Source organism: Lentibacillus salinarum, assembly GCF_042679865.1.
Lineage (GTDB): Bacteria > Bacillota > Bacilli > Bacillales > Amphibacillaceae > Lentibacillus > Lentibacillus salinarum.
In genome coordinates, this window is the sequence record NZ_JBHTNH010000001.1 from 57672 (window position 1) to 115342 (window position 57671).

57 protein-coding genes, 1 tRNA gene, 1 pseudogene and 1 riboswitch (2 of these 60 cut by a window edge) are annotated in these 57671 nt (G+C 43.2%); of the genes and pseudogenes, 22 read left to right on the forward strand and 37 right to left on the reverse strand.

The window, feature by feature from the left end:
- From ACFQ4A_RS00295 to metA, 6 genes are all read right to left on the reverse strand, one after another.
- Positions 1 to 454: the beginning of an ABC transporter ATP-binding protein gene (locus ACFQ4A_RS00295; RefSeq protein WP_382396806.1), read on the reverse strand. 542 nt of this gene lie to the left of the window's left edge; 454 of the gene's 996 nt are visible here — the first part of the coding sequence; the start codon lies at positions 452 to 454; its stop codon lies off the left edge, out of view.
- On the reverse strand, positions 441 to 1454 hold the full coding sequence (locus ACFQ4A_RS00300; RefSeq protein ID WP_382396808.1) for an ABC transporter ATP-binding protein: 1014 nt from the start codon (positions 1452 to 1454) through the stop codon (positions 441 to 443). Before ACFQ4A_RS00300 ends, ACFQ4A_RS00295 begins: the two co-directional genes overlap by 14 nt.
- An 11-nt stretch (positions 1455 to 1465) precedes the next feature.
- Positions 1466 to 2389, reverse strand: a complete 924-nt coding sequence (locus ACFQ4A_RS00305) for an ABC transporter permease (RefSeq protein ID WP_382396810.1) — start codon at positions 2387 to 2389, stop codon at positions 1466 to 1468.
- A gap of 15 nt (positions 2390 to 2404) precedes the next feature.
- Entirely contained in the window at positions 2405 to 3355 is a 951-nt protein-coding gene (locus ACFQ4A_RS00310; RefSeq protein ID WP_382396812.1) for an ABC transporter permease, read from the reverse strand.
- 136 nt (positions 3356 to 3491) lie between these two features.
- Complete coding sequence (locus tag ACFQ4A_RS00315) at positions 3492 to 5072, reverse strand: ABC transporter substrate-binding protein (protein ID WP_382396814.1); 1581 nt, start codon at positions 5070 to 5072, stop codon at positions 3492 to 3494.
- A 279-nt stretch (positions 5073 to 5351) separates the two neighbouring features.
- Positions 5352 to 6260 (reverse strand): homoserine O-acetyltransferase MetA, encoded by a 909-nt coding sequence (gene metA / locus ACFQ4A_RS00320; protein WP_382396816.1) that lies wholly within the window; start codon positions 6258 to 6260, stop codon positions 5352 to 5354.
- A 300-nt stretch (positions 6261 to 6560) separates the two neighbouring features.
- On the opposite strand from metA, the gene ACFQ4A_RS00325 reads away from it, so the two are divergent.
- Positions 6561 to 7457 carry a GNAT family N-acetyltransferase gene (locus ACFQ4A_RS00325; protein ID WP_382396818.1) on the forward strand — a complete coding sequence of 299 codons (897 nt, stop codon included), beginning with the start codon at positions 6561 to 6563 and terminating at the stop codon, positions 7455 to 7457.
- A gap of 681 nt (positions 7458 to 8138) precedes the next feature.
- Here ACFQ4A_RS00325 and ACFQ4A_RS00330 read toward each other — a convergent pair.
- From ACFQ4A_RS00330 to ACFQ4A_RS00395, 14 genes are all read right to left on the reverse strand, one after another.
- A complete protein-coding gene (locus ACFQ4A_RS00330) occupies positions 8139 to 8783 on the reverse strand; it encodes a hypothetical protein (RefSeq protein WP_382396820.1) in 645 nt (214 codons plus the stop codon).
- Positions 8784 to 8933: 150 nt separating this feature from the next.
- Positions 8934 to 9320: an ectoine synthase gene (locus ACFQ4A_RS00335; protein ID WP_382396822.1), complete on the reverse strand. Its 387-nt coding sequence runs from the start codon at positions 9318 to 9320 to the stop codon at positions 8934 to 8936.
- 36 nt (positions 9321 to 9356) lie between these two features.
- Positions 9357 to 10634, reverse strand: coding sequence for a diaminobutyrate--2-oxoglutarate transaminase (gene ectB / locus ACFQ4A_RS00340; RefSeq protein WP_382396824.1), 1278 nt, complete (start codon positions 10632 to 10634; stop codon positions 9357 to 9359).
- A 1-nt stretch (position 10635) separates the two neighbouring features.
- Positions 10636 to 11169, reverse strand: a complete 534-nt coding sequence (gene ectA / locus ACFQ4A_RS00345) for a diaminobutyrate acetyltransferase (protein WP_382396826.1) — start codon at positions 11167 to 11169, stop codon at positions 10636 to 10638.
- Positions 11170 to 11444: 275 nt separating this feature from the next.
- The gene (locus ACFQ4A_RS00350) at positions 11445 to 12167 is read right to left on the reverse strand and encodes an amino acid ABC transporter ATP-binding protein (RefSeq protein ID WP_382396828.1); all 723 of its coding nucleotides are present in this window, start codon (positions 12165 to 12167) and stop codon (positions 11445 to 11447) included.
- Complete coding sequence (locus tag ACFQ4A_RS00355) at positions 12164 to 12826, reverse strand: amino acid ABC transporter permease (protein ID WP_382396829.1); 663 nt, start codon at positions 12824 to 12826, stop codon at positions 12164 to 12166. Before ACFQ4A_RS00355 ends, ACFQ4A_RS00350 begins: the two co-directional genes overlap by 4 nt.
- 183 nt (positions 12827 to 13009) lie before the next feature.
- Positions 13010 to 13774: a transporter substrate-binding domain-containing protein gene (locus ACFQ4A_RS00360; protein WP_449280302.1), complete on the reverse strand. Its 765-nt coding sequence runs from the start codon at positions 13772 to 13774 to the stop codon at positions 13010 to 13012.
- A 327-nt stretch (positions 13775 to 14101) separates the two neighbouring features.
- Positions 14102 to 14320 carry a hypothetical protein gene (locus tag ACFQ4A_RS00365; protein WP_382396833.1) on the reverse strand — a complete coding sequence of 73 codons (219 nt, stop codon included), beginning with the start codon at positions 14318 to 14320 and terminating at the stop codon, positions 14102 to 14104.
- 148 nt (positions 14321 to 14468) lie between these two features.
- A complete protein-coding gene (locus ACFQ4A_RS00370; RefSeq protein WP_382396835.1) occupies positions 14469 to 15458 on the reverse strand; it encodes an NAD(P)H-quinone oxidoreductase in 990 nt (329 codons plus the stop codon).
- Between the two features lie 88 nt (positions 15459 to 15546).
- Positions 15547 to 15825, reverse strand: coding sequence for a hypothetical protein (locus ACFQ4A_RS00375; protein WP_382396837.1), 279 nt, complete (start codon positions 15823 to 15825; stop codon positions 15547 to 15549).
- 279 nt (positions 15826 to 16104) lie between these two features.
- A complete protein-coding gene (locus ACFQ4A_RS00380; protein WP_382396839.1) occupies positions 16105 to 16287 on the reverse strand; it encodes a type Z 30S ribosomal protein S14 in 183 nt (60 codons plus the stop codon).
- A 147-nt stretch (positions 16288 to 16434) separates the two neighbouring features.
- The gene (locus ACFQ4A_RS00385; protein WP_382396841.1) at positions 16435 to 17607 is read right to left on the reverse strand and encodes a hydroxymethylglutaryl-CoA synthase; all 1173 of its coding nucleotides are present in this window, start codon (positions 17605 to 17607) and stop codon (positions 16435 to 16437) included.
- 258 nt (positions 17608 to 17865) lie between these two features.
- Positions 17866 to 18504 (reverse strand): GGDEF domain-containing protein, encoded by a 639-nt coding sequence (locus ACFQ4A_RS00390; RefSeq protein ID WP_382396843.1) that lies wholly within the window; start codon positions 18502 to 18504, stop codon positions 17866 to 17868.
- 232 nt (positions 18505 to 18736) lie between these two features.
- Positions 18737 to 19840 (reverse strand): class II histone deacetylase, encoded by a 1104-nt coding sequence (locus ACFQ4A_RS00395; protein WP_382396845.1) that lies wholly within the window; start codon positions 19838 to 19840, stop codon positions 18737 to 18739.
- 655 nt (positions 19841 to 20495) lie between these two features.
- Between ACFQ4A_RS00395 and ahpC the strand changes: the two genes are divergently transcribed.
- From ahpC to ACFQ4A_RS00420, 5 genes are all read left to right on the forward strand, one after another.
- The gene (gene ahpC / locus ACFQ4A_RS00400) at positions 20496 to 21062 is read left to right on the forward strand and encodes an alkyl hydroperoxide reductase subunit C (RefSeq protein ID WP_382396847.1); all 567 of its coding nucleotides are present in this window, start codon (positions 20496 to 20498) and stop codon (positions 21060 to 21062) included.
- Between the two features lie 12 nt (positions 21063 to 21074).
- Positions 21075 to 22640, forward strand: coding sequence for an alkyl hydroperoxide reductase subunit F (gene ahpF, locus ACFQ4A_RS00405; RefSeq protein WP_382396913.1), 1566 nt, complete (start codon positions 21075 to 21077; stop codon positions 22638 to 22640).
- 375 nt (positions 22641 to 23015) lie between these two features.
- A riboswitch (TPP riboswitch) is annotated at positions 23016 to 23124 on the forward strand.
- A gap of 1470 nt (positions 23125 to 24594) precedes the next feature.
- Positions 24595 to 25446, forward strand: coding sequence for a lipoate--protein ligase family protein (locus ACFQ4A_RS00410; RefSeq protein ID WP_382396849.1), 852 nt, complete (start codon positions 24595 to 24597; stop codon positions 25444 to 25446).
- Positions 25430 to 26374, forward strand: coding sequence for a lipoyl synthase (gene lipA / locus ACFQ4A_RS00415; RefSeq protein ID WP_382396851.1), 945 nt, complete (start codon positions 25430 to 25432; stop codon positions 26372 to 26374). Before ACFQ4A_RS00410 ends, lipA begins: the two co-directional genes overlap by 17 nt.
- 297 nt (positions 26375 to 26671) lie before the next feature.
- The gene (locus ACFQ4A_RS00420) at positions 26672 to 28078 is read left to right on the forward strand and encodes an amidase (RefSeq protein WP_382396852.1); all 1407 of its coding nucleotides are present in this window, start codon (positions 26672 to 26674) and stop codon (positions 28076 to 28078) included.
- A 265-nt stretch (positions 28079 to 28343) separates the two neighbouring features.
- Here ACFQ4A_RS00420 and ACFQ4A_RS00425 read toward each other — a convergent pair.
- Positions 28344 to 28416: transfer RNA gene (locus ACFQ4A_RS00425), tRNA-Val, on the reverse strand.
- Positions 28417 to 28531: 115 nt separating this feature from the next.
- Entirely contained in the window at positions 28532 to 29227 is a 696-nt protein-coding gene (locus ACFQ4A_RS00430) for a DUF421 domain-containing protein (RefSeq protein WP_382396853.1), read from the reverse strand.
- A gap of 276 nt (positions 29228 to 29503) precedes the next feature.
- Here ACFQ4A_RS00430 and ACFQ4A_RS00435 point away from each other — a divergent pair, with 276 nt between their 5' ends.
- The 6 genes from ACFQ4A_RS00435 to ACFQ4A_RS00460 all read left to right on the forward strand — a co-directional run bounded on the left by ACFQ4A_RS00435 (position 29504) and on the right by ACFQ4A_RS00460 (position 35760).
- Positions 29504 to 31243 (forward strand): ABC transporter ATP-binding protein, encoded by a 1740-nt coding sequence (locus ACFQ4A_RS00435; protein ID WP_382396854.1) that lies wholly within the window; start codon positions 29504 to 29506, stop codon positions 31241 to 31243.
- Positions 31224 to 33053, forward strand: a complete 1830-nt coding sequence (locus ACFQ4A_RS00440) for an ABC transporter ATP-binding protein (protein WP_382396855.1) — start codon at positions 31224 to 31226, stop codon at positions 33051 to 33053. The genes ACFQ4A_RS00435 and ACFQ4A_RS00440 overlap by 20 nt, the downstream gene beginning before the upstream one ends.
- A 69-nt stretch (positions 33054 to 33122) precedes the next feature.
- The gene (locus tag ACFQ4A_RS00445; RefSeq protein ID WP_382396856.1) at positions 33123 to 33878 is read left to right on the forward strand and encodes an alpha/beta hydrolase; all 756 of its coding nucleotides are present in this window, start codon (positions 33123 to 33125) and stop codon (positions 33876 to 33878) included.
- A gap of 106 nt (positions 33879 to 33984) precedes the next feature.
- On the forward strand, positions 33985 to 34503 hold the full coding sequence (locus ACFQ4A_RS00450) for a YjcG family protein (RefSeq protein WP_382396857.1): 519 nt from the start codon (positions 33985 to 33987) through the stop codon (positions 34501 to 34503).
- Positions 34500 to 34925: a GNAT family N-acetyltransferase gene (locus ACFQ4A_RS00455; protein ID WP_382396858.1), complete on the forward strand. Its 426-nt coding sequence runs from the start codon at positions 34500 to 34502 to the stop codon at positions 34923 to 34925. Before ACFQ4A_RS00450 ends, ACFQ4A_RS00455 begins: the two co-directional genes overlap by 4 nt.
- Positions 34926 to 35058: 133 nt before the next feature.
- Positions 35059 to 35760 carry a DUF421 domain-containing protein gene (locus ACFQ4A_RS00460; RefSeq protein ID WP_382396859.1) on the forward strand — a complete coding sequence of 234 codons (702 nt, stop codon included), beginning with the start codon at positions 35059 to 35061 and terminating at the stop codon, positions 35758 to 35760.
- Between the two features lie 48 nt (positions 35761 to 35808).
- Here the strand turns inward: ACFQ4A_RS00460 and ACFQ4A_RS00465 are convergent, their stop codons facing one another.
- The 3 genes from ACFQ4A_RS00465 to ACFQ4A_RS00475 all read right to left on the reverse strand — a co-directional run bounded on the left by ACFQ4A_RS00465 (position 35809) and on the right by ACFQ4A_RS00475 (position 36664).
- Entirely contained in the window at positions 35809 to 36072 is a 264-nt protein-coding gene (locus tag ACFQ4A_RS00465) for a hypothetical protein (protein WP_382396860.1), read from the reverse strand.
- A gap of 66 nt (positions 36073 to 36138) precedes the next feature.
- The gene (locus tag ACFQ4A_RS00470; RefSeq protein WP_382396861.1) at positions 36139 to 36321 is read right to left on the reverse strand and encodes a hypothetical protein; all 183 of its coding nucleotides are present in this window, start codon (positions 36319 to 36321) and stop codon (positions 36139 to 36141) included.
- 97 nt (positions 36322 to 36418) lie between these two features.
- Positions 36419 to 36664 (reverse strand): hypothetical protein, encoded by a 246-nt coding sequence (locus tag ACFQ4A_RS00475; protein WP_382396862.1) that lies wholly within the window; start codon positions 36662 to 36664, stop codon positions 36419 to 36421.
- Positions 36665 to 36931: 267 nt separating this feature from the next.
- Here ACFQ4A_RS00475 and ACFQ4A_RS00480 point away from each other — a divergent pair, with 267 nt between their 5' ends.
- Positions 36932 to 37390, forward strand: coding sequence for a CotY/CotZ family spore coat protein (locus ACFQ4A_RS00480; RefSeq protein ID WP_382396863.1), 459 nt, complete (start codon positions 36932 to 36934; stop codon positions 37388 to 37390).
- A gap of 211 nt (positions 37391 to 37601) precedes the next feature.
- Here ACFQ4A_RS00480 and ACFQ4A_RS00485 read toward each other — a convergent pair whose 3' ends face one another.
- Both ACFQ4A_RS00485 and mgtE read right to left on the reverse strand, forming a co-directional pair.
- Positions 37602 to 38102 carry a CotO family spore coat protein gene (locus tag ACFQ4A_RS00485; RefSeq protein WP_382396864.1) on the reverse strand — a complete coding sequence of 167 codons (501 nt, stop codon included), beginning with the start codon at positions 38100 to 38102 and terminating at the stop codon, positions 37602 to 37604.
- A gap of 165 nt (positions 38103 to 38267) precedes the next feature.
- Positions 38268 to 39626: a magnesium transporter gene (gene mgtE, locus ACFQ4A_RS00490; protein ID WP_382396865.1), complete on the reverse strand. Its 1359-nt coding sequence runs from the start codon at positions 39624 to 39626 to the stop codon at positions 38268 to 38270.
- A 535-nt stretch (positions 39627 to 40161) separates the two neighbouring features.
- Between mgtE and ACFQ4A_RS00495 the strand changes: the two genes are divergently transcribed.
- Entirely contained in the window at positions 40162 to 41349 is a 1188-nt protein-coding gene (locus ACFQ4A_RS00495) for an FtsW/RodA/SpoVE family cell cycle protein (RefSeq protein WP_382396866.1), read from the forward strand.
- 213 nt (positions 41350 to 41562) lie between these two features.
- Here ACFQ4A_RS00495 and ACFQ4A_RS00500 read toward each other — a convergent pair whose 3' ends face one another.
- Genes ACFQ4A_RS00500 through ACFQ4A_RS00510 form a run of 3 tightly spaced genes read right to left on the reverse strand, consistent with a single transcriptional unit; the run spans position 41563 to position 43891 of the window.
- Positions 41563 to 42435, reverse strand: a complete 873-nt coding sequence (locus tag ACFQ4A_RS00500; protein ID WP_382396867.1) for an RluA family pseudouridine synthase — start codon at positions 42433 to 42435, stop codon at positions 41563 to 41565.
- A 28-nt stretch (positions 42436 to 42463) separates the two neighbouring features.
- Positions 42464 to 43273: an NAD kinase gene (locus tag ACFQ4A_RS00505; protein ID WP_382396868.1), complete on the reverse strand. Its 810-nt coding sequence runs from the start codon at positions 43271 to 43273 to the stop codon at positions 42464 to 42466.
- Positions 43274 to 43285: 12 nt separating this feature from the next.
- Entirely contained in the window at positions 43286 to 43891 is a 606-nt protein-coding gene (locus ACFQ4A_RS00510) for a GTP pyrophosphokinase (protein ID WP_382396869.1), read from the reverse strand.
- Between the two features lie 198 nt (positions 43892 to 44089).
- Here ACFQ4A_RS00510 and ACFQ4A_RS00515 point away from each other — a divergent pair, with 198 nt between their 5' ends.
- From ACFQ4A_RS00515 to ACFQ4A_RS00530, 4 genes are all read left to right on the forward strand, one after another.
- Positions 44090 to 44662 (forward strand): CYTH domain-containing protein, encoded by a 573-nt coding sequence (locus ACFQ4A_RS00515; protein ID WP_382396870.1) that lies wholly within the window; start codon positions 44090 to 44092, stop codon positions 44660 to 44662.
- Positions 44663 to 44742: 80 nt separating this feature from the next.
- The gene (locus tag ACFQ4A_RS00520) at positions 44743 to 45126 is read left to right on the forward strand and encodes a globin domain-containing protein (RefSeq protein WP_382396871.1); all 384 of its coding nucleotides are present in this window, start codon (positions 44743 to 44745) and stop codon (positions 45124 to 45126) included.
- A 24-nt stretch (positions 45127 to 45150) separates the two neighbouring features.
- Positions 45151 to 46047 (forward strand): ClpXP adapter SpxH family protein, encoded by an 897-nt coding sequence (locus tag ACFQ4A_RS00525; RefSeq protein WP_382396872.1) that lies wholly within the window; start codon positions 45151 to 45153, stop codon positions 46045 to 46047.
- A gap of 316 nt (positions 46048 to 46363) precedes the next feature.
- Complete coding sequence (locus ACFQ4A_RS00530) at positions 46364 to 46546, forward strand: hypothetical protein (RefSeq protein WP_382396873.1); 183 nt, start codon at positions 46364 to 46366, stop codon at positions 46544 to 46546.
- 55 nt (positions 46547 to 46601) lie between these two features.
- Here the strand turns inward: ACFQ4A_RS00530 and pepF are convergent, their stop codons facing one another.
- The gene (gene pepF, locus ACFQ4A_RS00535; protein WP_382396874.1) at positions 46602 to 48416 is read right to left on the reverse strand and encodes an oligoendopeptidase F; all 1815 of its coding nucleotides are present in this window, start codon (positions 48414 to 48416) and stop codon (positions 46602 to 46604) included.
- A gap of 81 nt (positions 48417 to 48497) precedes the next feature.
- Entirely contained in the window at positions 48498 to 49688 is a 1191-nt protein-coding gene (locus ACFQ4A_RS00540) for a competence protein CoiA (protein WP_382396875.1), read from the reverse strand.
- Between the two features lie 445 nt (positions 49689 to 50133).
- Between ACFQ4A_RS00540 and ACFQ4A_RS00545 the strand changes: the two genes are divergently transcribed.
- The gene (locus tag ACFQ4A_RS00545) at positions 50134 to 50475 is read left to right on the forward strand and encodes an Ada metal-binding domain-containing protein (protein WP_382396876.1); all 342 of its coding nucleotides are present in this window, start codon (positions 50134 to 50136) and stop codon (positions 50473 to 50475) included.
- Between the two features lie 319 nt (positions 50476 to 50794).
- On the opposite strand, the pseudogene ACFQ4A_RS00550 reads toward ACFQ4A_RS00545, so the two are convergent.
- Positions 50795 to 51939, reverse strand: a pseudogene (locus tag ACFQ4A_RS00550) (IS3 family transposase).
- Between the two features lie 57 nt (positions 51940 to 51996).
- Here ACFQ4A_RS00550 and ACFQ4A_RS00555 point away from each other — a divergent pair.
- Positions 51997 to 52236 (forward strand): helix-turn-helix domain-containing protein, encoded by a 240-nt coding sequence (locus ACFQ4A_RS00555; RefSeq protein ID WP_382396914.1) that lies wholly within the window; start codon positions 51997 to 51999, stop codon positions 52234 to 52236.
- A complete protein-coding gene (locus tag ACFQ4A_RS00560; RefSeq protein WP_382396878.1) occupies positions 52226 to 52705 on the forward strand; it encodes a methylated-DNA--[protein]-cysteine S-methyltransferase in 480 nt (159 codons plus the stop codon). Before ACFQ4A_RS00555 ends, ACFQ4A_RS00560 begins: the two co-directional genes overlap by 11 nt.
- A gap of 230 nt (positions 52706 to 52935) precedes the next feature.
- Here the strand turns inward: ACFQ4A_RS00560 and mecA are convergent, their stop codons facing one another.
- The 4 genes from mecA to ACFQ4A_RS00580 form a co-directional block, all read right to left on the reverse strand.
- Entirely contained in the window at positions 52936 to 53634 is a 699-nt protein-coding gene (mecA, locus tag ACFQ4A_RS00565; RefSeq protein WP_382396879.1) for an adaptor protein MecA, read from the reverse strand.
- A 356-nt stretch (positions 53635 to 53990) separates the two neighbouring features.
- Positions 53991 to 54386, reverse strand: coding sequence for a transcriptional regulator SpxA (gene spxA / locus ACFQ4A_RS00570; RefSeq protein WP_382396880.1), 396 nt, complete (start codon positions 54384 to 54386; stop codon positions 53991 to 53993).
- 268 nt (positions 54387 to 54654) lie between these two features.
- On the reverse strand, positions 54655 to 55242 hold the full coding sequence (locus tag ACFQ4A_RS00575; protein ID WP_382396881.1) for a GNAT family N-acetyltransferase: 588 nt from the start codon (positions 55240 to 55242) through the stop codon (positions 54655 to 54657).
- A 294-nt stretch (positions 55243 to 55536) separates the two neighbouring features.
- Positions 55537 to 56754: a putative glycoside hydrolase gene (locus ACFQ4A_RS00580; RefSeq protein ID WP_382396882.1), complete on the reverse strand. Its 1218-nt coding sequence runs from the start codon at positions 56752 to 56754 to the stop codon at positions 55537 to 55539.
- 284 nt (positions 56755 to 57038) lie between these two features.
- Between ACFQ4A_RS00580 and ACFQ4A_RS00585 the strand changes: the two genes are divergently transcribed.
- On the forward strand, positions 57039 to 57671 hold the 5' portion of the coding sequence (locus ACFQ4A_RS00585) for a DMT family transporter (RefSeq protein WP_382396883.1). The gene runs 261 nt beyond the window's last position; the window shows 633 of its 894 coding nt (coding positions 1-633); the start codon lies at positions 57039 to 57041; the stop codon falls past the right edge of the window.

Consider the following 57671-nt stretch of genomic DNA (forward strand, 5'->3'; position numbering starts at 1 on the left):
CAACTTTATCTAAAATATCAAGTACACGCTCCCTACGTTCTTTTTGATTACCGACCCTATGGATGTGTAAAGGTTCCTCTATCGTTTTGCCTATCCGTTTCCGGGGATTTAAGGAAGAGAACGGGTCTTGAAAAACCATTTGTACATCTTTTCGAAATCGTTGAAGCTTTCTTTTAGGTACTTGAAAAATATTTTCGTTTTGATAAAAGACTTCGCCGTCCGTTGGCTCTGTCAAGCGCAAAATGGCCCTTCCTGTGGTGCTTTTTCCACTTCCGGATTCTCCCACCAATCCATATGTCTCTCCTTCCACTAACCGGAAAGAGACGTCATTCACTGCTTTAACTTGACCTTTTACTCCCCCTAGGCGCCCCCATTGACCAGTAACAGAAAAGTACTTTTTCACATGTTGAACCGAGAGAAGGGGTTCTTTTTGTTTATTCTCATGAAGGGACATGATTATCCTCCTCTTCTCGATTAATTTTTTCATAATGCCAACAACGAATCTTTTGTTTCCCTTCAAGACTCCTTAATTCAGGTGCCTTTTCTCTGCATAAATCATCCGCAAATGGACAGCGTGAGGCAAAACGACACCCCTTAGGAACGTTATCTAATGAAGGTACCGTCCCTTCGATGACATGAAGGAACTCTGTTCGGTCACCATCTAGCTGCGGAATCGATTTCATTAACCCTTTCGTATACGGGTGTAATGGGTTTGAAAATAGACTTTCTGTATCGGTTTCCTCAATAATTTGTCCAAGATACATTACGACAACCCGCGTACAAATTTCTGATACCACACCTAAATCATGGGTAATGAAAATAACGCCCATTCCTAATTGTTGATTCAGCTCTTCAATAAGGTCTAATATTTGTGCCTGAATCGTTACATCTAATGCGGTAGTAGGCTCATCTGCAATTAATAACTTAGGTTGACAAGAGAGTGCTATGGCAATGAGGACGCGCTGTTGCATCCCCCCTGACAGCTGGTGGGGATATTCATTCACACGCTTCTCGGGCTCAGGGATGCCTGTAATCCGCAACATTTCAATCGCTTTTCTGTGAGCATCTTTTTTAGAAATAGTCTGGTGTAGCAAAATCGCCTCTTTTATTTGGTCACCAATTGTATAGACCGGATTCAACGAACTGAGTGGATCCTGGAAAATCATCGAGATATCATTTCCGCGGATTGTTTGCATCTTTGCTTTAGGTAAATCTAAGAGGTTCGTGCCACTAAAATGAATGGCACCCTCATGCTCGGTAGTATACGTTTCATCAAATAATCGCATGATAGACTGAGACATAACGCTTTTTCCACATCCAGATTCTCCCACGACCCCAAGAATCTCGCCTTCATCCACATCAAAGCTTACCCCATCTACGGCAGTCACGCGCCCCTTCTCTGAGTGAAAATGGGTTTTTAAATCCTTCACTTCCAAAAGAGGTTGTTGTTCCATGATGTCCCCCCTCATTTATCTATCTTCTTCCTTAATTTTTTATTTTTACTCGTAGCATGTGGATCGATAAAATCTCGTAATCCATCACCTAGTAGATTTAAACCTAATACCGACAGGGCAATGACAAAACCAGGAAAGACGACCATCCACCATGCCTTGAAAACAACTAACTTCCCAGCAAATAAAATGTTTCCCCAACTTGGATCCGGAGCTGGAACACCGGCACCTAAAAAACTAAGGGCGGCTTCAGATATAATGGTCTCGGCAAATACAAAAGTTGCTTGCACCACCAATGGCGAAATCGTATTCGGAGCAATATGACCCCAGATAATTCGGAAGCTGATTGCCCCCTGGACACGCATTGCTTCAATGTACATTTGCTCTCGGACAACTAAAGCAGAAGAACGAACAACACGCGCAATGTTGGGCGTAAAAACAATACTTAAAGCGATGATAACATTGAGCACAGACGGTCCGAGAGCTGCCATTAATGCAATCGCCAGAAGGATTCCAGGAATAGCCATGAGTCCGTCACAAATCCGCATCAATATATGATCCAAAAATGTGTAATAACTAGCATAAAGTCCAATAATCATCCCGAAGACCGATGAAATAATCGTAACCGCCAACCCGACACCCATCGAAACTTGAGCCCCATAAACAATACGGGTTAACAGGTCTCGCCCATAGTCATCTGTCCCTAATATATGGTCTCCACTAGGTGCTTGCAGTCGTTCCGTTACAACCATCCCATATGGGTCATATGGCATGAGGAATGGGCCAATAAACGCAACTAATGTTAGGAAAAGAAAAATAGCAGAGCCAGTCACAAGTAATTTATTATTAAAAAATCGTTTGTTATTTAGTTGACGTTGTTCTTTTTTTAGATTAGATTTAATCGTTTGAAAGTCATCCGTTTTGTTTGCTGCTTCCATCCCTAACCCCCCTCTTTACTTACGCTCCAGCCGTACCCTGGGATCAATCACACCGTAAAGTAAATCAACAATGAGATTGACAAAAACATAAATCAACGTAACGAATAAAACGACCCCTTGTATGACGGCAAAATCTCGCCGTTCAACGGAATTAATAATTAATTGACCGATACCAGGAATATTAAATATCGTTTCAACGACTACTGCTCCTGCTACCAATGTCCCAAACGACTGACCGATTATTGTAAGAATGGGAAGAAAGGCATTGCGAAGTGCATGTTTAAAAACGAGTTTGAACTCCTTGACACCTTTAGAACGTACAGATTTAATATAGTTTGTATTTAAAACGTCCAACATTGAAGATCGCGTCATCCGAACGACAAGAGCAGCTTGGATAGCCCCTAATGAAATGGCCGGCATGATTAAATATTGAAAATGTGCCCATAGCCCTTCATTTAGTGGTTCATACCCAGCGACAGGTAACCATTGTAACTGAACGCCAAAAAGCAGCATGAATAATAATCCCAGTAGAAAGCTTGGAACAGCCATTCCCAATAACGTAGCTACCATCAACGATTGATCTGTAACAGATCCTCTTTTATAGGCAGCTAAGATCCCAACCGGAATCGCGATGATTAAAGCTATGATTTCCGCTAAAATAGCAAGGGAAAGTGTTGGGCCTAAATGACTTAAAATCGCCTCCGTAACAGGCTCATCCATAAAATAGGACGTCCCAAAATCTCCTTGAAGTACACCACTGATCCAATTGATATATTGCTGGTGGATTGGCAGATTTAGTCCCATTTCTTCACTTAACGCTTCAACCTGTTCCTCTGTTGCTTCTAATCCTAAAATGACAGCAGCTGGATTACCAGGCGTTAAATGTACAATCAAAAAAATAGCTAAGGAAACAATAAATAGTACGGGAATTAGCGAAACGATTCGTTTAACGATATAGGCCAGCAAAGGAGACCCCCTCCTTTTTGACTATCAAAGTTTGTAGTTCTACAGACGATATGGTAGATTCTTGTTTTCGCATGATGGTTTCAGCTGATGAACGATAAGGTAATCCTCCATTGACGGTTACAATGGAGGATCTATCTCACTCAATAACCTTCGTATTCCAAATAATAGGGGCTTCGAATACATCAAAATCTTCAAGTTTATCTGATGTAGCAACGAGACTATTATAGTGACCAATGACAGTTGAAGATAGATTGTCATATAAATGACCTTGTAACGTTTTCCAATGTTCACTTGCTTCCTCGTCTGACTCCGCTCCTCTTATTTTTTCAAGTAATTCCGTTACCTTTTCGTCCTCTAAGCCTGCCCAGTCAGACGTTACAGCTAACAACTGTGGTGGTGTTAAGTTATATCCATTACTTGTTATAAAGATGTCCCATTGCTCTGGATCATTTTTCCGCTCTAAGAAAGTCGGAAAATCAAAGTTTGCAACTTCCACGTTCATCCCTAACTGTCTTAATTGTTCTTGAACCACGATGGTTGCGTCGTACATTTCCGCGTAGTCACTTGTGGTTAGTAACGTTATTTCTTCCCCATTATATCCCGTTTCTTCTAACATCGTCTTAGACTTTTCCAAATCACCTTGGTTATAGGTGCTACTACCTGCATCTGTTTGCCATTGCGTCTGATCAGGATTCATGTAACCTGGATCTAAGGAAAAGAGTTCTTCATCCACATAGCTTGCCAACATAATTTCATCCATATTTAATGCCGTATTAACCACTTGTCTCATCTCAACATTAGCGAGTGGCCCTTCATTGGTGTTAAAGAACATCGTAAGGGTACCCCCAGCATATGGATGTACGTTAACGTTGTCCATAGTATTTAATTGTTCATAGTTTTCAATAGGAACATTGTCAACAATATCATATTCACCTGTTTGAATCCCGGAAATTCGGGTCGAATGGTCGGTTACAAAATGATAATAAACATCATTTACAAATGCTTCTTTCTTACCGGCAAATCCACTTGATTCTTGCTCAAGAGCTTGATAATCTTCATATTTTACCAGGTGTATGTATTGGTCTTGCTTCCACTCTTCCAATTTAAATGGTCCCGTACCGATATATTCGGAAACGCCTTCAGAATCAGCTGATTCAATAACTTCTTTCGGCATAATCGCCGGGAATTGCGTTTGGGCCGCCATAATGGTCAAAACATCAGATGAGCTTTCTTCTAAGTTCAGAACGACTGTATAAGTATCCTCCTCTTCAAAGTTAGCATCGCTTAGCAGATTATTCGCGCGCGAGGATACTTCTAACCAACGATTCATTGAAGCCACGACATCCTCGGCGTTCATTTCTTCACCATTATGGAATTGGACGCCTTCTCTTAAATTGAAAGTATATGTTTTTCCATCTTCACTAACATCAATTGATTCAGCTAACATTGGAACGGTTTCATAATCCTCATTTAACGTAACAAGGGTTTCAAACACATTTCCTCCTATGTCAAGGGCTACTTGCGACACAGTCATTGCTGAATCAAGTGTTGGTGGTTGGGCCGTTACAGCTATATCCATTTCATCCTCATAGTTATGGTTACTTTCAGATGCTTCTTCTGAGCTATCGGTATCTGTTTCACTACTGTTACTGCAGCCAATAAACGAAGCAGCGACAATCATTAATAAAATAAGTGCGCTTATATGTTTTAATTTCACGAAAAAATTCCTCCCCCACATAAAAATCTTATTTTCCTATAACCTGCCTTTTATAACCACTTGTCTCAAAACCCAACCTAATTGATATATTTTATAGGATATGTTGGATATTATCACTACATACGAATATTGTCAATCAATTGGATCAAGACTTTAACATAAAAATACTTAACTTTTTACTCCAAAATTTGGTGGGGGGATTTCAGTTATACCATTCTAGCCAATTAAAAAGCTGCAAACCTCTTCATAAGGCTTACAGCTCTTCATACCACTTGCAGTCTAATCCCATTCAAACGGCGTCTCCTGATAAACATAATAGTTCAGCCAGTTGGAAAATAACAAATGGCTGTGTGAACGCCATCTGTGAGGTGGCCGCTCATTGATATCATCATTTGGAAAATAGTTTTCCGGTATGGGCGTATCCACTCCTCTTTCATGGTCACGTTCATATTCCTCGGCAAGGGTCGTGGCATCGTATTCCAGATGGCCGGTGATCATGATGTTTTTGGCATCGTTGGACATGATGATAAACGGTGCACCTTGTTCGGAGACAGACAACAGCGTCAAATCCGGATTGGCCTCGATTGCCTCTCGTGATACACTGGTAAACCGTGAGTGCGGGGCATGGAAAATGTCATCAAACCCGCGCACAAGTTTGACGGTTGGGTCAGCAATTTGATGTTCATAAATGCCAAAACACTTTCCAGGGAGTTCATATTTTCGAACCCCATAATGATAATACAGACCCGCCTGGGCTCCCCAGCATATATGTAAGGTGGACGTGACATTCGCGGCAGCCCAGTCCATAATTGTCGTCAGTTCATCCCAGTAGGTGACATCCTCAAACGCTATCTGTTCGACTGGTGCTCCTGTTATGATCAGCCCGTCAAAACGCCGATTTTTGACCTCTTCAAACGTTGTATAAAAATTATCCAGGTGATGTGGACTCACATGTGTCGGCCGGTGTGTCGCCGTCCGGAGAAAACTGATATTAACCTGCAGCGGCGTGTTCCCCAGCAGACGCAGCAGTTGCAGTTCCGTGCGTTCTTTTTCCGGCATCAGATTTAAGATCAATATATTAAGAGGACGGATATCCTGCGTCTGGGCTCTGTCCTCATCCATAACAAAAATTTTCTCCTGTTTTAAGGCATCACTGGCAGGCAATTCTTTTGACACATTAATTGGCAACTGACATCACTCCTTTTTTAAAAGATAAGAAAGTATAAAATTTTGGACGATATTTTCAATGCCGAAATCGGCTAACTCGCCGATTTCTTCCAATCCGACTTCTGACCTCTGGCATCTGAAAAGACGCGTCAGCGTTTTTTCTTAGATGAATACTTACCATTATAGAACCGATTGACAGGCATGGCAACCATCTGACAGAAAAATTAATACAGACGTGACATCGTGGATTAAAACGTTTTCCGTCCATAACGTGACATGATACCCTATAAGCAGAAAAACAATGCAGGGAGTGGACAGCGTATGAGCAAGATCATTCGAATGCTTGATAGCAGTGATACTACGCATTTCGAAGCGATGGATACAGGTATTGAGTTTGACTATATCCCCCATATATTTGACAAGCTCACGACGGGAGATAACCGATTATACGGTTTATTTCTTGACGGACAAATGGTCAGCATGAGCGGGTATTCCATTTATTCGAGCCGTTACGCCATGCTTGGACGGTTACGGAGCGACCGGCGTTTCAATGGGTATGGCTATGCCACGGAATTAATGGCTTATGTGATGAATGAAGCATTTAAGCCCGGTAGCATTCATTGGGTAGGAGCGAATACGGAAGAAGATAATCTGCCGGCACAGCGGGTGCTGGAAAGAATCGGCTTGACACCCTATGTCACATTACATGGGGCGCTCACAAAAGATCCGTCTACGTTTGAATCAGGTGCTCATCCGTGGCAACCTATCACTGATCTGGCGCGCAAACGGGAATGGGTGGACAAGTATTACGCCCAAACCGGCGCTGTTTTCCCGTATGAGTGCTATTACCCATTTCCCGGGTCAACCGATTTGTTTCAAGACGACGATTTAAAGCAGTGGTCTTTTTATGAAAATGCGTCCCAAACACGGTTTCTAATCACCAAGTACGACCAGAAAAAGCATCATTATTTGCATGCTGTCTATCCGTGGCACGATATCGCGTTACAGCCAGGATTGTGGGAAACGATTGCCCGGGATTACTGGGAGCTCAAGCAGAAGACAGACGACGACACATACATATGGATGGATTTAACCAGGGAAGAGGCACAGACGCTTCCAGCCGGCCATCCATTTGAGCTGCCTTCCCCATGGGTGTTATACGGAATAAACAGGGTAACGTGGAAGGGGAAAGCAAATAGTGCTGGCATGATTGGATAACCTTCAAAGAGGCTGAGAAAAAGATCAACAATACACTCCTTTGAGTGGAGGAAATATGCGTAGACTCCTGCGGGAGGAAAGGCTAGGTGAGACCCCGCAGTGCGACGAGCGAAACATCCACCGAGTACACTGCGAGTTGCGAGGAGTGCTGCTTCACCGTAAACACTTGCAACACGACGAGCACAAAGCAAAGCTTCACCGAGTACGCTTCAACCTGCGAGGAGTGCCGCTTCTCCGAGAAACTTGCAACACGACGAGCACAAAGCAAAGCTTCACCGAGTACGCTTCAACCTGCGAGGAGTGCCGCTTCTCCGAGAAACTTGCAACACGACGAGCACAAAGCAAAGCTTCACCGAGTACGCTTCAACCTGCGAGGAGTGCCGCTTCTCCGAGAAACTTGCAACACGACGAGCACCCAGCACGAGGAGGCTCACCAGCCGCCCACGGAAAGCGACGAGCGAAACATCCACCGAGTAGGCTGCGAGTTGCGAGGAGTGCCGCTTCATCGAAAAAATTGCAACACGACGAGCACAAAGCAAAGCTTCACCGAGTACGCTTCAACCTGCGAGGAGTGCCGCTTCTCCGAGAAACTTGCAACACGACGAGCACCAAGTATATTTCCGGGCGGGGTATATTATCATTTTAGTTATGTCCCAACCTCGTTTTGTCTAAACAATGGTTTCACTCCTGGGAACTGGATGGAAATAGAGTATAGGACCATGAGTACAGAAAGTCAACCGCGAAAACAATTCCCCAAACCATCCCGATGCCGTAAACCGTTTCATTGGCATACGGTGAATCGATTGCAGTACCGGATTCGATCCATGATAAATCCGTCAAGTACCCCAGCATTTCTTCAAGACTGTCCGTTCCGTAAGTCCAAAATATGCCCTGTACCACCGCAAATACGATTAAATGCGCCATCGAACTCCAGCGGTACTTCCTCGCTATAACCTTAGGATCTTTATTCCTTTCCATGATGCGATAGTCTTTCTCAGTTAACAGTTCCACTCCGCGCCACCGGCCAATTGTTTTCCGCATCCACCGGTCCAGTTTCATAAAATCAAAAACACCAAATGTACAGGCATAAAGGACAAAAATCGTAATGATAATTTGAAATGTTGAAACTTCTCCAGTTTCTCGGTAGATCAGAATGGCCAGCAAAGCTTCAATTGCAAGCAGGATAAGAAAAGCAAGTAAAAACATCAGGCTCAGCTGCCGCTTGCTCAACAGATAACGGACAACACCAAAAAGCAGCAATGCCACCATGGATAACACTTCAGCTATCACAAAAATCTCCCATTGGTAATCAATGATCAGCTTCATCAATCCGTCCCCCACAATTAATCTATCCTCAGTTTCCACATGTTTATGTCAAAAGTCAATGAATTTTTTAGATATAGAGGGATTTCGAATCAGTAAAAAGCCCGGGCTATGGTTGCCTCACCATAACCCGGACTTTGCAGTTTTTGTGATTTACTCCGTCAGCAGTGGATAATAGCCTTCTTCATTATGTGTTTCTGTTCCGACAAGTGGCGGATTGAACACACAGACCATGCGCATTTGCGTTTTGGCACGCAAAATATGTTTATCATGCTCATCCAAAAGATACATCGTGCCGGCCTGGATATCATACATGTCACCGGTTTCCACCTTTTCGATGGTACCTTCCCCTTCGATACAGTAAACCGCTTCGATGTGGTTTTTATACCAGAAATAATTTTCTGTACCGGCTTTAATGATCGTGTCGTTCATGCTGAAGCCGACACCATCTTTTTTTAGGATAAATCGGCGGCTTGACCAATTTTCGCCAGAAGTTTCGTCTTCTGTCCCAATCAAATTTTCAAGTGATTTTACAATCATTTGCTGTCCCTTCCTTCTTTTTGTCTGCTTTATTGATTAGCCAAGTGCTGCTTTAATACTTTCATCCAAAATTGCGAGTCCTTGTTTGATACCTTCTTTATCTATCATAAGTGGAGGGAGAAATTTGACAACTTCATCATTCGGACCGGATGTTTCAACAATCAGACCGCGCTGGAACGCTTCCGCACAAATGTCATCCGTCAGCTCGGGTTTTTCGACGGCGATGCCCTGCATCAGACCTCTGCCGCGGTGATGGGCTTCAAGTTCGGGATATTTGTCAATAATGGCTTGTGCGCCTTTGTGCAACAGCTTGCCCTTTTCCTGGATTGATTGGCTAAAGTCCGCTGTTTCCCAGTAAGCGAGCGCTTCTGTTGCCGCAACGAATGCCAGGTTATTTCCACGGAACGTACCATTGTGCTCGCCCGGACCCCACTGATCATATTCCGACTTGATCAACGTGAGTGCCATTGGCAGACCGGCGCCGCCGATTGATTTGGAAAGACAGACGATGTCCGGATCGATTTCAGCCGGCTCAAAGCTGAAAAATGTACCGGTTCTGCCGCACCCTGCCTGGATATCATCGACAATCAGCAAAATGTCCCAACGTTTACACAGGTTATCCACTTTTTTCAGCCATTCCATGCTGGCTGCGTTAATACCGCCTTCACCCTGAACCGTTTCCAGAATAATCGCTGCCGGCAGGGCAACACCGCTTCCTCTGTCTTCCAAAAACCGTTCCAGATAAACGATCGTATCCTGGTTTTCCACGTAATCGTCAAATGGCATGGATACGGAATGATGTAGTGGAACACCTGCGCCATGTCGCTTGAACGAATTGGCCGTTACGGAGAGTGAACCAATTGTCATACCGTGAAACGCGTTCGTAAAGCTGATAACCGTATCACGGCCGGTTACTTTTCGGGCGATTTTCAAGGCACTTTCCACCGCGTTTGTTCCGGTAGGCCCCGGAAACATCACTTTATAATCAAGGTTTCGGGGTTCAAGGATGACGTCCTTAAACCGTTCAAGAAACGTCTTTCTTGACGTCGTTCCCATGTCAAGGCTATGAAGGATGCCGTTATTCCGGATGTAATCAATCATTTTTTCCTGCATGATGTCGTCATTATGGCCATAATTGAGTCCACCGGCACCTGCAAAGAAATCAATATATTCGTTTCCATCAGTATCCCAAATTTTATATCCCTTAGCTTTTTCAAAAACGGTTGGCCAGCCACGGCTGTAACTTCTCACGGTTGATTCCAGTTCCTCAAATGTTTTCATTTTGTTATCTTCAATAACTGTTGTTGTCACCATTTCACCCTTCCACTAGAATTTTTTCTTTTTGAACAGGTCCAATCTTAAACAATCGTTCATCTTCATGACCTTCTTTTGGAAAATCATTCGATGTAAAATAGTCATGAATCACACATTTGGTACGCAGCTTTTTCGCAAGTCCTTTAAACAGTTGCTGTGATGCTATATTTGACGGAGACACCGTCGCCTCCACATAATTGACATCTTCACAGCCCTCACGTTTGAGCAGCTGATATAGCATGCGTGTTGCCAACCCATTACCACGCTCTGATTCATCAACAGCCACTTGCCAGATAAATAGTGTGTCCGGCTGATCAGGATGGATAAATCCTGAAATGAAGCCTACAATTTCCCCCTCGTTTTCCACGACAATCGATGTTTCGGAAAAAATTTCACACCACATCAGGTAGCTGTAAGATGAATTAAGATCCAGAACGCCGGTATGCTTAATCAATTCCCACACGTCTGCTCCATCATCTTTTGTGGGCTTGCGAAACCCCAAATCGTCGTCTTCCGTTTCTTTCGTCTTCGTCATGACTTGATTACCGCTGTTTAAGATGATTCCACCTCCAAAGGTTTTTGTAAAAGCATTCTTTTTAAGAATAAAGTGAATAATTCTATTCGTCAAAACGAATTAAACACGGTCACGTTTGTTTAAACATGTTCAAGTATCGTCTGCGTAAAATAAACGGCCTTAAAGTAAAAAAAGCTTCCATATAATTGCAAATAAGCAGGTGTTTCAAAATATGAGCCGATTTGCCGGCCTTTGAAAAGACAAGCGGTGTGCGCTTGTCTTCACATTCCCATGGGTTATAAAATTTTATTTAAAAATTCTTGTGTGCGCTCCGACTGTGGATTGGAAAAGAGTTGATCCGGTACACCTTCTTCAACGATCACACCTTCGTCCATAAACAAGACCCTGTCCCCCACTTCACGGGCAAATCCCATCTCATGGGTGACGACAAACATCGTCATGCCCTCATTGGCCAGCTGTTTCATGACGGCCAGCACCTCGCCGACTAATTCAGGGTCCAGTGCTGATGTCGGTTCGTCAAACAGCATCATCTTCGGCTCCATTGCCAGCGCACGGGCAATCGCCACCCGTTGCTGCTGTCCTCCCGACAATTGCTGCGGATACTGGTCAGCTTTATCTGCCAGACCGACTTTTTCCAACAATTTGAGACAACGCGCGCGCGCTTCGAGGTTACTAAGTTTACGCACTTTCTGTGGCGCAAGCATCAGGTTTTCGATCACTTTTTTGTGTGGAAAAAGATTAAATTGCTGAAAGACCATCCCCACTTCTGTCCGCACCATATTGATATCTGTTTTCGGATCATTTATATGATAGCCGTCGACAATCACCTCACCGCTTGTAATCGGTTCCAGCATATTTAAACAGCGCAGGAATGTGCTTTTACCAGATCCACTCGGGCCGATCACACAAATAACCTCTGACGGCTGAATCGTACAATCGATCCCTTTCAATACCTCTGTGTCCCCGAAGCGTTTGTGCAAATCGTTCACTTCAATCATTGAATATCCAATCTCCTTTCCATCCGCTGCAGAATGACGGACAATGTCAATGTGATCACCAGATAGAAGACAGCAACCGTTGTGTAGATTTCAACGGCATTAAAATGGTTGGCTGCAATTAGGCGCCCCTGGAAAATTAATTCGGGAACGAGTATGACCGATAACAGCGAGGTATCCTTGATACTGATGATAAACTGGTTGCCAAGCGGCGGAATCATCCGCTTGAATGCCTGGGGCCAGATAATATAACGCATAGCTTGTCCATGATTCAACCCGAGCGAGCGGCCTGCTTCCATTTGCCCTTTATCGATTGACTGAACGGCACCACGCACAATTTCCGCGATATAGGCACCTGAGTTTAAGGCAATCACAATAATACCGGCCGTTATCGATTCAAGCTCAAAGCCAATAATAAGCGGAAGGGCATAATAAATCCATATAGCCTGTACCAGAACCGGTGTGCCCCGTATGACTTCGATGTATACTGTGGAAATGGCGTGAATGAATTTATTTCTGGCGACCCGCCCCATCCCGAATATGCCGCCTAAAATAAATCCGATTACAAGCCCGACAACAGAGATTAATAATGTATAAAGTAAACCCGTCAGAAGCTGCGGTAAAAAATCGACAACACCTGCCCAATTAAATCTCCCAATCATTTGACCACCTCTTTGGAAAACTTGGCTTAACGCCTTTTTTGTGACGAAACCCCTTGTCGCCTTTATGCAGATAGACGTTCCCCACTACCAAATAAGAAGAACTAAGACCTATCAATACTGATGGCGACGATAAGCCTTAGTTCTTTTCGGTTTTTGGATTATCAGACGTTTTCTTGACTCATGTTATTCGGGTTTTTTGCCAAACCATTTTTCATAAATCTCGTCGTATGTTCCATTATCCCTCATCTCAGCTAGGGCATCATTGATGGCGGCCACCAGTTCTTCCTGGTCTTTAGCAATAGCGATGCCATAGTCCTCAGCCTGATATAAGTCCCCTACAACTTTAAGCCCGTCACCTGTCGTCTGAATATAGTAGTTTACGTTCGGGGCATCATACAAAACAGCATCATCACTTCCGTTTTCAACAGCCAAATAAGCCTGGTCGAGCTGTTCATAAGGGCTCGCTTCGGCATCGTCAATATTTTCGTCGATGTATGCCGCACTTGTGGAACCAAGCCGGGTAGCGATCGATTTTCCTGCGAGGTCTTCAATACCATTAATATCATCGTTGTCGCTTGGTACCCCAATTGCCAGACCCGACTCATAATAAGGATCGCTGTAATCGATCTTCTCTTTGCGATCCTCGGTAATACTAATGCCGGCGATCGCAATATCAAACGATCCTGTCTGCAATCCTGGAATAATGCCGTCAAAATTGGTCACTTCCAGCTCAATATCAAATCCCGCCTCATCAGCAACAGCGTTGATTAAGTCAATATCAAACCCAACATATTCGCCATCTTCTTCAAACTCAAATGGAACAAATGATGAATCGGTGGCCACCGTATACGTATCCGCCAATTCACCATCACCTGACCCTTCCGCCTCGTCAGATCCACAGGCTGCCAGCAGGCTGACCAGGCCTATCAGAAGTATGGTAACACCCATCAATTTCCAATATTTTCTATTCAATGCATTTCCCCCTCTGAATTTTGATAATTTAAAAATAATAATACCAATCGATACTGAATTTAGATAATTTGTCCAAACTGATTTTTTTGTGCTTTGAATGGTAAAAGCCTGTTTATAGGTATCTATACAAGCCTATGTTAGGGGTTGCGCTAAAATGCTAATGATTTGATAAGCGGTGGGAAAAATATGATACTCGGGACAGTAGAAGCCGGCCGCAAAAATGATCCGGCCGTTCTGATCAAACAACACAAAATGACACCGTGTCACATTCATATGACATGCTACCGATTCGCCTGCGTTGTGTTATGCTCCCATACGTTTATGGCGGACGGGTCCGATTGATAATATGTTTTCTGTTTTGAACGTTCTTATTTTTTGGCGTGAGAAACAGAACGCTTTCACTATGTTCTTATTAATGCCGAGTACACGTATTATCCTGTGACTTGATTGATTGTCGGCGTCAAGGTAAATCATTTCAAGCTTCTGTCTGGTTTGTATAGCATTTTTGAGCAAACGATCCATGTCAGACACCCTCCCATAAGAACCTTTGTTCGCATTATACCACAAACCCATTATAAGTCAAACAAATGTTCTTATTAAATTACCCTGATCAAAAAACCGCAAACCTTCTTATACAAGGCTTGCGGTTTCTCTCATACATGATGTCCCCCTATGCTTCACCATCATTCATATCCAGAATGATCTTCCCGATGTTTTGATTATCTTCCATATGTTGGTGAGCTTCATTTGCCTCTTCAACCGGAAAGGTACGGTCAATAATCGGACGGATTCTTCCCTGCTTAAAATAGTCTGTGACAACGCCGGCAAATTCCTTGCTCAACGCCGCCTTATAGGCATCACTTCTTGGTGTCAGCAATGTCCCTGTCAACTGTATGTACTTGGACATGATCGACATTAAATTAACCTTCGACAGTTCACTGCCGCCAAGCACCCCAATCAGAACCCACCGGCCGGCTTGTTTGATGCTTGCCAAATTCATGTCCCAGTAATCAGCACCAATAAAATCAAGAATCAGATCCACACCCTGTCCATCTGTTGCTTGCCGGACTTCCCCATCAAACGACTGTTCTTTATAATTGATGAGAATATCGGCTCCCAGGTCACGGCAAACTTGCAATTTTCGTTCCGATCCGGCCGTCACAATCACCTTCGCATCACGAAGCTGTTTGGCCAATTGAATGGCAGCCGTTCCGACACCACTCGCCCCCGCATGGATTAAAACCGTCTCCTGGTGCTGTAATTGACCAATCCAAAATAAGGTTTGATAGGCTGTCAGAAACACTTCCGGAATAGCAGCCCCTTCCGCAAACGATAATGCTTCAGGGATTTTCATCGCTCGGTCAACCGGCATCACCGCGTATTCGGCATACCCGCCGCTGTTAACAAGCCCCATCACTCTGTCACCGACCGCAAACGACTGGCTGTCATTTGCATCCACAACCGTGCCAGCCACTTCAACGCCCAAAATCGGGTTCACAGCATAGCCCGATCTACCTTTCCTGTTCAGAATATCTGTCCGATTCACCGCGGCATGATGAACCTTGATCAGCAAATCGTCGTGTCCCATTTCAGGTTTTGGCATATCATCCAGGACCAGCTCGTTTCGATTGTCCGTTTGTTTAACGACAACACCTTTCATGCAAATCCCCCCATTACATTTTCACTATGGGTATAGCGTGACATATCAACTTCAGCCAATCAATCATACGTACTTAATAACAACAAAATCATTCGTCGCTACCACTGTCCTCTTCTGAATCTCCTTTTTCTTCCCCATTCGTTTGCACATCGTCAAGGTCAAGCCAGGAGAGCATTTCGTGGACGACCGTATTGATTTTGTCATCCACCATATCACTGCCGTATTTAATTTTCGCGCGTTCAATCTTGTCGAGAACATCATCCTGAAAATGAATCACCGGATCATCCGCTTCCAAATTGTTGAACAAGTCTAGGATGTCATCCAATGCTTTATCAAACCGTTTTGTTTCCAATTCAGTCGCCTTCATTGTCATCACCCGTTTATAGCGTCTCCAAGCAGACGAAATAAATGAGTATTTCCAGCGCGCAGCATTAACGTTGTGTTCGTTGATAAATAAGCCGGAAATACTGATAAAATGACAAAACGCGCTGATCAAGGATTCTTAAGTGAAATGGGATTGGAACGCTTTTAGTGAAGCTATATTAATAATAAAAAGCCGTCAATCCTTTTTAGCAGATTAACGGCTTCTCATCTAGGCATATTTATCTTATATATCATACGACAACTTCCTTAAACGTTTTATACTTTACCAGCTTGCTTTTTTCAAACCCGGAACTTGACCTTTATACGCAAATTCCCGTAAACAAATCCGGCAAAGTTTAAATTTGCGATATACCGAATGCGGTCTGCCGCAATGCTCACAGCGCGTATATTCACGCACAGCAAATTTTTGATGTTTGTACTGTGATGTCTTTGCTTTTGTCGCCATGTTTAACCCTCCCTATAAGAAGATAGAAGAAAATCATAGCAGATTCAACAGTGGCCTTTCAAATGTAACTTTTTCCATGGGCTTTCCCCCGTCTTAACCCACAAAAAGCCTGCCAGTTCTGCATGCAAACTGACGGCTTTGAAACGCTTATTTCAACTTATTCACATATTGACGCTTATCATCGGCCATACCTGTCAGACAAATGTCGGCAGGGTCACGATCGATATCCAGTTCAACCGTTGATCCGTCCGTCGGCAGCGTCTCTTCAAAAATCGTTTCATATTCCGGAACTGTTATCTCGGTCCGGGACGAAAACAGCCGATGGTGCTGTTCAACATACAGGTGCTCCTGATAACCTGGCTGCAATAGACCGGTAAAGAACTCACCTACTGCGCCCGATCCGTAACTGTACATACCAATTCTATCGCCCGCTTTCAGATCATCCGTCTGTTCAAGCAGTGACAGTAAACTCAAATACAATGAACCGGTATAAATGTTGCCGACATCCCGATTATATTCTGTACTTTGTTTATAGTTTGCCAACAGCCGCTCCTGCACATCATCCGTTCCGTCATCCAAAATGGTTTTCAGTGCTTTATAGCCCATCTTTGTGTAAGGCAAGTGATAGCACATCGCGGCAAAGTCATTCAATTCCATACCGGTTTTTGCTTTATATTGTTCCCACACGTTGGAAAAGAATGCGATGTATTGCTCATTGGACAATTTACCATCCGCGAAAGCCTTGTCCGAATACACCGGGCGCCAAAAGTCCATAATATCGGACGTGAAATAGACACTTTGATCCTCGAGAGCCATGATGTGAGGGTCGGCGCTGATCAGTAATGCCACCGCGCCAGCGCCCTGTGTTGCTTCACCCGATGTGTTCAAGCCATACCGCGCAATGTCGGATCCCAACACAAGCACTTTACTGTCAGGGTTCATCATAATGTGCCCTTTGGCCATTTGGATACCGGCTGTCGCGCCATAACAGGCCTGCTTCACTTCAATTGCCCGAGCATACGGATTCAGTCCCAGAAGCTCATGAACATAAACTGCTGCCGACTTGGAACTGTCAACGCCTGTCTCCGTCCCGAAAATGACAAAGTCTATCGCTTCCTTATCAGTTTCATCCACTATTTCCAACGCTGCATTGGCTGCCAGTGTTACCGCATCCTGTGTCATCGGTGGGACAGCCATTTTATCCTGACCAATGCCGATCGTAAATTTATCCGGATCCACATTCCGGCTGTCAGCCAGCTTGGTCATATCCAAATACAAATGGGGCGCGTAAAAACCTAGTTTATCAATTCCTATTTTCAACTTGTGTCACCTTTTCGTTTAAATTCTGCTCTTTATACAACTTTTTGTAAGCTACATTGTAACTGCTTCCATTCGAAAATTCTATTATAACATAATGTAAAATAAGCGAAACGATTTTTTCTACTTTTTTAGCTTTATGATCATAGATAGTCCGCTTTTCTCCAATCTATTATCGACACAAGAAGCCTATTCTTGTAACGTAAAATTCGTGTATATTGTTGCCGGAATGCTCCCCGTCAAACCCGTATAACAATACCGTTATGTCGAGTTTTTCAGTCTAAATTTGGTATCATACATATTGGTATCCGCTATCGTGACTAATGCTTTTAAACAAGTAGCATCTGAAGGATATGTCGATTTACCAATCGAAACAGACAAATTATCTATATGATGACTATTTAACCTGCTTTTAAAATCATTTATTTTTTTAAACATGACATGCTCGTCAGAAAAGAAGGTTAGAATAAGGAACTCGTCTCCACCCCATCTTGCCACAGTATCTTTTTTTTCGAAGGAATCACGTAGACGTTTAGAAACGTCCTCTAACACGTTATCCCCGATGGCATGTCCATATGTATCATTAATTTCTTTAAACTCATTTATGTCTACCATAATAACCGAGATATTTAATTTTCTCTTATTAGCATAACTGACTATCTTAGGAAACTTATTCATAACATAGCGTCTATTATATGCGCCTGTTAGAGGGTCAATCGTTGATATATTGACATATTTATCATATTGTTTCCCAAGATACCAAGCTAAAATTAATATAAGAATTGCTGGCAGCGGAATAGAATGAGGTACTTGCCCAAAGTGGCTTTCGACTGTTTTCCTAATAAAAAGAAGGATTGCACTAACAAACAATACACTAATAATTCTACCTCGGTACCTCAATTTGCTTTCCACCTCGCAGTCAATAATGTCGTTATTTCTCAAACTCGGACAAAAATTCAAATGTCGTTAGAAAATGCAACCTTCTTTCCAGATAATAGAACACTTTTGGCAAAGCCTCAAGTATGAAGAAGTTTGTATAAAGGACGATGGCACGTCAAAAAAAGCAAGCCAAAGATTCGACGTTATATTAGCGATATTTCCAACAACTTTTCAGTTAAAAAATGATTATCTTTCACAAACCCCAATAAGCCTTTTGTATGTCCGCCGCCCGCTGAACAGCTTCCTTCTGATGCGGATAAATCGGTCCTTCATGAAATCCCTGATCGAACGGGTCTTCCACTTGGCTGTGCACCCCACGCAATGCCTCAATCACTCGCAAGGTGCAGAATGGAACATAAGCTGTACTGTACCCGCCTTCATGACAGGCAATTAACCGCCCTTGGCTATGTTTGTCAGCCAATTGTTTAATGCGCTCGCTCATCCTGAAATAGCCGTCCGCCGTTACCAGCATTCTACCTATCGGGTCAAAGCGGCTGGCATCTTGTCCCGCTGACACAAAAATCAATTCGGGAGCGTATTGTTCAATAATCGGTTCAATTAAGTGGTCGAAAGCATAAAGATATCCCTCATCACCGGTTCCGGCCGGCAATTCAATATTGACATTATATCCTTCGCCGTTGCCTTTTCCGGTATGCGTTATGTCACCGCGACTTTTCGGGAAAATGTTTTCCTGATGAACGGAGATAAACAACACATCTGAATCAGCTGCAAATGCTGCCTCTGTTCCGTTGCCATGGTGAACATCCCAGTCCAATATCAGGATACGTTTCAATCCATATTTTCTTCGAGCGTACTTAGCCGCAATTGCCACATTATTAAACAGGCAAAAACCCATCCCCTCATCAGGCTCTACATGATGACCAGGTGGCCGGACAAGCGCATAAGCATTCTGAACTTTCTCTTCCATCACCGCATCAACTGAGGTCAGCACACCACCTGCCGATTTTAAAGCGATTTCATAGGAATCCGGCCCAACAATCGCATGAACCCCCGCGTCACCTCCACCAGCATCACTCAATTTCTTAATCCGATCAATATACGGCCTACTGTGATTCATCCCTACTTCCTCCCGGGTTGCCGATCTTGGAGCGACTTGCTGCAGTTCATCCATATACCCGGAACGCTCAAGCAAATTCTTAACACGGCGCTTCGATTCCGGATTTTCCGCATGGGTGTCCGCTTGAATCCACCCGCCGGACCGTAAATTCAAAGCACCATTACCGGTTTGATGCCAAAAATAGCTCTCATCACATATGAAGCCTGTTGCCGCTGACATGTTATCCGCCTCCATTCAGAGTAGTTGCCCGTTTTCATCTTATGACGGACTTAGATTCATAGATTTTTAACTGAAATGCATTGACGTATACTAGTCATTAGTATATGTACTCTGCTTATACAGATCAATCATTTATGATGAAAAATTTATTATTAAAACAACGCCCCCAAAACCCATTTTCACGCGATTATAGTTAAAAGCGTCCCGACTCACGTTTTAAATAATAACTGTTTTCTAAGGGATTGTTGCTTTTGTCATACATTTTGGAATGACAGCTGATAGCAGTTGACATATACGTAGGCACTTGTGGCAAAACGACGCGCTACTCCATCCTCTGAGTAAGCTCCAAGTTGTAAGGCGCGTAACCATCACCGAAAAGAGTCTAAGTAAGATAATCTGCTTCACTACTATAATCGAAAAAATACTCATTTAGGGGGCGTTTTTTATAATATTTGATTACGCTTTGAGATACTCAACCAAATCCGTTCTGAGAAGCAAGTTATTTTAGAATTGGTATAAAATAGAACGTCTGCGGCAATAATTATATAACGACAATGTTCACATAATATTACATTTTCTCTATTGAAAAGTCCTGAAATTTATATGAGAATAAGTCTGGATCGAAAATTATTATAGGAATGAGGAGGACATATAAATGTCGTTAATTGGAAAAGAAATAGCACCTTTTAAAGCACAGGCTTTCAGAGAAGGCGATGATTTTATTGAGGTTACTGCGGAAGATCTGAAGGGTCATTGGAGTGTTGTTTGCTTTTACCCGGCAGACTTTTCATTCGTTTGTCCAACAGAGCTTGAAGATTTACAGGATCAATACGCAAAATTGCAGGAACTCGGTGTCGAAGTCTATTCCGTTTCAACAGACAGTCATTTTGTCCATAAAGCATGGCATGATCATTCAGAAGCAATCAGCAAAATTACATATACCATGATTGGTGATCCTTCTCACGACATTTCCCGCAACTTCGATGTTTTAATCGAGGAAAAAGGTGTCGCCGATCGTGGCACGTTCATCATCGACCCGGATGGTGTTATCCAGGCTGCTGAAATTAATGCTGATGGTATCGGCCGTGATGCAAGCACACTTATCGATAAAATCAAAGCAGCACAATATGTGCGCAAGAATCCTGGTGAAGTTTGCCCAGCCAAATGGCAAGAAGGAGAAGAGACACTCAAACCAAGCCTTGATCTTGTAGGTAAAATCTAAGGAGTTCGATAAATCATGTTGGATTCGGATATCAAATCACAACTGAAGCAATATCTTGAGTTTTTGGAAGGCGATATCGTCCTTAAAGTTAGTGCCGGCTCAGATAATGTATCGAAAGAAATGCTGGAGCTGGTGGATGAACTAGCAACAATGTCTTCCAATATAAAAATTGAAAAAACAGAATTGAAACGAACACCAAGTTTCAGTGTCAATCGTCCAGGCGAGGACACCGGGATTACGTTTGCCGGTGTTCCTTTAGGCCACGAATTCACGTCATTGGTACTGGCATTAATCCAAGTGAGCGGCCGGCCGCCAAAAGTGGAGCAGAGCGTCATTGACCGGATCAAAGCTATTGAGGACGAGTATCATTTTGAAACGTATGTCAGCTTGAGCTGCCATAACTGCCCTGTTGTTGTTCAGGCATTAAACATCATGAGTGTGCTGAACCCTCGCATTTCGCATACCATGATTGAGGGTGGCGCTTTCAAAGGTGAAGTGGACAGCCAAAACATCATGGGCGTTCCAACCATCTTCTTAAACGGTGACGAATGGGGCAGCGGCCGTATGGAACTTGACGAAATCCTTGCCGCATTAGGCAGTGGCCCGGATGCCTCGGAATTTGAAGGTAAAGACCAATTTGATGTCCTTGTGGTAGGCGGCGGTCCAGCCGGTGGCAGTGCTGCCGTTTACGCTGCACGTAAAGGCATCCGGACAGGCATTTTAACTGATCGCGTGGGCGGCCAGGTGCTCGATACAAATGCCATTGAGAACTTTATCAGTGTCAAACAGACGGAAGGCCCTAAACTGGCAGGGAACCTTCACGAGCATGTGGAAGATTATAATGTTGACGTGATGAATCAGGTGCAAGCAACAAATATCGAGAGGAAAGATAACCATATTGAAGTCGAACTGGAAAATGGTGCTGTTCTGCAAAGTAAAACAGCCATCCTTTCCACAGGTGCACGCTGGCGCCAGATCGGGGTCCCAGGCGAAAAGGAATTTAAAAATAAAGGTGTTGCCTATTGCCCACACTGTGATGGACCACTGTTTGAAGGCAAGCATGTCGCGGTTATTGGCGGTGGAAACTCCGGTGTGGAAGCGGCCATTGACCTTGCAGGCATTGTGAAACATGTGACCGTCCTTGAATTTGCATCAGAATCAAAAGCTGATTCCGTGCTGCAGGACCGTCTTTACAGTCTGCCTAATGTGACATTTATTACGAACGCCCAAACAACAGAAATCACCGGTGACGACACAGTGACTGGTCTGACGTACAAGGACCGTATAACTGAAGAAAATCGTCATATTGAATTGGAAGGCGTGTTTGTTCAAATTGGCCTTGTACCAAATACTGAGTGGCTCGACGATTCGATTGAGCATACAAAAACTGGTGAAATTGTTGTCGATAAAAAGGGTGCGACAAGTGTACCAGGCATTTTTGCTGCCGGCGACTGTACAGACAGTGCCTATAAGCAGATTATCATCTCAATGGGACAAGGTGCGACAGCCGCTTTAGGCGCGTTTGATTATTTAATCCGAAATACAACACCATCCAAGAGTGGTGCAACCATTTCTTAGGACTATTGAATCGTCGCTTATTACATCAAGTAGTAAGCGACGAATTTTTTGCTATTGTAATAACCACAAATAACGCCTAATCCCGTATATTATTACGCTAAATTAATCAACCATTACCGCTTCCTTTAGCTTCTTCAGTTCACTTCCTAAGAAATTAGCGACCTCTAACATGCTGTATTTCTCGCTTTTAGCTTCAGCCTAAAAATCGGTAACCAAAAAACCGTCATCTCATACGTCCCACTCTCCCATTAATGTATTTAAAAACAAAAAACGCTTTCAGGATATGAAAAGCGTTTATGATCCATAAGAAACTGGATAAAATATCCTTTACAACAAAACGGGGTATGTTATGATAGAAATATTAAATTAACAAATGATTCACACTAGGGGAGCTGTTAAACGGCTGAGAAGAACGAATCTCGTTTTGACCCTTATAAACCCGAACTGGATAATACTAGCGTGGGGGAAGTGTCGTCAGAGTTATTTACGATAACCAGACTGCATTCCCTTTGGGGATGCAGTCCTTTCTTTAAGCGACATAATCATTTAAGGTAAACGTGAATTTTCTTTAACAAAGGCTGTTATCTAAAAGGTTGTTGTCTTTGATACAAAACCCATAAACTGCGACGTAACTATTGGAAAGTCTTCCTCCAAGTCTATCGGGGCTGAGTGCTAGTTCGTCGCTGCGGAAAAATACTCGGTGCTCGTCGTGTTGCAAGTTTTTCGGTGAAGCGGCACTCCTCGCAACTCGCAGCCTACTCGGCGGATGTTTCGCTCGTCGCTTTCCGCGGGCAACGCTTCAGCTTCCTCGGAAGCAAAAACCGCTTCCTCGAAAAAGGAAACCACTTTTTCTTCGTGCGATGTAACGCTGCCGCAGCTTTCCTTGTCCTGCGGGATCTTCAGCTGTTGCTTCGACGAACAGGACGTTCTAGTGTCGGCGTTGGTCACAGGACGTGACCGTTCTTAGCCGACGACCGCAGGAGTCGACAGCCCTCCGCTTCAATAACCCCACACTTGCGAAGGAAATACAATTGGTGCTCGTCATGTTGCAAGTTTTTCGGTGAAGCGGCACTCCTCGCAGGTTGAAGCGTACTCGGTGAAGCTTTGCTTGGTGCTCGTCGTGTTGCAAGCTATTTCGGTGAGACATACGCTCCTCGCAGAAAAGATTGCTCGTCGCACTGCGGAGTCTCATCTAGGAGTCTTGGACATAACTGTATCGATTAATTCTAAAGATGAACATTACACTGCTTTAGCGGAGGAAATATACGTAGACTCCAGCGGGAGGAAAGGCATCGGTGAGACCCCGCAGTGCGCCAGCACGAGGAGGCTCACCAGCCGCCCGCGGAAAGCGGAGTATATTTCCGGAGCGAGTTTTATTCACCATCTTAAGTTCGTATTTTCCTGTAATAAAAATACTTTTGTCCAAGGTTGCTAGGCCTCTGCTCCCACAGGAATCTCCGCTAGTTTGGATTTACTAACTGTTAATTATGGTTGTAATAGTAAATCGCGTCACGCAACTTAACTAGTCCGGGTGAGTGGAGGGCGGTGACTCCTGCGGGAAAGCACGTGTCCGAAGACCCCGGAAGAAGCGTTCTTTGCTTCTGAGGAGTCTGAGACCGTGACCGCGGAAAGCATCCGCCCGAAACGATTCCGGACGGCGGGAATGACATGTACTTATAGAAAACAATCAAGCAGCAGTTACGTCGCAATTTATATCAACTGCGAGTGTCTAAGAGCAACAAAATTTGCGACAAGGGCCTTAACAAAATAAATCACCTCCCCTAAAAAGGTGATTTCCCTTTATTTAGAAAGACTTATTCTGTATAATTTATATCAGGATAGTCAGAATTGCAAGGTGAATTTTTAGCAATTTATTACAGTGTTTTTTACCCATTAAGAAATAAATGGTGAAGAAAAAATGCTCAATGCTCATAAGCAATATGGAGGTGAATTCATGCAAAAAGAATGGCGATTGTTGGATACAGGGTATCATGATGCAGCGGTCAATATGGCCTTGGATGAATGCTTGATTAACTGGCTTAGTGAAGGCAGGATTCCACCAACACTACGATTTTATGGATGGAAAAAACCAAGTTTATCAATCGGCCATTTTCAAAATGCCGACAAAAAGATTGACTTTCGTGCTGTCGATAAACATGGCTGTCAATTTGTCCGGCGGCTGACTGGCGGCAGCGCTGTACTGCACGATCACGAGCTAACCTATAGTCTTGTGATATCAGAACAAGATCCGGGTATTCCAAAATCAGTGAAAGATGCCTATTACGTTTTATCAAAAGGTGTTTTGGAAGGGTACCGGAATTTGGCTGTCGATGCAGATTATGCTATTCCGGAAAAACGCTTTGAAAGAGAGCGTACAGCCATCTGTTTTGAGGAGCCCGCTTATTATGAAATGGTCGTCGACGGAAAAAAACTATCCGGGAATGCACAAACACGTAAAAATGGTGTGCTGATGCAACATGGATCGATTCCAATGCGTATGGATATAGACATGTTATTCGATCTGTTTCGCTTTCCTTCTGAGAAAAGCAGGCAAAGAAAGCGGGAAGCGTTTCATCATAAGGCTGCTACGATTGATCAATTAACAAATAAACAGCATACGTATGACATGATGACCACAGCTTTCAAGAAAGGGTTTGAATCAGGCTTAAACATTACCTTCGAGCCGCTTGAACTTACTGAAGGTGATTGGGAAGAAGTTTTCCATCTGGCCCGTACAAAATATGAATTAGAAGCTTGGAATTTTCATTCATCAAAGGAGCGTGTAATAAATGGCCAAACAAGCTGAGTACATACGTAAACCGGAGTGGTTAAAAACCAGGATCAACACAAATGAATCCTATCGAAAACTTAAAACTCTCATGCGTGACAACCGATTAAACACAGTTTGTGAAGAAGCAAGATGCCCGAATATTTATGAATGCTGGAGTGAAAGAAAAACAGCTACATTTATGATTTTAGGGGATACGTGTACACGAGGGTGTCGTTTTTGTGCCGTTAAAACGGGACTTCCGAATGAACTGGACTGGGGTGAACCGAAGCGCGTTGCGGATTCTGTTGAAGTAATGGGTTTAAAACACGTGGTTATTACGGCAGTTGCACGAGACGATTTGAATGATGGTGGTGCAGCCGTATTTGCAGAAACCGTTCGTGCCATCCGTAAACAAAATCCCGGTAGTACGATTGAAATTCTTCCCTCAGATATGAAAGGGGATTATGAAAGCCTTCACACATTAATGGATAGTGGACCGGATATTTTTAACCATAATATTGAAACCGTTCGCCGACTGACAAAACGCGTTCGAGCAAAAGCCACCTATGACAGATCGTTACAACTTTTAAAACGTGTTAAAGAAATTGCACCAAATACACCTACGAAATCCAGCATTATGGTTGGCTTAGGCGAAACAAAGGAAGAAATTATTGAGGCAATGGATGACTTATTGGCACACGATGTCAATATTATGACAATCGGACAGTATTTGCAGCCAACTAAAAAACACTTAAATGTCGAACGTTATTATCACCCGGATGAATTCGAGGAATTAAAGGAAATTGCGTTGGAAAAAGGCTTTACACATTGTGAATCAGGGCCACTTGTCAGATCTTCTTACCACGCGGATGAGCAAGTAAACAGCACATCTGCACAGCGCAGAATTCAGTATATGAAAGGCTACGAAGATCAAGAAAATGAAGAAGTGGAATTTAAATTTTAAATCGTCAACTAAACTGCCAGTCATTGTTTAATTTAAAACAAACTGGCAGTTTCTGATTCGATTTAACGTTGCGTTCACTCTGCGAAGTAAATGGCAACCGCTCTTATACGGATGGGCCAGTTGTCATTTTTTAAAGTTGCGGGACATGCTGAAAAGGACGATTCCAATGGCAACATTGAGGGACCTGTCCCCTTCCCCATGAAAGCAAAAACTATACGCATTCTCGCTTTTTTGTTACTCTATGGTAGACAAGAGAAAAGGGAAGGGTTTGTTCCACAAATTTCTGGAGGTGCCATATTGCGTAATGAATTACTTTCGAAATCGGTTGAAGAATTAGCAACGCTCATTGAAACAAAAGCTGTTTCTCCAGTTGACCTGACAAAAGTGGTTTTAGATCACGCCGAAGAGAAAAATGAAGCAATAAATGCCTATCTTCATTTTTCACGAAAACATGCTGAAAAAGCCGCCAAGGATGCTGAAGAAGAAATCCTTAATGGCCAGTACAGAGGCATGTATCACGGCATCCCAATGGCTCTTAAAGATAATTTATACGTTAAAAATGAATTGACCACAATGGGGTCAAAGATCCATAAAGATTTTATCCCGGACGTTGATGCAACCGTCGTCAAAAAGCTAAAAGAAGCTGGCGCCGTTTTAACTGGTAAACTGAATATGCACGAATATGCGTGGGGCATCACAACGAACAACCCGCATTATGGCGCAACAAAAAACCCATGGCATTTAGAGAAAATCCCCGGTGGTTCCAGTGGTGGTTCCGCTGCTGCCGTTGCAGCTGATATGAGTGCTGCTTCATTGGGTACAGATACTGCCGGCTCTATACGAATCCCTGCATCCGCTAGTGGAATTGTCGGCTTAAAACCGACATACGGGAGAGTTAGTAATCACGGTTCTTTCCCACTAGCTTGGTCGCTCGATCATATTGGGCCAATGACAAAAACAGTCAAAGATTCCGCTGGGTTATTAGAAATCATTTCCGGTTACGACAAAAACGACCCGACAACGATTGACCTTCCAGTTGACACGTATACGAAACAATTGACTGGTAATGTAAATGATTTAGTAATCGGTGTGAATGAAGAATATTTCTTCAACCAAATAGATTCCGATATTGATAAACGCGTTCGAGAAAGCATCCAGCGGCTCGTTAACCAAGGTGCTAAAGTAGAAGAAGTGACCATTCCAACACTAAAGCATAGTGAACAACTGCAAATGGTTACAAACTTATCGGAGGCAACCGCCATCCATCATACGAATTTACTAGAAAAAGCGAATGATTTTGGTCATGACATCCCCAATCTTTATGAAATGGATGACCTTCCATCGGTGGTCGATTATTTACAAGCACAACAACTAAGAAAGCAATTGAAGCAGGATTTCCAAAAAGCATTTGAAAAAGTGGATGTACTCATGGCTCCTACCTTACCGATTATGCCACCTAATATCGGTGAAGCATTTGCAGATTTGAATGGTGAGAAAGCAGAACTGGTTAGCAACATTATCCGTTTAACCAGCCCCGGAAATTTAACAGGCCTCCCTGCTCTTACCGTTCCATGCGGCTTTAAGGACGATATGCCAGTGGGTGTTCACATAATGGGACCTGCCTTTAGCGAAGGACTTATTTTAAATACAGGTTACGCAGTAGAACAGACCAATCCATTTAAAGATAGAAAGCCAAATTTATAGGACACAGGTGCATTGCACCGCTACCAATTCCGAAACTGTCAGGGGCAAGATACCTGCCCCTGACAGCAAGGAGGACACATAGGAAAGTACATTATCTTAGAACAAGCGTTGTTAGATAAATTGGCGGAGTGAAAGGGAGTGACGCTTCGGAGAGTGATTACGTCTTTTTTTGATTAAGGGGCATTTTTGGAATAACATTTTTGAAGACTGTTTAAATAAAAAAATGTGACACCATATCCAAGCGAATGATGTCACATTGATGGTATGATTCCGAGTGGGCTCGAACCACCGACCTCATGCCTGTCAAGCATGCGCTCTCCCAGCTGAGCTACGGAATCATGTTTGTTTTATTAACTTATCGACAAATAATAATATATCTGAATTAAGCTATTCTGTCAATAAGTTTTCGTGAATTTTTTTGCCGGGACTTATTTCGTACGAAGGTGGTACCGTTTAATTGTTATTTTCCCCGTTATTCGTGCTGTCTGTTCCGATATCAATTATTAGTGAATAATCCTCATCACGGGCGGCGGCATAGAAAACCTTATTTATGTCAGGGAAACCTGTTTTCGCCAATTCATGTTTTAACCATTGTTCGTTCATATTGAGCAGCTGTAAATTCTGCTGCTGGATTTCCCCTTCAATAATCACAGATATTGGCAGTCCCCGATGTTTTGTCTCAATACTTAGTTGATCAGGCGTTACAGGAGCTGTTTCCTGTTTTGGCACAACGCTTAAGCCGCCACTTGGTTCGATAAAGGCAAAATCAATACATGCGATATCGGGATAACCTTTTTCACGTAGTTCAGATAATAGCTCAGTCAACGTAAAATGTGACTTTTTTAAATTATGTTGCATGATTTTTCCATATTTCACAACGGTCGTTGGTTGCCCGATAAAAATTGTCTTTAGTCGATTGAACAGCATAAGCTTGGAAAATCCGACATGGACAACGCCGATAACCGCCATTCCTGTGATCGTATAAACGAAGTTAGGCGTCACAACCGGTCCTGTCGCAAGCGAAATTACAAAAAAGATACCAGCCAGATCATGTGCTGTCAATTGAGCAAACGCGGATTTTCCCATCAATCTTATAATGACAATGATGATGAAATATAACAGAACCGTTTTACCGATAAACAATAGCATCTCTGTGCCTCACCCTTGAAATTACTTTAGTCCTATTATCTACTTGTCCCATCGAAATATGAAGCTCCGGTCTTATTTTGGCCCAAGTTGTCACAAAGCCGTTACGTTTACAAATTCCTCACTGAAATGGTCACACCAGTTAGTGACCGAAAAGCGGATCGCTGGCTAGTTCAAAACGTTCAAATTACTTCTGCTTCCGAAATATATTCTTGGCTAATTGGGCGTTAACCATTATAATAAAAGGACAATTGCCAAAATTCATCGGAGGTCTCCAGCTTGAGGCATGTTCTATCCTTTCTGAAACCATATAAAATACCAATTACAATCGCTTATGCCCTTACCTTAGTTGAACTGATGGTCGAGCTTTTGCTGCCATTTTTTCTCGGAAAAATGATCAATGACGGGGTTGTGAACCAAGACCTTCAGAATATTGTAATGTGGGGCGGTATCATGATTGCGATGGCGTTCATGGCGTTTGTTGCTGGCATTTTCAACTCGTTTTATGCCGCCCACACAGGGCTTGGGTTTGCCTACGATATCCGCAGACAGCTTTTTCGCAAAATACAGGATTTCTCATTTGCGAACCTGAATCAGTATCCAACATCCGGCCTTGTCACGCGTTTCTCCAATGATGTTCGCCAGCTGCAGAATACGATATTCATGGCACTGAGGATTATGACCAAAGCCCCTTTAATTGCGATTGGCGGCGTGATCATGGCCTTTATCGTTAGTCCGCGCCTTGCTTTAATTTTTCTGGTGACGGTCCCGCTTATGGTCGGATTCATTTTATGGGTACTGAAAATGGCAACACGATTATTCGATCACGTCCAACGCAATGTGGATCATGTCAACCAGGTGATGCAGGAGAATCTAACCGGTATGAGACTGATCAAGGCGTTTGTACGGCGGGATCATGAAGAAAGCCGGTTTATGGGTGCCAATGAGAATCTAGCCAATATGATGCGGAAAACATTCCGGTTCATCGAAACATCGATGCCGATTTTACTGTTCGTGATGAATTTGAGTTTGATTTTTATCATCTGGCACGGGAATACGCTGGCCATTTCCGGTGAAACCAATACCGGGGATGTCGTAGCGGTTGTCAATTATGCCATGCGTGTGGCGATGGCTATTTCCATGTTTACGTTCATCATTATGGGTTTCTCCCGCGCCAAAGCATCTGCTGAACGACTAGATCAGGTGCTTCGGGTCAGGACCGATGTGGCTGATAACGTTCATGCAAACAACGAAACGATCGTTCAGGAAGGAAAAATAACGTTTGACCATGTCTCATTCGCTTATCCGAACATGCCGGAAAACGCCCTATCCGACATTTCGTTTACCGTCCGTCCAGGTGAAAAATTGGCCATTATGGGTGCCACCGGTTCAGGTAAAACATCCTTGTTCCAGCTGCTGCCAAACTTGTATGATTCAAACGACGGGAACATCTCGATCGATGACCGGCCAATCAGTACCTTTAAGCTGGACAATTTGCGGCAGAGCATCGGCTATGTTCCGCAAAATCCGCTTCTATTCACCGGTACTGTCACGGACAATATCGCTTGGGGAAAAGAAAATGCTTCTCGGGATGACGTTATCCGGGCGGCAACAGATGCCCAGATCCATGAGACGATCATGGACTTGCCGGATCAATATGAAACCAAAATCGGACAGAAAGGCGTTAATTTGTCCGGCGGGCAGAAACAGCGGATTTCCATTGCTAGAGCATTGATTCGGAAGCCCAAAATCCTGATGCTTGATGACAGCACAAGTGCGCTTGACCTAGGAACGGAAGCAAAGCTGCTGGATGCGATCAAAGACTACCACTGCACGACGCTCATCATCACCCAAAAGATTGCCACGGCAACGCGCACTGACCGGATCCTGTTGCTCGATTATGGGAGAATATTAGCGAGCGGCACACATGAGGAGTTGCTGCGCGACTCTGACCTTTACCGGCAGATTGTGGCTTCACAGTTTGGAGAGGAGTATACGCATGCGAACGGCACCTTTTAAGCGCCCTTTTCAATACGACAAAATACCGATTGATGATCTCCGCTTACAGCAGGAACGGGACAAAACAAACCGGGCCCGTAATACAGCCGGCACGGTTAAGCGGATCTGGTCGTATTTGGCACGACAAAAAGGCACACTCCTGCTGGTCATCCTGATGGTGCTAATCAGTTCAGCTATGAGTCTGGCAGGTCCCTTTATGGTCGGGATGGCCGTTGATGACTTCATTGTGACGCAGGAACCATCCGGGCTTGGTATGCTGCTTGTCTGGCTGCTGATCATTTATATTTTGCATTCATTGTCACTCTTCTTGCAGAACTATTGGATGGTCGGTATCGCCCAAAATACCGTCTATTCACTGCGGGAAGAGTTGTTCCAGCAATTTCACCGGCTACCGATATCATTTTTCGATAAGCGTCAGCACGGCGAACTGATGAGCCGGATCACCAATGATATTGATAATATAAATAATACGTTGAATCAATCCGTTATCCAGATTTTCACCAGTGTCCTAACGCTTGTTGGAACTGTCGTAGTCATGCTGCTGCTGAGTCCCCTACTGACATTGATAACAATGGCTACTATCCCGGTGATGTTTATGGCGATTCGCTGGATTACAAAAAGGACTGGGCCGTTGTACAAATTGCAACAACACCATTTAGGTGAATTGAACGGGTATGTGGAAGAAACGGTTTCCGGTCAGCATATCATCAAAACGTTTTCCCAGGAAGAACGTGTGATAGGTGAATTTCAGGAACGCAATGAGAACTTACAGCATTCCGGGTTCTGGGCTCAAGTTTTTGCCGGGTTCATCCCGAAAGTCATGAACATGCTGAACTTTTTAAGTTTCGGCTTGATCGGGCTTGCCGGTGGGATTCTCGCCATTCAGGACGTCATTACCGTCGGGGTAATTGTCATATTTACTGAATATGCCCGGCAGTTCACCCGACCGCTCAATGAATTATCCAACCAGTTTAATATTTTGCTGTCAGCGGTCGCTGGTGCTGAACGTGTTTTTAACATTATTGACACGAAACAGGAAGAAACTGACGAGAAGGACGCGCTTACACTAGATGGGACGCAAGGTCACTTCGAATTCGACCATGTGTCGTTTGCCTATGAGAAAACACCGATCTTAAAAGGGATCAGCTTTACGGCTGAGCCGGGTCAGACAGTCGCTTTTGTCGGTCATACCGGTGCCGGTAAGACGACCATTATCAATCTGATTTCACGCTTCTATAACTATGACAACGGCGTCATCAAACTGGACGGAGTTGATCTAAAACATATCCGCCGAAGCAGTCTGCGCCGTCACATGGCGTTTGTGCTGCAGGATGCTTTTCTGTTCCACGCCACCATCAGGGAAAATATTCGCTATGGGCGGCTTGATGCAACAGATGACGCTATTATGGAAGCGGCAAAGGACGCCAATGTACATGATTTCATCAAGCGGCTGCCGAATGGCTATGACACGATGCTTGATCAGTCCGGCAGCGGGATCAGCCAGGGGCAAAAACAGCTGATTACCATTGCCCGGGCAATATTGGCTGACCCTTCCATTCTGATTTTGGATGAGGCAACTAGCAATATTGATACGGTGACCGAGCTGAAGATCCAGGATGCGCTGAAACGGCTGATGAAGGGCAGAACAAGCTTTGTCATCGCCCACCGGCTTAACACCATTCAAGAAGCGGACAAAATTATTATGCTGGAACACGGCGAAATCGTTGAGCAGGGATCGCATGAAGCACTGATCGCAAGTCGTGGACGCTATTACGCTCTTCATCAGCAGCAGTTGAAAGAGCACGCATAGAACAGCATGTTAATTTATGGTAAACTGTAGGCAGCGGTTTACCATCTCCCGGCCCAGGGTACCCACTATATGGATATAAACGAGGTGTTCATCATCGGACGCAAAGGAACCATGACCGAAAAGCAAATCAATAGCCGCTATTTGCAAGAAACGATGACGTTGAAAATGTATCAGCCCGAATCTTTTTCACCACTTTATAACTACCAGTTTTGTATCATGCAGGATGGAAATGATTATTATCAGCTGGGACGTGCCGCGACATGGAGCGATCAGCTGCATGATAATGGTGACATGTCTAATACGATTTTAGTCGGGATCCATTACAAGGATAAATTTGACCGCCGGGAAAAATACCATCCGGATGGTCGGCAGCGTCTAGCATACAGCAAGTTTCTCGCCCATGAAGTTGCCCCCTTTCTTGATAACGTCTTCCCTGCGTATCATATGGCGCAATCGCGAGCGCTCGCTGGCGACTCATTGGCAGGTACACAGGCATTGATGACCGCATTAACCTATCCGCATACATTTGGAAAGGTGATCATGCAATCGCCCTATGTGGATGAATCCGTGCAGCAGGCCGTAAATGAAGCAAAGGCCATTCATGCCATCACCATTTATCATACAATCGGCACTGACGAGACAGCTGTGGAGACGACAGACGGCGGAAAAAAAGATTTTCTTACACCCAACCGTGAACTGCATGACCTTCTGCAGAATAAAAATGCCGATTACACCTACCATGAACTGGAAGATGGCCGACATACGTGGCAATACTGGCAACATGATTTAAGACACGCGTTCACCAGTCTATTTGGCCCAATTTAAAATTTTTCTACATTTAATTTCCCTATTGAATTCAATTTTTGTTATAATGGAAGGTATACTTAAAACAACAGTCAGCACAGCTATTATAAAAGAGGAGGTTTTTATCATGAAATATGGCATTGTCATTTTTCCATCGAAGCCGGTTCAGGATGAAATCAATTCATACAGAAAACGCTATGACCCCCACTACGCAATGATTCCACCTCACCTAACATTGAAAGAAGCATTCGAAGTGGATGATGCTAAAATTACTGAGCTGATAACAGAACTAAAGCATATCGCTAATGAGACAGAACCATTTGATCTGGCCGTCAATAAGGTAAGCACATTCGCGCCGGTTACCAACACCATTTATTTAAAAGTTGAACCGATCCAGCAATTGTATGACCTGGCTGAGAAAATGCAATCAGGGAAATTCCCGGCGAATCAGATGTATTCGTATGTCCCGCATATTACCATTGCTCAAAAGCTTTCACAAGATGAGTATTCAGATGTTTATGGCAGCCTCAGCATGAAAGATACTCGACTTGAAGATCAGATCGACCGTTTCCACCTTGTTTATCAGCTCGATAATGGTATATGGACCGTTTATGAATCCTTCGTGTTTGGCAAGGAATATGTATGAACATTAAAGTCGTCGAAACACCGGAAGAAAAACAACACGCTTTCGAGGTCCGTACAACGGTATTTGTGGACGAGCAAAATGTGCCACCGGAAGTGGAGATAGACACGTATGACGGGCAGGCCATCCATTTGATCGGATATGAAGATGGTTTACCTATTGCTGCCTCCCGTGTCCGATTTGTCGATAGCTTCGGCAAATTGGAACGGATTTGTGTCCTCAAAAGTCAACGCGGAAAATCCCATGGTGCCAACATGATTCAGGCAATGGAAACCATTATCAGCAACAAAGGTTATACAACGGCCAAATTAAATGCTCAGACACATGCTATCAATTTTTACCAACGACTAGGTTACGACGTTGTATCAGAGGAATTTATGGATGCGGGCATCCCACATGTAACGATGACCAAACAGCTGGAATGAAAGGGTATCCTGTTTTTTACAACGGATACCCTTTTTTGTGATACGTATTTCCCAATAGACATCCCCTTATTCTAACTGCATGACAAGTCAATCAAGCGGTTATGCTATACAGAGATGAAAGGGGGAATAACCATTGAAAGAATACCTGCTGATGTTTGGTGATACTGTCTTTGGGTTTATTGCCTTATTTGTGCTGGTTAAAGCTCTCGGAAAAACACAAATCTCCTCTTTAACGCCATTTGACTTTATATCAGCTGTCATATTAGGGGAACTTGTTGGTAATGCCCTGTTTGAAAAAGAATCAGGCATACCGGAGATCGCCTTTTTAGTCGCTTTATGGGGCATATTACTATACATCACAGAAATCACCACCCAAAAATACAAAGGGAGTCGGGCACTCCTGGAAGGTCGGCCATCGATTGTTATTCATAAAGGACTTCTTATGTTTGATGTCCTCAAACAAAATCGTCTGGACATTAATGAGCTGCAGCACTTGCTTCGTTCCAAGGATGTCTTTTCAGTTGAGGAAGTGGAATATGCTGTTCTCGAAGTGGATGGCACGATATCCGTGCTGAAAAAACCGGACTATCAGACACCAACCAATTCAGACCTCAACGTCTCGCCTACGCCTGTTAAAATCGGCAGGACCATCATCAGTGACGGTGAAGTCGTGTGGGATAACCTGAAAGAAGCGAAATTAACCAAAACATGGCTGGAAGAAGAATTGCATAGACAAAATGTTCAGTCCGTTGAAGATGTTTTTTACGCTGAATGGCAGGAAAATCAGCAGAAATTGTTTGTCACGCTTTACCATAATCAACAAAAAAAAGAATGAAAATGAGGGCTGTCAACCCGGCAGTCCTCATTTTTTGCTTTCCGCTTCTTAAACGCTGCTGCTGAAATGCCGCCCTGTTCCTGTCACTTCCGCGTATATGGTTTCCGGGTCCGGGCGTTTGACTCCGGTCAGTCCCACGCCCCGCCTTGTGTTAGTCCTTACCGCTGCCTCGTTTAAGGCACGACTGTGATAATTGGCTTCCATGATCGTCCTGTATGGTTTCTCGATGTGAAAAGGATCCTGTTGCGCTTTAACGGTACGTTTTTGATAATCACGGTACTGATACTGCGTAACTGGTAACAGATAGCCCATAGCCGTCCCTCCCATTTTCACATCACAAAGGATTGTTTACTCATCTATACCCATATTTACTGATAATTATTCCATGATTTTTTTAAATTTTGCCATGACATCTTCAAACGTCGCTATACCTGATAAAAATTCCTTGTTCCAGTCCTGCATGTCGTCATCAAAGGTTTTCATCTGCTTTTCAATGCGGCTGATACCTTTCTCTGCATGGTCTTCCATCCTTTGGAATATTCGCGTTAATTGGGTTTCCACGTCAGCACCCCTCCTTCCCAACAGGCAACAGAAACGTTCGCATAATCATTAAAAGAAAAAGACAGCCCTGTTTAGCTGCCTGACATGATCATGTGATCTAAAACCATGGGAATCGTCTTCTCTCCCCTCTTTCACCGGAGCTTTCTTTGGCATCTGAGGATTCTTTTTCGGATGATTCGTTATCATATGATGCTTCATCGGTTGATTCTCCATATCGTTCCATTCCCCAACCCGGACGTGGTCCAAAAAATGGGTCTCTGCGGGGACGGCGGGGCTCTATGTGAACATTATCCGCTTTTATGACTAAATCCTTTACATGAATCACTTTTTTATGATCGGACATGACGTTAACACTCCTTATAAATTGTAATCATCATCGGTATTAGTCTATGTCCCCCATTTCCAGGAAGTATGGACGAATGTCCCAGTAAGCGTAAAGTTTTCCCCAGTGTTGCTTAAAACATCCGCACACCCGGCTTTTGGCGATGGTTTAAACATTTGCCCTGAAAATTTTGCCTGATACCAGACAAGCGCCCACACCATATACCCAGCAGCACATACTCTGTTAGAGACATCAGGTCAATACAAACAAAGGAAGGGGTAATAATTCATGGGTTGTGGAAAAGAATATCATTCAGGTAATTGTGTCTGTGATATTTTAAAGGAAATTGTTGAGGCGCAAAATGATGTTGTTGAGAACTGCTGCTCCACCAGCTGCGAACAGTCAATTAGCGATTTGCTTGGAGATACAGATGCAAGCAACGGCCTTGACACCGTACCAGTGATCCTCTATTGCAAGGAAGGATGCGAACCATTTAAAGGGTTCGGCGCGAATCCGGATAACATCGGTGAAATGACATCCAGCTTTTACTTCCGTGTTAAGCGAGTAGACGATGATTGCTGTGCAGTGGTTGAACTGTTGCGCGATCCACATGATGATGACGACACGCCAAAAGATCCTGTTCACCAGTACACAAAGCATCTATGTGCTACAGGTATCTGCATCACCGTCGACCTGAACTGCTTCTGCCACGTAACATGCTTGCCAGCAGTCAACGCATTCAACTAAGTGAAAAAACACTGAAAAGGTGCTCCGGTGTCCCCGGAGCACCTTTTTTTGTAAGATAAGCAAGTATAAAATGTTGGACGACGTTTTCAATACCGAAATCGGCTAACGCGCCGATTTCTTCAAGTCTGACTTCCGGTCTCTGACCTTTGGAAAGACGAGGCGGAAACCGCGTTTTTCTTACGGCTGGATTTCATTTGACCTTATCCATTAACTAGAACCCGATCAGGCGTATCTCCTTAATCGTCTCAAACGGAATTTCGGTTGGTGTTGTTCGTCTCCCGACACGCATATAAACGTTATTATCCTGGTAATCGACAATCTTTCCGCGATAATTGCGTTCCGCCGTTTTAATTTCAGCCCGCAAGACCGGGACATGGTCGGGTGCATTCAGAAAATAATCGATGCGTTCTTCCAAATTCATATCTTTAAACTTTTTACGCTCCTGATTATTTTCCATGTCTACATCAGCTTGCTGATCAGCATCAGAGCTCTCCCCTCTTGATTCAGCATCCTTCTCCACCTCATCATGTATCGTCTGCTTATGATTAAAAAAATTCCGATTGACGTGCTGCTTTTTGACCTTGTCGGTACCGGTATGATTGTGTTGTTTTTTCGGTGTTTTATAATGGCTCTGCATCGATGCCTTTGGTGCCCGGATACCCGGCTGCTGAATGTAGAGTAATGGACTTTTGGCCATGTTTTTCTCACGCATTTAGATCCGCTCCTTTATTAAACCATTCGTCAACCCATTATATGAGCCCTGATTTAAATGTGTGTCTGCCTAATCCAGAAGTCGGAAGTCAGAGATCAGAAACCGGTCGTACCGATTAGGGGATATCGGCGAGAAGCCGATGTCGATATTCAGACGTACGGCAATCTAGGTCAAATACTGCATGAAAGCTGTTGCCAGCCCGAAATAAATTAAAATAGAAATAATATCATTGATTGTCGTGATGAATGGCCCTGAAGCGACGGCCGGATCAATCTTCAGTTTGTGCATAATCATGGGAACAAGTGCCCCTGCCAATGTTGCCACTACCAATGTCACCATAATGGAAAACCCGACCAGAAGTCCAAGGTAAATGTCATCCTGCCAGAAAAACACAATCGTTGTTAATAGAGCACCACAGACTACCCCATTAATTAATCCGGTCGCAGCTTCACGGACCATGAGCTTCATTTTCCCTTGTTGACCATAGTCACCTGTTGACAGCCCACGAACAGCAACTGCTAGGGCTTGTGTTCCCGTGTTACCGGCCATCCCGGCAAGTAGCGGAATAAAAATAGCGAGAACAGCGACTTGTTCGAGGGCATCTTCAAATTGTCCAATCAAACTAGCGGTCAGCATGCCTAAGAATAAAAGGATAATAAGCCAAGGCAGCCGTTTTTTTGCCGAGATGAGTGCACTGTCTTTCGGCCGGTCCACATCGGCTACACCTGCCAGCTTGGAGTAATCGTCACTGGCTTCTTCGTCCATAACATCCAATATATCATCAACTGTTATAATCCCAAGCAAATGATTTTGGAAATCCACAACAGGGAGTGCCAGAAAATCATAGTCGCGAATCATCTGAGCAACGTCTTCCTGATCTTTTGCCACCGATACAGACAGGACTTTTTCACTCATGAGATCGGAAACCTGTACGTCCTGATCAGCCACAATCAGATCACGTAATGACACAACGCCGACAAGATGCTTATCCTCATCAACCACATATAAATAATAAATCGTTTCAGCTTCTGGTGCTTCAGCTTTTAGATACTGCATCGTCTCTTGGACTGTTTTCGACTGATAAACGGCCACAAATTCGGTCGTCATGATACTGCCGGCTGTCTTTTCTTCGTAATGAAGCAGTTCTTTAATTTCATCAGCATTTTTATTATCCATGATAGTCAGCAAGCTGACGACAACATCTTTTTCCAGTTCATTCAGAATATCAACCGCATCATCCGTGGCCATTTCGGCAATGACCATGGCCGCAAAGCGCGGGTCCATTTCCGTAAACAGCGGCTTGATATCATCCGCTTCAATATGTTCTATGAAATTTGCTGTTTCTTCCGGTGACAAATATGTATAAATCTGTAATCGTATCGCTTTTGGCTGCTGTATGAAAAACAATGCCTGATCATATGGATGCCTATCAAGAAACCCTTCACGAAACAATGCCATTTGATCGTTCGTGACAAGTGTCTGTAAGTCATCCCAGATAAAGGGTTCTATGTTGTTATTTTCCATATGAACACATCCTTTCAAATAGTATTATTATAGCATGCTGTTTGTTTTTTTCACCAGAATACTTAATTTATCGATTGTTTTCGTGTAAACTGAATATATATCGGCTTTATAGAGGTTGTTCAAAAAGTCCGGTAAAAATGACACATCGAATAGGGGACCTTCGACTAAATACCGACACGTCCTGTGGGCAACTGCAGAAGTCACCACATCCTGTGGAAGCCCGCTCCTTGGAAAAGAAAACCACTTTTCCTGCGTGCGATGCGATTTCAGTGAAGCTTTTCTTGTGCTCGAAACGGCGCCGCCTCGAACTTTCGACGCACAGGACGTGCTAGTGCAGGCGTTAGCGATTGTCGTCGCGAACTTAACCTGCCGGTCCTTTTTATCCTCCTTTTTGAACACGTACTTATATGTCATTAATCTATGATTCCCTAAAATAGATGTTTCAAAAAGTCGTAAGTATGCGATGTCATTTTCAACTAAGATCGAGTAACAGACGATGGAAACAACAAGACTGTATGGAAAGTAAGGTTAAATCATGCAAAATCGTACAACATTTAATATCGATTATTCATTATTAATGATTCTCATACTACTGTGTCTGGCAAGTGTTTTCACGCTCAATGTTATCGAACCGTCATTGCCGGCTAAATATGATGGTTCACATTTTTGGCTACGGCAAACCATGTGGTTTATCGGCGGCGGCATTCTTATTACCGCCGTCATGCTGATTGATTATGACCGGTTCCATCAAATGACCTGGTTCTTATACGGAATTGGTATCGTGTCATTGTCGATGCTTTTTGTCGGGTTTCCCCCGGGAATTGTACATGAGGCAAACGGTGCTGTGAGCTGGTTTCAATTTCCGGTCATTGGCACGATTCAGCCCGGTGAGTTTATCAAAGTCATTCTTGTCCTGACAATTGCCCATGTGATTGTGAGACATAATGCCAAATATGTTGATAAAACCATTAAGCGTGATCTTGGATTGCTTGCCAAAATCATAGGCCTATCGCTTCCTCCCATGTTTTTCTTGGTAACCCAGCCAGATCTGGGCGGATTCCTTGTACTGGCTGCGATTACAGGCAGCATGATTCTCATATCAGGGATAAGATGGCGCATTCTTTTTACCATTCTTTTCACCGGCCTGGTTGCAGTGCTTCTATTTGTTTATACGTGGTATTTTTTTCCCGACCAAGTCGCCATGTTTCTTGATAAATCCGGTCTCAACCACGTTGCCGGCAGATTTACCGGCTGGTTAAACCCGAATGAGGACACTGATAACGGCTATCAGCTGCTGACCGCCATGCTTGCCATTGGCTCGGGGCAGCTGTTCGGAAAAGGTATCAGCGACATGGAAGTGTATATCCCGGAACGGCATACCGACATGATCTTTACGGCCATTGCTGAACAATTCGGTTTCATTGGATCAAGTATTGTTGTCACATTGTTTTTCCTGCTGGTTTACCGGCTGATTTACATCGCCATTCAGAGTAACGATGATTATGGAAGCTACCTGGTAACCGGAATCATCGGCATGTTTGCTTATCAGATTTTCCAGAATATCGGCATGTCCATACAACTTTTGCCCATCACCGGTCTTCCGCTTCCATTTTTGAGCTATGGTGGAAGTTCAACCCTGACGTATATGTTGGCCATTGGGATTGTGCTTAATGTTCATTCCAGAACCAAAGAATATATGTTTGAAACGAAGTGGAAAACGTGAAAAACATGCGTGTTACCTAAGAAATTACAGGCTCTCCTGGCTGTCGTGAGACAAACGCCGGCAGAGCCTTTTTTAAAAGATAAGAAGTATAAAATTTGGCTGTTCACCAAAATTTTGGACGATATTTTCAATGTCGAAATCGGCTAACTCGCCGATTTCTTCCAATCCGACTTCTGACCTCTGGCATCTGAAAAGACGCGTCAGCGTTTTTTCTTATAAGATATGCTTAAGATCATCAGGTAAGTCAGCCGTAAACGTCATCCTCTCCCCTGTCATCGGATGTTCAAACGATACGTGATGGCAGTGCAATGCCTGCCGGCTGATGGTGGAAATGGACCCACCATACAAGTCATCACCGGCCAAGGGATGGCCAATATGGGAAAAGTGCACCCTGATCTGATGGGTCCGGCCCGTTTCCAGCCTGACGTGAACGCGTGTATGCTCAGCCGTTTCCGTTAAAACGGTATAGTGCGTTATGGCGTTTTTTCCATCATTTCTGACTGTCCGTTCAATGATCGAACCATCTTTGCGTCCGATTGGTGCGTTGATGGTTCCTTTTTGTGGTTGCAAGCGGCCTTGGACAACCGCATCATAAGCACGTTCTATTTTTCCACTTTTTTGCGCTTCCGATAACATCGAATGGCTCCAGCGATGTTTGGCCACCAGCATGATACCGGATGTGTTCCGGTCAAGCCTGGTAACGATATGGAATGTATAAGGGAGCCCCTGTTCTTCATAATGGGCCAAAACGCCATTGGCGATGGTTCCGGAGGCGTGGATGTAAGATGGGATGGTTGCCCGTCCCGGAGGTTTGTTGATGACGAGAACCGCATCATCTTCATACACAATGTCCAGTGGTATTTTTTCCGGTGTCATCATGGCACCTTTTTTCTCTTCGGGAAACGTGACAGTGAGCACATCCCCGGCTGTCAGCTTACACACCGCTGTTGCCTCCGACCCGTTTACTCGTATGGTCCCGCCGCCGTGGATCACATGTTTGATCAACCGTTTCGAAAATTTATGCTCTTGCTGTAAATATTTCCGTACCAACAAGCCCTCATGCTGTTTGGCTATTGTCCAGTTCAAGCTGCAGCACCGTCCTTAAAGCTTCAATTTAAACATCATCATCATCAGCGACAAAGGAATCGCGGACCCGGTCCCAGAATGGAAAAGGTCTGAACCGCGCAAAGCGCACCCGTTCCTTGGCAACCCGGCACTGGATAGATTTAACTCCGGCATAATTCTTTGTAAAATGATCAATCGCTATGAGAAACGTTTTTTTGCTGCCGAGCGGTTTCAGCATACATGTATGATGCTTGGGCAAAATGAGCGGTGAACCGATCGTCCGGAATACCCGATTATTGATCGAGGCCATTTCAGTCAGTTGAATCGCTTCAAGTGACGGGTGGATTATCCCGCCCCCCAATGCTTTATTGTACGCTGTACTGCCGGATGGCGTGGAAATGCATAAGCCGTCACCACGGAAGGTTTCAAAATGGGACCCTTTAATTTCCACGTCAAAAACAACCGATCCCTCCCCTGTTTTAATCGTTGTCTCGTTTAAAGCAAGAAAGCGGTTTTCTTCGCCGCCGTCATGATCGCGTATGGTCACTTCAAGCAGCGGGTATTCGACAACCTGGAAAGGTGTTTTCGCGATTTCGATGATCAGTTTTTCCACTTCGTCAGGCGTCCAGTCGGCATAAAAGCCCAAGTGTCCGGTATGAACGCCGATAAACGATGTAGAATCGAGCGAGTCGATATATTGATGAAACGCCTCCAGAAATGTTCCGTCACCGCCAATGGAAATGACCAAATCGGGGTTTGCTTCATCATATTCCAGATCGAAGTCCGTTAAATATTGCTTCATCGTCGCCTGTATTTTATTGGATCGTTCATCACCTTTTGATACTATCGCAAACTTCAATGTCCGTCCTCCTTATTTCCGGTGAAATAGCCGTTTGGCTTCCTGTACTTCATTTTTAATGATGGACATTTCTTCGTCAAGTTTAAAAGCTGCCTCAGCCGCACGCTGCAGCCTGGATTTGATATCAGACGGGATGTTCCCTTTATATTTATAGTTCAGTGAGTGTTCATTCGTCGCCCAAAAATTCATGGCCAATGTACGAATCTGGATTTCGGCAATGACCATTTTGACACCCTGGATTGTCTCGACAGGATACTCAATAATCATATGATAGGACCGATAACCACTTTCCTTCTTATGCGCTATATAATCCTTTTCATCGCTAATTTGCAAATCTTCACGTGAGCGAATCATCTTCACAATCGTATAAATATCATCAACAAACGGGCATACCACACGAACGCCGGCTATATCCTGCAGTTCTTCAATCCGGTCGAGCGGTATCCGTCTGGCTTCAGCTTTTTCCAGAATGCTTGAAACCGGCTTAACACGGCCGGTTATAAATTCAATCGGTGAATGTTTCGATTCATATTCAAACTGTTTTCGGATTCCTTTTAATTTTATCTTTAATTCTTCCACTGCCTGGGCATAGGGCGCAAGAATGGCATCCCAGTTCATTGTTCACACCACCTGTCAATCTCGTCTCATTCTTCCATTTTATCATAACATACCCAACAGCTATTCTTTGCATAATTGTGCGTTATTCCCCATAATAACCTCAGGTTGTTTTCTAACAGATTGGGGCCTTTGGTTAAAAATTCGGAGGTGCGTCTGTAGCGTCGTTGAGATTTAAGTCAGTCAATGGAGGAATGACATGTGCAGGAAATTGAAATCGAATATAAAAATTTGTTAGGACAGGAAGAGTTTGATCGCCTTCTAACGGAATTATCGTTCCCGCATACACCCCAGATACAGACGAACCATTATTTTGAAACAGCTGATTTTACCCTGCAAGGTCTGGGCAGTGCCCTCAGAATTAGGGAAAAAAACGATGCATTTACCTTAACGTTGAAAGAACCCCATCCTGATGGCTTATTGGAAACGCATGATCCGTTGACACAACAGGAAGCCAATCAATGGCTGAACGGAAACAAAACAGCCGGAAAACGTGTCGTCAAGCGACTTGCCGAAAAAGGGATCTCCAGCCGCGATTTCATTTATTTTGGAAGCCTGACAACAAAACGGCGAGAATTTCACGGCAATCATGTGCTGTATGTATTGGACGAGAGTCATTATCACGGTATAACTGACTATGAGCTGGAAATCGAGGCAACATCCGAAGCTGACGGACGTCAAGCCATTAACGCGATCTTGGTGGATTTTAACATTCGAAAACGTAAGACACCTAACAAGATCCAGCGTTTTTTCGCCGCTCTGCCCCGCCATTGACACAAACGTCTAATCAGATTAGTTGCTATGGGCATGTGACGTTGCTAAACTATATACAAATATACTGGGAGTCAATACAAATGAAACAACCCGGAACGATATATGAAGCAATTGGGGGTTTCGACACGATTGACAGGTTAGTGACAGCTTTTTATAGACGCGTCGGCAATCACCCCAAACTGATTCCGATTTTCCCGGAAGATTTAACGGAAACAGCGCGAAAACAGCGGCTGTTTCTGACAATGTTTTTCGGAGGGCCAAAATGGTATGTCGAAGACCGCGGGCACCCCATGATGCGCCGGCGTCATTTACCATTCGAAATCACACCGGAGCGGCGAGATGCGTGGTTGGAATGTATGGACCAGGCCCTTGATGAAACAAAAATAGAAGAACCGTACCGTACAGCTATATTTGAAAAACTGACTATGACTGCTCACCATATGATGAACACACCTGATCAATAGTACGTGCCGGAAAGGAGAATCGATGTGCGTTGGAATCAGCAAGAGCTGCCAGGCTCCTATAACACAAACACATCGTCAAAATATAGCTATGTCGATTTTGTTCAGAAACCCGTCGAGATATATGTCTTTATTGATCCGTTATGCCCGGAATGTTGGTCACTTGAACCTTATTTAAAAAAGCTGTCCATTGAATATGGCCGTTTTTTCACATTACAACCGATTGTCAGCGGTCAGCTGAATTCATTGAATAAAGATATCTTTGATAAACCGAAACAATTAAAGCAAATATGGGAAAAAACAGCCTCCAGAACAGGGATGCCCTGTGATGGTGACTTATGGACAGAAAATAATATTTCATCGCCCTGGGTTGCGTCCATTGCTGTAAAAGCAGCTGAGCTTCAAGGCAAAAAAGCCGGCAAAACCTTCTTGCGAAAAATACAGGAGAATGCCTTTCTCAATAAACAGGATATTTCGGATGTATCCGTACTGAAAAAGTGTGCCGAAGAAGCCAGTTTAGATATCGATGAATTTGCCGGTGACCTAAACTCGTCATCGGCTAGGAAGGCCTTCCAGTCTGATCTGAAGCTGACAAGGGAAATGGAAGTAGACTATATTCCGACCATTGTCTTTTTTAATCAACGGACCGATGAGCAGGGTATCAAAGTATCGGGACTCTATCCGTATGATATTTACGTCCAGATCCTGAAACAGATTTTGCAGAAAGACCCGGTTCCTTCGAGCAAACCGCCACTGGAAAGTTTTGTCGAATATTATCAAGTGGTGGGAAGTAAAGAAGTATCGGTTGTCTATGACTGGTCCCCGGCAAAAACGGATAAGGAAATGAAAAAGTTGAAACTCCAGCAGACAGTGGAAAAAATCCCTGTGAAGTGTGGAACGTTCTGGAAATACGTTGCCGAATGACGCTCAGAGTATGAACATCAACTCTTGAGCGTTTTTAAATTCGGCTAAAAAAAACAGGATGTACGGGGCAGCGTACATCCTGTTATTCTCCGTCTCTGTATTAACAAAGGGGGATGGGAGAAAGTTTCATGATCAAAAACAAAGGGGTTTTTGTTTGTGACTCATCTCACATTTTTAATGATACCAGTGACCCCTGATTTTATCAATTATCGTGTTCACTCTTTCACAAAAATGTCACACTTCTATTTCACACGTTTGTCACATACTATTTAACAGAGTGTCAAGGTTTGGGAAATTAGCAATGGGAGCGGATATCATGAGGGAACTCTTGCCGTTTATTTTTCTCATCATAACGTTGATTGCAGCGTTTTTGAACTTACTCGGGCTGATGCGGTTAATCCCGCTGTACATTACATTACCATTGCTGTTTATCTCGATTTACTTAACCATTTTTTCATTCACCCATCGGCGTGTTTACCGGGGAGGAATGCGGGGATAACAATGAATCCTACCAAAAAGCTGTCACCGTTCAATGCCGGTGACAGCTTTTTGGTTTAGTTTTTCAATAACAATGCTTCCATTTCATTGAGTTTTTCCTCAAATACATCGAGCGCGGACATGATCGGGTCTTTCGATGTCATATCAACCCCGGCTTTCTTCAGCACTTCAATCGGATAATCACTACTTCCAGCTTTCAGATAGTCTAAGTAGCGGTCAACAGCGCCTTCTTCTCCGCTTAGAATCTTATTCGCCAGTGTTGTGGCAGCCGAGTAGCCCGTTGCATACTGATAAACATAATAATTCATGTAGAAATGCGGAATGCGCGCCCATTCCTTGCCGATCGCCTCATCTGAAACAACATCGTCCCCGTAATACTTTTTGTTCAACTCATGATAAATAGCTGTTAAATTTTCAGCGGTCAGGGCTTCCCCATTTTGCGCGCGTTGATGAATCTCATGTTCAAACTCAGCAAACATTGTCTGGCGGAAAACCGTTCCCCTGAAGCCTTCCAGAAAATGATTGAGCAAATAAAGTTTCTCTTTTTCATCTTCAGCCTTGTTTAATAAGTGGTCATTCAGCAATGCTTCATTCGTTGTCGAGGCGACCTCGGCTACGAAAATGGAATAATTGCCATAGCGGAACGGTTGGTTCTTTCTAGTGTAATAACTGTGCAGGGAATGGCCAAGTTCATGTGCCAGCGTGAATAGGTCGTTCAATTTATCCTGCCAGTTCAGCAAAATATACGGGTGGGTGCCATATGCCCCGGAGGAGTACGCGCCGCTCCGTTTGCCTTTGCTTTCTTCCACGTCGATCCAGCGGCTGTTAAACCCTTCTTTCAGGATATTGACATAGTCATCACCCAGCGGTTTCAAGCCTTCGAGGACATATTTCTGTGCCTCTTCATACGAAAAGGTCATATCAGCATCCTTGACAAGCGGTGTATAAATATCATACATGTGCAATTCATCAAGACCGAGTACTTGCTTGCGCAAACGCACATAGCGATGCAGCAACGGCAGCCGCTCGTTTACAGATTCAACCAGATTATCGTAAACCTGTTCCGGAATATTGTTACTGTCCAGTGCCGCCTGGCGTGCAGAATCATAGTGACGCACTTTCGCATTGAAATTATTCGCTTTTACCGTACCAGCCAGTGTGGAAGCAAACGTATTGATGAATTTACCATACGTATCGTACATCGCTGTAAAGGCTGATTGCCGGACATCGCGATCCTTCGATTCCAGGAAACCAATATAGCGACCATGCGTTAAGTCGACCTCTTCCCCATCCGCATTTTTGATCGACGGAAACGTCAAATCAGCGTTGTTCAGCATACTGAAACTATTAGATGCACTTGACATCGGTTCGGACGCTTCCGCCAGAAGTGCTTCCTCTTTTTCACTCAATACGTGTGGACGCTGACGGCTGATTTCATCCAGAACGTGTTCATAGTGTTTCAATTCTTCTTTTTCGTCCAGAAATTCGTTCAATTTCGCCTCATTCATCGCCAAAATTTCCGGTACGATAAAACTCATCGAACTAGAAGCCAGTGTCAGCACATTTTCCGCTTTGGCATCCATCGCCTGGTACGTCGAATTGGTTGTATCCTGATCACTACGCATGTGGGCATATGTAAACAATTTTCCCAGCCGCTCCGACAGTTGATCCTGCAGCTTAAGCACATCAAACAGGTTTTGTGCTGAATCAGCGATTTTCCCCTGAAATGTCGTCATTGAGGGCAAATCATTCTGTAAAGCCTTAAGTTCCGCTTCCCACTCTTCATCAGTTGCAAAAATATCTTCCAGCTTCCATTTCCGTTCTTCCGGAATGTCACTTCTTTTCGGTAATTCCTTTGCTGCTTTTGCCATGCTATATCCTCCTTACAATTCCTGATATCCATTTATTCGAGGTATCAGTGCAAAAATCCTTCCTTTATTTAGTATAACGAATTACAGATGATTCATGCCTATATTCTGCTTTATCAACTGATTCATCAGCTCGTTATCCCCGTTCAATGCTGCTTCGAGATGCTGATAACTGGGAATTGCGGTTTGTTTGGCAAAGGCTTTTGGGGAGACTTCACGGATCACCTGCATGCGTTCCAACAAGTAAAGATACTGATACACCGGATTAGCAAATGACTTAACAAGAGGGAATAATCGCGGGTTACGCAGATGAGAACGTAAAACATGCATGCAGCGCTGCAGACTGAATGTCTCACCGTTCGTCAATGGGGCAATTACTTCAAGGCATAAACGGCTCTGCCAGTCCCACGGTGGTGTGTTCATTCTGTATTGAGACGCAACAGGCAGATAGACCATGGAAGGAAGCGTTTCCCTGTGAGTACGGTTGACATACAGCCACTGCTGCCATGCCAGTTCACGCCCATAGACATGTCCGGACGATCTCAGGCGGAACGACCGTTTTTCCTGTTTCCAGATTTGGCACAGCTGTTGCTGGTTAAACCATGACCTTTGAAACAAATCAGTCATGATCATGTCGGTCAATTTTTTAATGAACAGCTTGCCTGTTGCTTGTTGGGCAGTTGTGAAATAAAAATCCTGGAATAAAATAAAGCGAAGGGTTTCCGGGCAAAAGTAGTATAACGTTAGTGGAAAATCTGAAGAAAACTGATGCATGAAATGAAGCTGAAACTGATCAATTCTTACCTGATTCCGGTTACGGCGGTTAAACCGGTTTGCACCCAAAATCCAAATCGGAACAATTCCCTGACTGTGATAACCTTGATTCCGCCTGATGATTTGTTCCGGTGGGATTCTTGCACATTGATATTCAATCGCAATCGTCTTACCGTGTAGTTTGAGGAGTATATCAGGGCGTTGACCGATTGCCGGCAAGAACGTCTCCAGCTGGACATCCAGTTGCTGACTCTGCAACCACCTGTATAACAGCAGTTTTCCTTTCTCATGATAGGCGCCTTCACCGCCTTCCTGCGACGGACAATGGCTTTTGGCGTTGTGGGCAAAATGCGGCACTGTTTTGGGGCCTGCCCTGGCAATTACTCGTTCCCGGCATGCCGGACAGAAAAATTGCGTTTCTTTCTTCAGGAAGGCGATTTCTCTCCTGGTCAAAGACGCCAGCGTTACGATTTTTCCATATTCAGTTTTCGCTTGCAGCATATCAAAACACCTCCATAAATCACTATTCGACAGAGGTAGCCAAAATCCTGCAAGAAATGAAAAAATGACTTTATCTTTCCGTGAAAAGCGCCCCTGGCAAAGAACCCCGCTGCCGTCATATAAGATTTTTGCCACAGAAAAACTCGGCTGCCGTCTCGTCTTTTCAGAGGCTAAAGGTCAGAAGTCCGTTTGGAAGAAATTTGGGAGTTAGCCGATTTCGGTATTACAAACAGCGTACGGAGTTTTCTAATTTCTTATCTCTTTAAAAAAAGGCTGTTTTCTAAAAGTTTGTTGTTTTGACACAAAATCCAATTTGCATAGAGATTTCTAGGCTATTTTGTTAGGGTACAATAACTATTGTATGCTTACATTTTTACCTACAAATTACACATGTTCTTTTGTTATAAAAGGCGTTAAAATAATGAAAAGACAGGAGTTGAAATAGATGGTGGTTCATGCAGAGTTTTCTTTCAACGAAATGGTAAAAATCGCTAACAGATGTGACTATTCTTATGACGGCTTGTTTTTCTATGCGGTGAAAACAACAGGAATTTTTTGTCGCCCCTCTTGTAAGTCGAGAATCCCCAATAAAGAAAATATCACCTTTTTTCAAACATCAGAAGAAGCAAAACGAGCAGGTTTTCGTCCCTGCAAAAGATGCCAACCGGATATGATGCATTTTGATCCCAAAATGGATATCATTAATGACACAAAGACATATATTCAAGGGCATTATACGGAAAATCTTACATTGAATCAAATAGCACAAAACATCGGCATAATGTAATGTGCCCACTTGTCAAGACACAAAAATCGATTATTTAAGATAAAGCCTCCTTTTTAAAAAGTCTAATTCCACCCGGCCGCATTACGACGAGTTTTCTCCCGTTTTAGAGGATTTCCTGGGTTCCACCACCCTTGACCTCGTTTGTGTCCATGGTACTGTTCTTATGGCGGATGGGAAAAATTAAGCCTTTAGGGCTCCTATCCGCACAGCGAGCGTACCATGGACAATCACTTCCTAAGTTCCGCTGATGGGGCCCCGACCCCTTTCAGCGATCACTAAGGAGTGGCACAGCGGTCAAGGGCAAGCAGCTTCGCTGTGGTTAAGCGTGCCTTCCCAAATAGATACTGGCCGGTATCTTATCTCCTAGAGCTTGATGTCTGCGTTTCCAGTTGTAATGATGCATGTAAAGCCTCGTCATTTGCTTTAATTCCAATACTGTCTCCGGGGATAGTAAATAAAGTCTTTCCCATTTATAGCTTCGAAAAAATCTCTCTGTTCTGGCATTATCCTTAGCGCGTCCTCGCCCATCCATGCTGATTTTTATGGATTCATAGCTTTTGATGCATTCAGTATAATCCTTTGATGTGAATTGACTCCCTTGATCGCTGTTAATGATCTCGGGCAGCCCGTACTTTTGAATAGCCTCCTTCACCGTACGAATAATAAAATCAGTCTGCATCGTATTGCTTAAAGACCACCCCACAACGAATCTTGAAAACCAGTCAATAATCACTACAAGGTACATGAAACCTGTTGGTGTGCCGCAGTACGTAATGTCGATTCCCCAAACCTGATTTCGATAGGTAATGCCTACACCCCGAAGCAGGTAGGGATACGTTCGTGCCTCTAAATCCCGTTTGCTCAGATTCGGACCCGGATAAAAGGCGATGACACCCATCTCCCGCATATAACGACGTGTTCGCTTGATTCCTGTATTGGTAAAACCTAAGTCTTCCAGCTCACCTTTGATTCGGCGACAGCCGTATGCAGGTTCATCAAAGTGTATACGATCAATGGCATTTTTGATGTCAATTTCCTCCTGGCTTGGCCGATATACCTTGATTTCATAGTAAGCAGTTGACCTGGACAGATTCAATAGTTTACACTGATGCTTAACTGTTAATTCCTTACTGTCAAAGTCTATTAATGATTTTTTCTCCTCCAATCCGAGACCTGTTGTTGTTTTTTTTTAAGCCAATTCATATCTACGGTTAGCTGGCCAATCTGATTAATCAATTCCTCCTTTTCTGCCTCGTGTTCCTGCTTCAGCTGTTCCATTTCCGTGGACTTTTTATCAAACACCACAGGCATATTGTTCAAAAACTCTGTCTTCCATCTGCTGATGAGTTGTGGACTTACTTCATATTTTTGAGCGATTTCATTAAGGGTGCTTTCTTCCCTTAATATTTCTAAAACAACCTTTGCCTTTTCTGCTGCACTATATCTTTTTCGTTTTTTACTCATAGCATTAGTATTATCTTATTTTTTCATTTTTAGTGTCCAAACCTACGGATACATTATATAAGCCCCTATTATTTAGGGCGTCTTTTTAAAGAAAATACATCAAGAACACCACGCTCCTATTTAGAGAATATACGTGTACGTAAGGCTGTTCATCTTTTGAAAACCACTGATCTATCAATTATTGATATTTGTTATGAAGTAGGTTTTCAAAGCGCATCAAGTTTTTATCATGCTTTTCAAAAGCAAACACAGTATACACCTCAGGAGTATAGAAAGGATTTCAACTATGATCTATGACGAATGTCAAACAGATATTGGGCTTTTAAGATTTGTTTTAAGAAAAAATGGAGCGCTCGTGCGCATATTTTTAACCGATCATCATTGGTTAACTTTTTTTGAAAATAACGCTGTTAAAAAAAGCTCTGAGTTAGGAAAACCTATTCGAAAACAATTTCAAGAATATCTTGGTGGGGAACGGAAGGATTTTGATTTACCATTTGAACTTGAGGGGACATCATTTCAAAAGCAGTCATGGGAAGCATTGCAAGCTATTCCTTATGGGGAAACAAAATCTTATTCAGAAGTGGCCAGTTCTATTGGACGACCGCAAGCTATTCGAGCCGTAGGTCATGCAAACAGTAAGAATCCGTTGCCGATTATATTTCCTTGTCACCGGGTTATTGGAAAACGTAAAAGTCTAACTGGATACGCTGGAGATATAGAAATGAAAAAGCAATTACTTCATATTGAAGGTGTCATTATTTAAATACCTCACAGGAAAACAAACAATCTTCCGTGATAGGGCGCGATTGTTGAAGAAAGAAACTAAAAAGCAAATTTTATTTATGGCTCAGTTCTAATTGAACTGAGTTTTTTTATACAAAAAGCACCGCATTTAGCGGTGCAATTTAATATACATTTTTTCCTACAATTTAGTATGCAATTTAGAGTTTTGCGATAGGTAACGGAACCCGTTATAAAAAAAAGACACTCTTTTTATTCAGAGCGTCCGATCGCTGCCGGAAAATGGGTGCGAATTTGCCCAAATGTATCGGCTGCAAATATTTGTTTGCCATATTCTTCAAGAAAGTGAATGGTTACATCCGTGTCCATTCCAAATTCGAATATTTGACTGAGCAGATCTTCCTGTCTGTCATCATCTTCCTGTGGAAATACAATATACAAGTAATAGTCATCCTGATAATGGAAAAGCATGTTATCCACTTCATCATCGTGGCCCCTGAAATAGTGACTCAGCTGAATAACATCTTCAAAATCGCTGAAACAGACAATCAATGAGAGATTGCCGTCTTCGTCTTCATTGTCTTTTTCAGTGTTGTCTGCTTGTTTAGCGCCAAACTTATGATCCAAGACGTCCTCTATTTTTTCATCGACTGAAATGTCTACTGTTTTGCCATTCTCATCCGGGAGCTCAATATTTTCACCGTCTTTGGAAATTTGTGCTTTTGTAACAATGATTTCCAGGCCTTTATCCATCGCCTGCACTTGAATCCATAACGGACCATCAACATTAAAGTCTTCTTTATAATTAAGCTCCTCCATCATTTGCCAGAATAATTGTTCTCCCCGCTCACGGTTATACCAGATTTCTTCACGGTGGAAACCGCGATCTTCAATATCAACATACGTGACGTAAAACTTAACCGTATTTTCATTAATCCGTTCTATTTCCATCCTGCTTCTCTCCCTTCTTATAAAGAATCATGACTTTCATTGGTCAAACCCATGGTGGAAGAGTCAAATAATCTGAATTGTCATTCATGGCTGGTTATAGGACACGTATAACCATTTATTACCCTTTACTTTATTGTATGATAGCAACACCCTGTTTGAAAATTTATATGCCTATATACAGGGTTAATTTCATATTTTAAACGATTTTTTTTATCTTGTCACTAGTTGTTGTCAATTTATTTTTCAGCTTCTGGATGCCACCGTGGTAAAGTGTTCAACCCGAACTGTTTAACGAAAAAACGCAGATCTAATTTTGAACGATCTGCGTTTTTAAATTTTGCTGTACAGCTGTGAAATCAGTTAACCAGCCGTTGTGCTTCACGAAGCTGAAAGGTCCGCACCGTCCTTGGCAGGAATCGGCGGATTTCATCTTCATTGTATCCGACCTGAAGCCGTTTTTCATCAAGGATAATCGGTCTGCGCAAAAGACCCGGGTTTTGCTGGATCAAATCGAATAAATCTTTCATCGGCATTTGGTCGATATTAATATCCAGCTTTTGAAACACCTTCGAGCGGGTTGATATAATCTCATCAGTACCGTCTTCAGTCATACGCAATATTTCCTTAATCTCATCAAGTGTCAATGGCTCAGAAAATATGTTACGTTCTATAAACGGTATATCATGTTCCTCCAGCCACGCTTTTGCTTTTCTACATGATGTACAGCTCGGTGAGGTATAAAGTGTTACCACGTAACATCACTCCTCAATTTAGAATATATAAACACTTCATGAACAACTTATTATTAAATTAAAATAAGTTTAAATAACTTATATGTATAATTATACTATAGTTGTCAATCAAAAGGTAGAGGATTTATTAAAAAATTTGGCAAAAAGTATTTCTGTTCATAAAATGTTCTCATTTAGTTGTAACGTACCCCAATTCATTTTTAAATAAACCCTTTGATTGAAAAATAAGAGCCTCCTGCGAAAACCAAGAGGCCATCATATGATCCGTCTAAGCTTTTTCTGTCAAATTGTCAAATATGTCATGGGAATGGCGATCTTCATCATAAGTCAGCACTTCATCAACCGGCTGGTAGGCTTCACCGTAAATTTCCTCATCTTTGTACGTATGAATGGTCTCATACATTTTTTTCATTTTCTCATAAATCGTCTCTTCTGATTCATCGTACGGTGTCCAGTACAATATTTCCATTGGGGTTGTTTCGTTTGTGGCCAGTGAGCGGCGGTTATAATCAATGTATTGCGCATGGTTGAATCCTTCCCGCCTGTAAAAATGCAGTCGTTTTTCGGAATCTGTGTCATCATAATCGACAGGTTCCACTTCCAAGATAATCGGTTTGTCACGCTTTTTAAGCTTTTCAATTAATTGATGACCGATACCCTGCCCCCTTGATTGCGTAGAAACCCAAACATAATCAATAAAGAGGAATGTGTCAAATTCAGCATACATTAACACATGATATGGACCTTCATCCTTGTGATAAACATCCCCCTTTTCCTGCAGCAGCATTTCCATATGCTTCCGGGATTTCATCTCTTCAACAGGGAAATACTTGTTCAGCTTTTCATACCAGTTCATACATCTACTCCTTCGTCTCGTCGTCTTTTCCATTATAACGGCAGGAGGTGCTTATGTTAAATCGGGTGAATTGCTGTCATACCCTTTACTGCTTGGTTTAGCATGATATGAACTTATTATGGTATAAAAAACTGGGTTTTATTCCGAAAAGCCCGGTTTTTATAAATAAAGCTATATAACCTTTTTAATCAGCGGTTTTTTTCGCAAAGTTTGTTGGTATTTAGCCCGCAGCCTGAATACATTTATGCTCGTCCCGTTGCAAGACGTTTTGGTGACGTATAAGCTCTTCGGATCTCAGTCTAATGGTGTATAATCCACATTTTCCGTGTACGTGTTACCGGCGTTCCAAATTAAAAACTCGTTTATGCCGTTTTCATTTAACGCTTTGATTTGTGCTTCTACTTCTACTTTGCCGTATTCGGTTGGCGCTCCGCTGTAGAGCCATGGGGCTTCAAAATCCTGTATCCACGGCCTGGAGACTGGTCTGTTCTCCAGCTGGTCAAGGATTTTATTTTCGACTTCAGCGTATCGCTTCACCGTTTTGTAAGGTTCTTTATCCGGAAAATCAATGTCAAAGTACGATGTCCAGTGACTCGGATAAATCATGGATGAAATAACGTCAATGTGACTTGATATGTCAGGAAAATTCTGTCCGATACCTGGGGCTTCTTCAACCGTCGCTGTATAGCCGAAAATGTCGACAGCCACATCCACATCGTAATAATCGAGTTCGTCTTTGGCGTACGCCACAAATTCGTTGACTGCTTTAACACGCCGTTTAACGTTGCTCATGTCTTCATTTTTATAATCACCTTGACTGTAGCTCAGTTCGTCATCTCGGTTCTCAAATCCTTCTGGAAATCGCACATAATCAAACTGAATTTCCTGAAAGCCCATTTCAGCAGCCTGTCTGGCTATTTCCAGATTGTATTCCCATACTTCTTTTTGAAACGGATTGACAAACGATTCCCCTTTATTATTCGTCCAAACCTCTCCGTTTTTCCTGAACGATAGATCGGGATTTTTTTCAGCTAACACCGAGTCTTTAAACACAACGATTCTGGCAATCGGATAGATACCTTTTTCTTCCAAGTATTCCAGCATTTCCCTTGGACTATCAATATAATCAACAGCCGCATCTTTATATGGCGAATCTTCCGGTACACTGACCGTTAAGTTCCCATGATCCTCCTTAATATCGACTACCATCGCATTCAAATCAGACGTCTCGACAAGATCGACAAGTTTATTAAACCGTTCACCGCCTGCAGAGGGACCTGTCACATATATCCCCCTGACAGCGTCCGGGTATTCAAAATTCAGTCCTGAGTCATATGTAAAACGCTGCATCTTTTGATCTGTATCGACCTCGGATATGTTTGTCTGACGCTCCGTGTGCGCACTTACCTTTAATGTTTCCTCACCACTTGTCGAATGTGTGCTGATCGGTATAACGATAATGAGGAGGAAGAGTATTGCTGAAGCCGTTATCATGAGGTTTGTTCTCGTCATTATCTATCATTCTCCCCGTTCCCTTTTAGTCCATTATAAAGGAAATCGACAATAAATAGAACAACATGACAAAAATCTTTTAACTAACGATAGCTATAAAGGCAAGGTATCAGCTGAATGTCAAAATGTAACATCGATTTACAAATATTACCGACCATGCATCGGCTTTGTTATTCACAGGTTATCGTTAATGATCATCGTTTCATCCGGGCAAATTTATATACACGACCAGTCGTTATGATTAAAATTGAAAAATGGTATTTTGTTATAGGAGCGTATAAAGTATGTTGAAAACGTATGCTTGGCTAACTTTTTGTGTCGTGGTATGGGGAAGTAATTTCGTGTTTGGAAAAATTTTGGTTCAGGATTTTTCCCCAACCCTGTTAACATCACTAAGGCTTTTCTTTATTGTGCTCATTTTAATTGGCATATCGTCTTTCAAAAAACGGTTAAAACGGTTAAATAAAGTAGATTTGCTTGCGATTTTGTTTCTGGGAATTATTGGTGTATTTATCAATCAATGGTCTTTTTTTGAAGGATTACAAACAGCTGATCCGACAACATCTGCCTTAATTCTGGCAATGGCGCCTATTTTAACTGGCTTTTTAGCAGCCATTTTTTTAAAAGAAAAATTAACGGTTCGTATGCTGATGGGGTCTATTGCTGCGATAATAGGAATTTATTTTGTTGTAACAAAAGGCCGTTTAACATCCTTACATATTGAAAAGGGTCTTATATGGATTGTTGTAACAATGGTAACCTTCGCCATCATGATCCTTATGACGCGGGTGCTCTCGCAAAGGATTGATCCACTAACCATTACGTTATATTCGAATATTGTAGGTTTCGTTGTCTCGATTCCGTGTGCTTTTTTACTGGACAATCCTTTACGAATAAGTGCTGATATATCTTATTGG

What these genes read in the sequence shown, in the direction of transcription:
- ACFQ4A_RS00300 (WP_382396808.1), bottom strand. Translation starts at nt 1,454, where the DNA reads ATGGAACAACAACCTCTTTTGGAAGTGAAGGATTTAAAAACCCATTTT.
- ACFQ4A_RS00305 (WP_382396810.1), bottom strand. Translation starts at nt 2,389, where the DNA reads ATGGAAGCAGCAAACAAAACGGATGACTTTCAAACGATTAAATCTAAT.
- ACFQ4A_RS00325 (WP_382396818.1), top strand. Translation starts at nt 6,561, where the DNA reads ATGAGCAAGATCATTCGAATGCTTGATAGCAGTGATACTACGCATTTC.
- ACFQ4A_RS00330 (WP_382396820.1), bottom strand. Translation starts at nt 8,783, where the DNA reads ATGAAGCTGATCATTGATTACCAATGGGAGATTTTTGTGATAGCTGAA.
- ACFQ4A_RS00335 (WP_382396822.1), bottom strand. Translation starts at nt 9,320, where the DNA reads ATGATTGTAAAATCACTTGAAAATTTGATTGGGACAGAAGACGAAACT.
- ectB (WP_382396824.1), bottom strand. Translation starts at nt 10,634, where the DNA reads ATGGTGACAACAACAGTTATTGAAGATAACAAAATGAAAACATTTGAG.
- ectA (WP_382396826.1), bottom strand. Translation starts at nt 11,169, where the DNA reads ATGACGAAGACGAAAGAAACGGAAGACGACGATTTGGGGTTTCGCAAG.
- ACFQ4A_RS00350 (WP_382396828.1), bottom strand. Translation starts at nt 12,167, where the DNA reads ATGATTGAAGTGAACGATTTGCACAAACGCTTCGGGGACACAGAGGTA.
- ACFQ4A_RS00355 (WP_382396829.1), bottom strand. Translation starts at nt 12,826, where the DNA reads ATGATTGGGAGATTTAATTGGGCAGGTGTTGTCGATTTTTTACCGCAG.
- ACFQ4A_RS00360 (WP_449280302.1), bottom strand. Translation starts at nt 13,774, where the DNA reads ATGGGTGTTACCATACTTCTGATAGGCCTGGTCAGCCTGCTGGCAGCC.
- ACFQ4A_RS00365 (WP_382396833.1), bottom strand. Translation starts at nt 14,320, where the DNA reads ATGGATCGTTTGCTCAAAAATGCTATACAAACCAGACAGAAGCTTGAA.
- ACFQ4A_RS00370 (WP_382396835.1), bottom strand. Translation starts at nt 15,458, where the DNA reads ATGAAAGGTGTTGTCGTTAAACAAACGGACAATCGAAACGAGCTGGTC.
- ACFQ4A_RS00375 (WP_382396837.1), bottom strand. Translation starts at nt 15,825, where the DNA reads ATGAAGGCGACTGAATTGGAAACAAAACGGTTTGATAAAGCATTGGAT.
- ACFQ4A_RS00380 (WP_382396839.1), bottom strand. Translation starts at nt 16,287, where the DNA reads ATGGCGACAAAAGCAAAGACATCACAGTACAAACATCAAAAATTTGCT.
- ACFQ4A_RS00395 (WP_382396845.1), bottom strand. Translation starts at nt 19,840, where the DNA reads ATGTCAGCGGCAACAGGCTTCATATGTGATGAGAGCTATTTTTGGCAT.
- ahpC (WP_382396847.1), top strand. Translation starts at nt 20,496, where the DNA reads ATGTCGTTAATTGGAAAAGAAATAGCACCTTTTAAAGCACAGGCTTTC.
- ACFQ4A_RS00410 (WP_382396849.1), top strand. Translation starts at nt 24,595, where the DNA reads ATGCAAAAAGAATGGCGATTGTTGGATACAGGGTATCATGATGCAGCG.
- lipA (WP_382396851.1), top strand. Translation starts at nt 25,430, where the DNA reads ATGGCCAAACAAGCTGAGTACATACGTAAACCGGAGTGGTTAAAAACC.
- ACFQ4A_RS00430 (WP_382396853.1), bottom strand. Translation starts at nt 29,227, where the DNA reads ATGCTATTGTTTATCGGTAAAACGGTTCTGTTATATTTCATCATCATT.
- ACFQ4A_RS00440 (WP_382396855.1), top strand. Translation starts at nt 31,224, where the DNA reads ATGCGAACGGCACCTTTTAAGCGCCCTTTTCAATACGACAAAATACCG.
- ACFQ4A_RS00445 (WP_382396856.1), top strand. Translation starts at nt 33,123, where the DNA reads ATGGATATAAACGAGGTGTTCATCATCGGACGCAAAGGAACCATGACC.
- ACFQ4A_RS00450 (WP_382396857.1), top strand. Translation starts at nt 33,985, where the DNA reads ATGAAATATGGCATTGTCATTTTTCCATCGAAGCCGGTTCAGGATGAA.
- ACFQ4A_RS00455 (WP_382396858.1), top strand. Translation starts at nt 34,500, where the DNA reads ATGAACATTAAAGTCGTCGAAACACCGGAAGAAAAACAACACGCTTTC.
- ACFQ4A_RS00465 (WP_382396860.1), bottom strand. Translation starts at nt 36,072, where the DNA reads ATGGGCTATCTGTTACCAGTTACGCAGTATCAGTACCGTGATTATCAA.
- ACFQ4A_RS00475 (WP_382396862.1), bottom strand. Translation starts at nt 36,664, where the DNA reads ATGTCCGATCATAAAAAAGTGATTCATGTAAAGGATTTAGTCATAAAA.
- ACFQ4A_RS00480 (WP_382396863.1), top strand. Translation starts at nt 36,932, where the DNA reads ATGGGTTGTGGAAAAGAATATCATTCAGGTAATTGTGTCTGTGATATT.
- ACFQ4A_RS00485 (WP_382396864.1), bottom strand. Translation starts at nt 38,102, where the DNA reads ATGCGTGAGAAAAACATGGCCAAAAGTCCATTACTCTACATTCAGCAG.
- mgtE (WP_382396865.1), bottom strand. Translation starts at nt 39,626, where the DNA reads ATGGAAAATAACAACATAGAACCCTTTATCTGGGATGACTTACAGACA.
- ACFQ4A_RS00495 (WP_382396866.1), top strand. Translation starts at nt 40,162, where the DNA reads ATGCAAAATCGTACAACATTTAATATCGATTATTCATTATTAATGATT.
- ACFQ4A_RS00510 (WP_382396869.1), bottom strand. Translation starts at nt 43,891, where the DNA reads ATGAACTGGGATGCCATTCTTGCGCCCTATGCCCAGGCAGTGGAAGAA.
- ACFQ4A_RS00520 (WP_382396871.1), top strand. Translation starts at nt 44,743, where the DNA reads ATGAAACAACCCGGAACGATATATGAAGCAATTGGGGGTTTCGACACG.
- ACFQ4A_RS00530 (WP_382396873.1), top strand. Translation starts at nt 46,364, where the DNA reads ATGAGGGAACTCTTGCCGTTTATTTTTCTCATCATAACGTTGATTGCA.
- pepF (WP_382396874.1), bottom strand. Translation starts at nt 48,416, where the DNA reads ATGGCAAAAGCAGCAAAGGAATTACCGAAAAGAAGTGACATTCCGGAA.
- ACFQ4A_RS00540 (WP_382396875.1), bottom strand. Translation starts at nt 49,688, where the DNA reads ATGCTGCAAGCGAAAACTGAATATGGAAAAATCGTAACGCTGGCGTCT.
- ACFQ4A_RS00545 (WP_382396876.1), top strand. Translation starts at nt 50,134, where the DNA reads ATGGTGGTTCATGCAGAGTTTTCTTTCAACGAAATGGTAAAAATCGCT.
- ACFQ4A_RS00560 (WP_382396878.1), top strand. Translation starts at nt 52,226, where the DNA reads ATGATCTATGACGAATGTCAAACAGATATTGGGCTTTTAAGATTTGTT.
- mecA (WP_382396879.1), bottom strand. Translation starts at nt 53,634, where the DNA reads ATGGAAATAGAACGGATTAATGAAAATACGGTTAAGTTTTACGTCACG.
- ACFQ4A_RS00575 (WP_382396881.1), bottom strand. Translation starts at nt 55,242, where the DNA reads ATGAACTGGTATGAAAAGCTGAACAAGTATTTCCCTGTTGAAGAGATG.
- ACFQ4A_RS00580 (WP_382396882.1), bottom strand. Translation starts at nt 56,754, where the DNA reads ATGACGAGAACAAACCTCATGATAACGGCTTCAGCAATACTCTTCCTC.